Annotated in this window: 55 protein-coding genes (1 of these 55 only partly in view); 37 read left to right on the plus strand and 18 right to left on the minus strand. The window is 39.8% G+C overall.

Translation table 11 applies throughout. From position 1 onward, the window contains the following. Positions 1-203: 203 nt before the first annotated feature. Together BMW30_RS07265 and BMW30_RS07270 are read right to left on the minus strand one after the other, a co-directional pair. Positions 204-3,371: an efflux RND transporter permease subunit gene (locus tag BMW30_RS07265; protein ID WP_091475318.1), complete on the minus strand. Its 3,168-nt coding sequence runs from the start codon at positions 3,369-3,371 to the stop codon at positions 204-206. A 19-nt stretch (positions 3,372-3,390) separates the two neighbouring features. After that, positions 3,391-3,963 carry a TetR/AcrR family transcriptional regulator gene (locus tag BMW30_RS07270; RefSeq protein ID WP_091475320.1) on the minus strand — a complete coding sequence of 191 codons (573 nt, stop codon included), beginning with the start codon at positions 3,961-3,963 and terminating at the stop codon, positions 3,391-3,393. Positions 3,964-4,111: 148 nt separating this feature from the next. Here BMW30_RS07270 and BMW30_RS07275 point away from each other — a divergent pair, with 148 nt between their 5' ends. The 12 genes from BMW30_RS07275 to BMW30_RS07330 all read left to right on the plus strand — a co-directional run bounded on the left by BMW30_RS07275 (position 4,112) and on the right by BMW30_RS07330 (position 16,166). Further along, positions 4,112-4,981, plus strand: coding sequence for an ATP-binding cassette domain-containing protein (locus tag BMW30_RS07275; protein WP_091475322.1), 870 nt, complete (start codon positions 4,112-4,114; stop codon positions 4,979-4,981). Further along, positions 4,974-5,603, plus strand: a complete 630-nt coding sequence (locus BMW30_RS07280; protein ID WP_091475324.1) for a hypothetical protein — start codon at positions 4,974-4,976, stop codon at positions 5,601-5,603. The genes BMW30_RS07275 and BMW30_RS07280 overlap by 8 nt, the downstream gene beginning before the upstream one ends. A 42-nt stretch (positions 5,604-5,645) precedes the next feature. Continuing rightward, positions 5,646-6,941 (plus strand): HD domain-containing protein, encoded by a 1,296-nt coding sequence (locus BMW30_RS07285; RefSeq protein ID WP_091475327.1) that lies wholly within the window; start codon positions 5,646-5,648, stop codon positions 6,939-6,941. 5 nt (positions 6,942-6,946) lie between these two features. Beyond that, positions 6,947-7,450 carry a YwhD family protein gene (locus tag BMW30_RS07290; RefSeq protein WP_091475328.1) on the plus strand — a complete coding sequence of 168 codons (504 nt, stop codon included), beginning with the start codon at positions 6,947-6,949 and terminating at the stop codon, positions 7,448-7,450. A gap of 65 nt (positions 7,451-7,515) precedes the next feature. Then, a complete protein-coding gene (locus BMW30_RS07295) occupies positions 7,516-7,905 on the plus strand; it encodes a YwiB family protein (protein WP_091475330.1) in 390 nt (129 codons plus the stop codon). Position 7,906: 1 nt separating this feature from the next. Continuing rightward, the gene (gene argS, locus BMW30_RS07300) at positions 7,907-9,553 is read left to right on the plus strand and encodes an arginine--tRNA ligase (RefSeq protein WP_091475331.1); all 1,647 of its coding nucleotides are present in this window, start codon (positions 7,907-7,909) and stop codon (positions 9,551-9,553) included. Positions 9,554-9,556: 3 nt separating this feature from the next. Next, positions 9,557-10,399 (plus strand): helical backbone metal receptor, encoded by an 843-nt coding sequence (locus BMW30_RS07305; RefSeq protein ID WP_091475333.1) that lies wholly within the window; start codon positions 9,557-9,559, stop codon positions 10,397-10,399. Further along, entirely contained in the window at positions 10,392-11,342 is a 951-nt protein-coding gene (locus tag BMW30_RS07310; protein ID WP_091475335.1) for a FecCD family ABC transporter permease, read from the plus strand. Before BMW30_RS07305 ends, BMW30_RS07310 begins: the two co-directional genes overlap by 8 nt. Positions 11,343-11,369: 27 nt before the next feature. Beyond that, a complete protein-coding gene (locus tag BMW30_RS07315; RefSeq protein ID WP_091475337.1) occupies positions 11,370-12,008 on the plus strand; it encodes a pentapeptide repeat-containing protein in 639 nt (212 codons plus the stop codon). Positions 12,009-12,080: 72 nt separating this feature from the next. After that, complete coding sequence (locus BMW30_RS07320) at positions 12,081-14,096, plus strand: S9 family peptidase (protein WP_245705654.1); 2,016 nt, start codon at positions 12,081-12,083, stop codon at positions 14,094-14,096. A gap of 144 nt (positions 14,097-14,240) precedes the next feature. Next, entirely contained in the window at positions 14,241-15,347 is a 1,107-nt protein-coding gene (locus BMW30_RS07325; RefSeq protein WP_245705655.1) for a M24 family metallopeptidase, read from the plus strand. 9 nt (positions 15,348-15,356) lie between these two features. Next, positions 15,357-16,166, plus strand: a complete 810-nt coding sequence (locus BMW30_RS07330) for a ZIP family metal transporter (RefSeq protein ID WP_091475339.1) — start codon at positions 15,357-15,359, stop codon at positions 16,164-16,166. A gap of 75 nt (positions 16,167-16,241) precedes the next feature. Here the strand turns inward: BMW30_RS07330 and BMW30_RS07335 are convergent, their stop codons facing one another. Then, the gene (locus BMW30_RS07335) at positions 16,242-17,588 is read right to left on the minus strand and encodes an MFS transporter (protein ID WP_245705656.1); all 1,347 of its coding nucleotides are present in this window, start codon (positions 17,586-17,588) and stop codon (positions 16,242-16,244) included. A 134-nt stretch (positions 17,589-17,722) separates the two neighbouring features. Beyond that, entirely contained in the window at positions 17,723-18,442 is a 720-nt protein-coding gene (locus tag BMW30_RS07340) for a sirohydrochlorin chelatase family protein (RefSeq protein ID WP_091475343.1), read from the minus strand. 173 nt (positions 18,443-18,615) lie between these two features. On the opposite strand from BMW30_RS07340, the gene BMW30_RS07345 reads away from it, so the two are divergent. Further along, positions 18,616-18,822, plus strand: coding sequence for a PLDc N-terminal domain-containing protein (locus BMW30_RS07345; protein WP_180366259.1), 207 nt, complete (start codon positions 18,616-18,618; stop codon positions 18,820-18,822). On the opposite strand, the gene BMW30_RS07350 is transcribed toward BMW30_RS07345, so the two are convergent. Beyond that, a complete protein-coding gene (locus BMW30_RS07350; protein WP_091475346.1) occupies positions 18,819-19,253 on the minus strand; it encodes an acyl-CoA thioesterase in 435 nt (144 codons plus the stop codon). The genes BMW30_RS07345 and BMW30_RS07350 overlap by 4 nt on opposite strands. Before the next feature lie 138 nt (positions 19,254-19,391). Between BMW30_RS07350 and BMW30_RS07355 the strand changes: the two genes are divergently transcribed. The 14 genes from BMW30_RS07355 to BMW30_RS07420 all read left to right on the plus strand — a co-directional run bounded on the left by BMW30_RS07355 (position 19,392) and on the right by BMW30_RS07420 (position 35,481). Beyond that, on the plus strand, positions 19,392-19,631 hold the full coding sequence (locus tag BMW30_RS07355; RefSeq protein WP_091475347.1) for a hypothetical protein: 240 nt from the start codon (positions 19,392-19,394) through the stop codon (positions 19,629-19,631). Positions 19,632-19,702: 71 nt separating this feature from the next. Next, positions 19,703-21,019 (plus strand): anthrax toxin lethal factor-related metalloendopeptidase, encoded by a 1,317-nt coding sequence (locus BMW30_RS10610; RefSeq protein WP_180366260.1) that lies wholly within the window; start codon positions 19,703-19,705, stop codon positions 21,017-21,019. Between the two features lie 126 nt (positions 21,020-21,145). Next, entirely contained in the window at positions 21,146-21,454 is a 309-nt protein-coding gene (locus BMW30_RS07365) for a metal-sensing transcriptional repressor (RefSeq protein WP_091475349.1), read from the plus strand. 16 nt (positions 21,455-21,470) lie between these two features. Further along, a complete protein-coding gene (locus tag BMW30_RS07370) occupies positions 21,471-23,651 on the plus strand; it encodes a heavy metal translocating P-type ATPase (RefSeq protein WP_091475351.1) in 2,181 nt (726 codons plus the stop codon). 24 nt (positions 23,652-23,675) lie between these two features. Beyond that, positions 23,676-23,876, plus strand: a complete 201-nt coding sequence (locus BMW30_RS07375; RefSeq protein WP_091475353.1) for a heavy-metal-associated domain-containing protein — start codon at positions 23,676-23,678, stop codon at positions 23,874-23,876. 501 nt (positions 23,877-24,377) lie between these two features. Then, on the plus strand, positions 24,378-25,601 hold the full coding sequence (locus BMW30_RS07380; RefSeq protein ID WP_091475354.1) for a hemolysin family protein: 1,224 nt from the start codon (positions 24,378-24,380) through the stop codon (positions 25,599-25,601). Positions 25,602-25,727: 126 nt separating this feature from the next. Further along, the gene (locus BMW30_RS07385) at positions 25,728-26,732 is read left to right on the plus strand and encodes a phosphate/phosphite/phosphonate ABC transporter substrate-binding protein (RefSeq protein ID WP_091475356.1); all 1,005 of its coding nucleotides are present in this window, start codon (positions 25,728-25,730) and stop codon (positions 26,730-26,732) included. A 109-nt stretch (positions 26,733-26,841) separates the two neighbouring features. Next, on the plus strand, positions 26,842-27,648 hold the full coding sequence (gene phnC, locus BMW30_RS07390; protein ID WP_091475358.1) for a phosphonate ABC transporter ATP-binding protein: 807 nt from the start codon (positions 26,842-26,844) through the stop codon (positions 27,646-27,648). Then, on the plus strand, positions 27,635-28,462 hold the full coding sequence (gene phnE / locus BMW30_RS07395) for a phosphonate ABC transporter, permease protein PhnE (protein WP_091475360.1): 828 nt from the start codon (positions 27,635-27,637) through the stop codon (positions 28,460-28,462). The genes phnC and phnE (BMW30_RS07395) overlap by 14 nt, the downstream gene beginning before the upstream one ends. Further along, a complete protein-coding gene (phnE, locus tag BMW30_RS07400; RefSeq protein WP_091475362.1) occupies positions 28,462-29,265 on the plus strand; it encodes a phosphonate ABC transporter, permease protein PhnE in 804 nt (267 codons plus the stop codon). The genes phnE (BMW30_RS07395) and phnE (BMW30_RS07400) overlap by 1 nt, the downstream gene beginning before the upstream one ends. Before the next feature lie 51 nt (positions 29,266-29,316). Continuing rightward, the gene (locus tag BMW30_RS07405) at positions 29,317-30,159 is read left to right on the plus strand and encodes a metallophosphoesterase (protein ID WP_091475364.1); all 843 of its coding nucleotides are present in this window, start codon (positions 29,317-29,319) and stop codon (positions 30,157-30,159) included. A 15-nt stretch (positions 30,160-30,174) separates the two neighbouring features. Then, positions 30,175-32,286 carry a chitobiase/beta-hexosaminidase C-terminal domain-containing protein gene (locus tag BMW30_RS07410; RefSeq protein WP_143249003.1) on the plus strand — a complete coding sequence of 704 codons (2,112 nt, stop codon included), beginning with the start codon at positions 30,175-30,177 and terminating at the stop codon, positions 32,284-32,286. Positions 32,287-32,502: 216 nt separating this feature from the next. Next, on the plus strand, positions 32,503-34,071 hold the full coding sequence (locus BMW30_RS07415; RefSeq protein WP_091475367.1) for a BCCT family transporter: 1,569 nt from the start codon (positions 32,503-32,505) through the stop codon (positions 34,069-34,071). Positions 34,072-34,155: 84 nt separating this feature from the next. After that, complete coding sequence (locus tag BMW30_RS07420; RefSeq protein WP_091475369.1) at positions 34,156-35,481, plus strand: CapA family protein; 1,326 nt, start codon at positions 34,156-34,158, stop codon at positions 35,479-35,481. A 454-nt stretch (positions 35,482-35,935) separates the two neighbouring features. Here the strand turns inward: BMW30_RS07420 and menC are convergent, their stop codons facing one another. The 5 genes from menC to BMW30_RS07445 form a co-directional block, all read right to left on the minus strand. Continuing rightward, the gene (gene menC, locus BMW30_RS07425; RefSeq protein ID WP_091475371.1) at positions 35,936-37,075 is read right to left on the minus strand and encodes an o-succinylbenzoate synthase; all 1,140 of its coding nucleotides are present in this window, start codon (positions 37,073-37,075) and stop codon (positions 35,936-35,938) included. Between the two features lie 53 nt (positions 37,076-37,128). Next, positions 37,129-37,614 carry a hypothetical protein gene (locus BMW30_RS07430; RefSeq protein ID WP_091475373.1) on the minus strand — a complete coding sequence of 162 codons (486 nt, stop codon included), beginning with the start codon at positions 37,612-37,614 and terminating at the stop codon, positions 37,129-37,131. A gap of 124 nt (positions 37,615-37,738) precedes the next feature. Then, positions 37,739-37,984, minus strand: a complete 246-nt coding sequence (locus tag BMW30_RS07435) for a hypothetical protein (RefSeq protein WP_091475375.1) — start codon at positions 37,982-37,984, stop codon at positions 37,739-37,741. Positions 37,985-38,010: 26 nt separating this feature from the next. Then, on the minus strand, positions 38,011-40,833 hold the full coding sequence (locus BMW30_RS07440) for an MMPL family transporter (protein ID WP_091475377.1): 2,823 nt from the start codon (positions 40,831-40,833) through the stop codon (positions 38,011-38,013). Then, positions 40,811-41,296, minus strand: coding sequence for a MarR family winged helix-turn-helix transcriptional regulator (locus tag BMW30_RS07445; RefSeq protein WP_091475379.1), 486 nt, complete (start codon positions 41,294-41,296; stop codon positions 40,811-40,813). Before BMW30_RS07445 ends, BMW30_RS07440 begins: the two co-directional genes overlap by 23 nt. A 188-nt stretch (positions 41,297-41,484) precedes the next feature. Between BMW30_RS07445 and BMW30_RS07450 the strand changes: the two genes are divergently transcribed. Then, on the plus strand, positions 41,485-42,270 hold the full coding sequence (locus BMW30_RS07450) for a hypothetical protein (RefSeq protein ID WP_091475381.1): 786 nt from the start codon (positions 41,485-41,487) through the stop codon (positions 42,268-42,270). A 58-nt stretch (positions 42,271-42,328) separates the two neighbouring features. Here BMW30_RS07450 and BMW30_RS07455 read toward each other — a convergent pair whose 3' ends face one another. Continuing rightward, positions 42,329-43,249 carry a VOC family protein gene (locus tag BMW30_RS07455; RefSeq protein ID WP_091475383.1) on the minus strand — a complete coding sequence of 307 codons (921 nt, stop codon included), beginning with the start codon at positions 43,247-43,249 and terminating at the stop codon, positions 42,329-42,331. 74 nt (positions 43,250-43,323) lie between these two features. Here BMW30_RS07455 and BMW30_RS07460 point away from each other — a divergent pair, with 74 nt between their 5' ends. The 4 genes from BMW30_RS07460 to BMW30_RS07475 all read left to right on the plus strand — a co-directional run bounded on the left by BMW30_RS07460 (position 43,324) and on the right by BMW30_RS07475 (position 47,614). Next, positions 43,324-43,941 (plus strand): alpha/beta hydrolase, encoded by a 618-nt coding sequence (locus BMW30_RS07460; RefSeq protein WP_091475385.1) that lies wholly within the window; start codon positions 43,324-43,326, stop codon positions 43,939-43,941. Beyond that, complete coding sequence (locus BMW30_RS07465; RefSeq protein ID WP_091475387.1) at positions 43,938-44,864, plus strand: AEC family transporter; 927 nt, start codon at positions 43,938-43,940, stop codon at positions 44,862-44,864. The genes BMW30_RS07460 and BMW30_RS07465 overlap by 4 nt, the downstream gene beginning before the upstream one ends. Before the next feature lie 63 nt (positions 44,865-44,927). Further along, positions 44,928-45,962, plus strand: a complete 1,035-nt coding sequence (locus BMW30_RS07470) for an SEC-C metal-binding domain-containing protein (RefSeq protein ID WP_091475390.1) — start codon at positions 44,928-44,930, stop codon at positions 45,960-45,962. Between the two features lie 59 nt (positions 45,963-46,021). Further along, positions 46,022-47,614, plus strand: coding sequence for a gamma-glutamyltransferase family protein (locus BMW30_RS07475; RefSeq protein ID WP_091475392.1), 1,593 nt, complete (start codon positions 46,022-46,024; stop codon positions 47,612-47,614). A 59-nt stretch (positions 47,615-47,673) separates the two neighbouring features. Here the strand turns inward: BMW30_RS07475 and BMW30_RS10615 are convergent, their stop codons facing one another. Genes BMW30_RS10615 through BMW30_RS07500 form a run of 5 tightly spaced genes read right to left on the minus strand, consistent with a single transcriptional unit; the run spans position 47,674 to position 51,361 of the window. Then, positions 47,674-48,222 (minus strand): hypothetical protein, encoded by a 549-nt coding sequence (locus BMW30_RS10615; RefSeq protein ID WP_091475394.1) that lies wholly within the window; start codon positions 48,220-48,222, stop codon positions 47,674-47,676. 38 nt (positions 48,223-48,260) lie between these two features. Beyond that, positions 48,261-49,286, minus strand: coding sequence for an NADH:flavin oxidoreductase/NADH oxidase (locus BMW30_RS07485; RefSeq protein ID WP_091475396.1), 1,026 nt, complete (start codon positions 49,284-49,286; stop codon positions 48,261-48,263). Between the two features lie 17 nt (positions 49,287-49,303). Beyond that, positions 49,304-49,714, minus strand: a complete 411-nt coding sequence (arsC, locus tag BMW30_RS07490) for an arsenate reductase (thioredoxin) (RefSeq protein WP_091475398.1) — start codon at positions 49,712-49,714, stop codon at positions 49,304-49,306. Positions 49,715-49,724: 10 nt separating this feature from the next. Beyond that, on the minus strand, positions 49,725-51,047 hold the full coding sequence (locus BMW30_RS07495) for an arsenic transporter (protein ID WP_091475400.1): 1,323 nt from the start codon (positions 51,045-51,047) through the stop codon (positions 49,725-49,727). Then, entirely contained in the window at positions 51,041-51,361 is a 321-nt protein-coding gene (locus BMW30_RS07500; RefSeq protein ID WP_091475402.1) for an ArsR/SmtB family transcription factor, read from the minus strand. The genes BMW30_RS07495 and BMW30_RS07500 overlap by 7 nt, the downstream gene beginning before the upstream one ends. 140 nt (positions 51,362-51,501) lie before the next feature. Here BMW30_RS07500 and BMW30_RS07505 point away from each other — a divergent pair, with 140 nt between their 5' ends. Continuing rightward, the gene (locus tag BMW30_RS07505; RefSeq protein WP_091475403.1) at positions 51,502-51,918 is read left to right on the plus strand and encodes an OsmC family protein; all 417 of its coding nucleotides are present in this window, start codon (positions 51,502-51,504) and stop codon (positions 51,916-51,918) included. Positions 51,919-52,377: 459 nt separating this feature from the next. On the opposite strand, the gene BMW30_RS07510 is transcribed toward BMW30_RS07505, so the two are convergent. Further along, positions 52,378-53,040 (minus strand): hypothetical protein, encoded by a 663-nt coding sequence (locus BMW30_RS07510; RefSeq protein WP_091475406.1) that lies wholly within the window; start codon positions 53,038-53,040, stop codon positions 52,378-52,380. Positions 53,041-53,150: 110 nt separating this feature from the next. On the opposite strand from BMW30_RS07510, the gene BMW30_RS07515 reads away from it, so the two are divergent. Continuing rightward, positions 53,151-53,846 (plus strand): ATP-binding cassette domain-containing protein, encoded by a 696-nt coding sequence (locus BMW30_RS07515; protein WP_091475408.1) that lies wholly within the window; start codon positions 53,151-53,153, stop codon positions 53,844-53,846. On the opposite strand, the gene coaW is transcribed toward BMW30_RS07515, so the two are convergent. Continuing rightward, positions 53,833-54,630: a type II pantothenate kinase gene (coaW, locus tag BMW30_RS07520; protein WP_091475410.1), complete on the minus strand. Its 798-nt coding sequence runs from the start codon at positions 54,628-54,630 to the stop codon at positions 53,833-53,835. The genes BMW30_RS07515 and coaW overlap by 14 nt on opposite strands. 130 nt (positions 54,631-54,760) lie before the next feature. Here coaW and BMW30_RS07525 point away from each other — a divergent pair, with 130 nt between their 5' ends. From BMW30_RS07525 to BMW30_RS07535, 3 genes are all read left to right on the plus strand, one after another. Further along, the gene (locus tag BMW30_RS07525; RefSeq protein WP_091475411.1) at positions 54,761-55,585 is read left to right on the plus strand and encodes a GNAT family N-acetyltransferase; all 825 of its coding nucleotides are present in this window, start codon (positions 54,761-54,763) and stop codon (positions 55,583-55,585) included. 68 nt (positions 55,586-55,653) lie between these two features. Next, positions 55,654-56,145, plus strand: a complete 492-nt coding sequence (rpoE, locus tag BMW30_RS07530; RefSeq protein ID WP_091475413.1) for a DNA-directed RNA polymerase subunit delta — start codon at positions 55,654-55,656, stop codon at positions 56,143-56,145. Between the two features lie 149 nt (positions 56,146-56,294). After that, positions 56,295-57,671: the 5' portion of a CTP synthase gene (locus BMW30_RS07535; protein WP_091475414.1), read on the plus strand. The gene runs 222 nt beyond the window's last position; 1,377 of the gene's 1,599 nt are visible here — the first part of the coding sequence; its start codon is at positions 56,295-56,297; its stop codon lies off the right edge, out of view.

Here is a 57,671-nt window from a genome sequence, read left to right on the forward strand (position 1 = left end):
AAATCCGTTTGCAAGCCCGTGAGCTCATCTCATAGTCCGTCAAATCCGTTTGCAAGCCCGTGAGCTCACCTGATAGTCCGTCAAATCCATCTGTACACCTATGAGCTCATCTCATAGTCCAGAATAACCTTCATCAACACAAAAACTGCCAGTTCACCTCATTCAAACAGGTGTGCTGGCAGTTTTTTATCTACTTAATCGATCTATTCATTCGGATAGCCGTATTCAGAACCGTTATTTTCTTGTTCTTTCTTCAATCTTAAGAATTCGCGTTTTGAAATGAGCTGGCCATCTGTTGTCATATATTTCTTATTAATATCTCTCGTTTCTTTATCGAGATAACTGTAAACAATTGGAATAATGAACAGCGTTAACAATGTACTTGTCGCAAGTCCACCGATAACAACGATACCCATCGGAGCGACCATCTCTTGTCCTTCACCGAGACCAAGCGCAATTGGTAACATACCCATAATTGTCGTAATCGCCGTAATCAAAATTGGGCGGAAACGGTTTTGAACGCTGACTTCGATCGCTTCATATGTGTCCATACCTTTCGCTTTTTGCTGTAGGATAAAGTCCACGAGTAAGATCGCGTTGTTCACAATAATACCGATTAACAATACTGCACCGACCATCGCGATAACGCTGAGTGCATTTTGAGTGATGATGAGCGAAAGTGCAACCCCAATGAAAGCAAGTGGTATTGTCATCAGTATTGCAATTGGTGCACGTAATGATTCAAATTGTGCTGCCATGACTAAGTACGTAAATATCACACCGAGAATGAGTAACAATGCAATCTGCGGTAATGCGTCGAGTAATAATTCGACGTTTCCACCGACATTATATGTCGTATCATCGTGGAATTCATAGTCCTCGAGTATATTGTTTAATTCAGTGTACGCATCATTTAAGACCATATCGCTGTCATACCAAACTGTAATCGAGCGGGCTTCACTGAGCGAATCACGTAAAATCATAGGCTCTGTCTCAACTTCTTCAAATGAGGCAATGTTAGCAAGTGCGATATATTCGCCTTCGTTATTCGGAATTAAAATGTTTCCGAAATTTTCTTCACTATCTAATATCGATTCTGGATACTTGACGTTGATCGTTAAAAATTCACCGTCATGTTCCATCGTCGTTGCCGCAATACCGTTTGACGCATTGAAGAGTTGCATTGCAACTTGAGCCGGAACGAATCCTTCTTCCATCGCATCCTCTTCGTCGATGATGATTTGTAATTCACTGTTTTCACCATCTGCTGAACTTTCAACAGCATTGAACGTTTCATCTTCTTCTAAAATGAGGTCAATAAGTTCCGCTTCTGTTTCATCCAAACGCTCACGGTTATCATCAGTTAATGTAAACGCGAGTGTATTCGGTTCTCCAAGACCTGCTTCCATCATTGGAGATACTGCAATATCTGCACTTGTGTCAGACTCAATGATGTCTTCTTCAAGTGCATCGATGACATCGAATGTGGATGCATCACGATCATCAAATGGAACGAGCGTGACCATGATTTGACCAACATTCGCTTCTGTACCGAAGCCCATCATCGGGTTACCGCCAATCGTACTTAAATAACTGTCCACATTTTCATTTTCTTTAATGATTTCTTCAATACCTTGAACTGTTTCAAATGTTTCATTCAGTAAGACACCTTGTTCTTTTTCTACAGTGACGATAAAGACCCCTTCATCACTTTCAGGCATAAATTCCATCCCTTGGTTAGATACGCCCCAAATTCCCGCAACAAATACGAGCACCGCAAAGACTAATACAAGGAATCTATGACGTAATGTGAAGCGCGTCATTTTACGCAGCGCTGACATTTGCGTCGACTCTTTTCGTGCAGCTTCGCTCATACCTTTAGGAACTTTCAAGAAACGGCTTGCGAGCATCGGTACGATCGTCAATGCAACAAAGAGTGACGAGAATAAACTAAAGACGATTGCGAGTGCAAGTGGTACAAACAATTGACTGATGATACCTGTAACGAATACAACAGGTAGGAATACAGATGCAGTTGTCAACGTTGCTGCGATTACTGCAGATGTAATTTCTTTTGTCCCATCTTTTGCTGCTTGCATGCGTGGTTTACCCATGGACATGTGCCTGTAAATATTCTCGATAACAATGACGGAGTTATCGATGAGCATACCAATACCGAGTGCTAATCCACCAAGCGTCATCATATTGATTGAGAAATCAACGAAATAGAATAGGGCAAAGGTCGTCAATATTGAGAATGGAATTGCAAACCCAATAATGAGTGGTGCACGTACAGTTCTTAGGAATATGAACAGTACAAGCATCGCGAGTCCAGCCCCGCTAATCAGTGCCACATAAACACTGTCGATCGAATCTGTGATGTACTGACCTTCATCATATACAACAGCATAGTCAAAGTGATCGTATCGCTCATCTTCGAGCAATTCATCTAACTCTGAACGGAACTCACTGTTGACGAGTGCTGCATTCGCACCATCTTCTAGCATCATGTCGAGTTGCAATGCATCCACTTGATTTAATTGAGTAATGATTTCGTCTTCTTCACTGTTAAATGTAACTTCAGCAACATCATCTAGCGTCACTGACGTTACTTCGCCTTCTTCATCTGGCATTTCAAGCAGGACGATTTCACGAAGTTCTTCTATCGATTCAATATTTGCTGTCGTCCTAGTCGTGATTGTATAACCTTCCTCTTCATCGACAATCGTTCCAGCAGGTACGGATAAGTTTTTAGATGAAATTATATCTGATATATCTTGTTGTGATAATCCGTAGTTTTGTAATTCTGCTGTATCAAGCTCAACTAAAACTTCACGTGTTTCAAGACCAGAGATTGTAAGTGAAGCAACACCTTCAGTACGCTCTAACTGACGTGTAATTTCAGTCAGGTCATTTTCAATTTGTAAATTGTCACTCAGTTCTGAGTTCATTGCCATCTGTAACGATGGGAACATCGTGATGTCGAACTCGATGAAGGCAGGATCATTCGCACCTTCTGGCAATTCAGCCGTTTCTAGAACATCTCGAACCTCGAGTTCAATATCACTGATCGTCATATCGAAGTTAAACTCTAGTATGATCAGTGAAGTACCTTCTTGTGTTTGTGATTGTAAATTGTTTAAACCTGTGACAGAACTTAAGTCTTCTTCCAATGGTTCTGTAACGGTCTGTACGATTTCATCTGGTGATGCACCAGGATAACTTGTTGCAACGACCGCAATCGGGGGATCAATATCTGGCATTAACTGCACAGGTAGTCGCGTCAATGAAACGACACTTAAAATAACGAGCATGGCCATGACGACAATGGTGAAAATCGGTCGTCTAATAGAAAACTGTGTAATATTCAATTTGAAATCTCCTTATGTATTATGAATTAAATACGCCTTTTACGTAGTAACGCATAAGCGTTCTGTAGCTGTGGAGGTACTCTGGGTTGTCGGATAGTAGCAAGTGCCCTTGGAAAAATCGAAGTAAATCCGAAACTTTATAAAGTTCTTCCATCTGCTCTTCTGAATAACCAGATTCTCTTAACTTTTTGTCCGTAAACTTCTGAATGTAGTCATTAAATATAATTTCGACATTTTGTTCTTTTAAGGCACCTTCTAAAAATTTAATTGTTTCTGGATTTAGCGCTTCTGCAACAATTTTATTTTCCTTAAAAGTGCTATAGATACGCTCAATTGCCTCGTCGAATATATCAATCACATCATCATCAAAGTTCACTGTCTCAAGCATTTCATCGTAAATACGCTTGTTCTCTGCAATGAAAATTTTCGTAAATACTTCTTCTTTTGATTGATAATAATTGTAAAAGCTGCCCGTTGCCATGCCTGCTACTTCAGTGATTTTACTAATGCTGGCTGCTTTAAACCCAACATCAAAAAAAACACGATATGCAGCGTCATCAAGCACAGCGCGCTTATCTGTAATCTCCGTCATTATTCCCTTCTGAATGAATTGAAAAAATATTCATTCATTATGCTATCACATCGGTTTAATCAGTTCAAAAAATATACACTTTCTTTTTATCGGCAAATGTAATGTGCGTTATAATAGATGAGGAATGTGGAATAAGGAGTATTTTTGAATGCATAAAGTAGAAGTGAAAAAGGTAAGTTTTAAAGAAAAAAATGAACATCTACTCATCGATATAAATTTAAGTTTAGAGAGTGGATCAATCTATGGTTTGCTTGGAAAAGACGACCGCAGTTTTAGTCGTTTATTTGGCTTGATAGACGGTTATCAAAAACCAGATGGTAAAATCTTAATCGATGGCGAGACAGTGTTCGAGAATCGTGACGCTCGAGATAAAATTCATTATCAAAGCAATCAAGATTTCTCATTTGAAGCGAGAGAAATACGCTCACATTTTGAGTTGTTAAAGTCATATAACGAACATTTTGATATTGACTATGCCAATGCACTGCTCAGTGATTATGGTATTAAAGTGTCCAGAATGCTCAATTCTCTTAAGTATGATGAGACACCGATCATCGATGCGATTGTTGCACTCGCATCAGGTAAACCCATCGTGTTGCTTGAAGGTATTCATCACAGAATGAAATCCGCAACGAGAGAGATATTTTATAAACATGTGGATGCGTATCGAAATGACTCTAGAATTATTGTCATCTCCTCATCTGAGTCAAGTGAAATCGAACATCTGCTTGACCACCTAATTATTTTTAAAGAAGGTGAAGTCATCGTTGATGAACCGGTGGAGATGATACAAAATAGAGGATTTCGAGTGACTGGGACAATCAATAACATACTGCAGATTTCTCAAGATAAGAAAATCATCCACGAAGAACATTTGGGTGAAGTAAAATCTGTCATCATGCTCGGTGGCATGACTGAGCGTGACAAAGCATACATCGAACGTAATCGTGCGTACTATTCTCCACTTAAAATTCATGAGCTATACGAATATATGGTTGGGGGTGCGACACATGAGTAAATCTAGAGAAAGACAGGCTAGTGTCGAACTGATACAAAATCAAATGATTCTTATGTTGCTCATGGTAGGCGTGATTTCTCTAGTCATGTTGTTATATGGTATTTTTAATGATGGTGAAGCAGTTGCGCCATACGTCGAAACGACGCTGAGAATCACAGCGCTGTTTGCACTCATATTTGGTATCTTATTGCCGAAAAAGTTAGGAAGTATGAAGCGACTATATCAACTGGGGTTACTGCGCATGGATATTTTCAAGACATACATCTATGTCGCGTTGCTATTTGTTCTGAACACAGTAACGCTTATTTTATTCATCGGTGTTTTCATCAACCTATTACCGATTCTAAATGCCTTAAATTCATCGTTAACAACGGAGACAATCATTGCAATACTGGCAGGGATTCTATACATCTTCGGTCTCTATGTGGCCGGTGTTGTGTTGACAATCACGATAAAAACCAACACGTTGTATTTTGTACTCACTTTGATTGGGATTGCTTTAACGCTGCAACCATTGATATCACTTTCAACAAATATATTAGTATTGATAGCACCGATTATTTTAATTGTCGTGACACTCGGTTTACTCTATGTGACGCTTAGCCGTTACATCATTAAATAAACGAGTCAATATGATAGTATAGAAATGAGTGGAGGTACTCACATGACTGCATATAAGGATAGACAGCTCGTCGAAGAAAAAGTATTTAAAGACCCTGTGCACAGGTATATCCATGTGCGAGACCAAGTGATATGGGACCTGATAAAAACACCGGAATTTCAGCGCTTACGTCGTATCAAACAATTGGGAACGCTGTATTTGGCATTCCATTCTGCGGAACATTCAAGATTTAATCATTCTCTTGGCGTTTACGAAATTGTCAGAAGGATGATTGAAAACTTTAGAGAGTATGAGGAATGGGATGAGAGTGACCGATTGCTCGTATTATGTGCAGCACTGTTACATGACTTGGGTCACGGTCCATTTTCACATAGCTTTGAGAAAATTTTTGATATTGATCATGAGGATTTTACACGTAAAATTATATATGGAAATACAGAAGTAAACCGTGTGTTAAAACGCGTGAGCACTGATTTTCCACTGCAAGTTGGACAAGTGATTGATAAGTCACACCCGAACAAACTTGTTGTCAGCATGATCTCATCGCAAATTGATGCAGATCGCATGGACTATTTACAGCGTGATTCCTACTACACAGGTGTGAGTTATGGTACGTTTGATATGGAACGTATCTTACGCGTCATGCGACCGGGTAAGGACGAAGTCATCATTAAAGAGAGCGGCATGCATGCGGTTGAAGATTACTTGATGAGTCGCTATCAAATGTATTGGCAAGTCTACTTCCACCCCGTATCACGCGGTGGAGAAGTGCTCTTAAACCGTGCACTTAAACGTGCGAAAAATTTGTACGAACAAGGGTATGTGTTCAAGCAAGCACCAAAATATTTAATCCCATTTTTTGAGAATCATATCGAAGTGGAAGACTATGTAAGGCTTGATGAGACGGTGATGAACTTCTATCTACAAGAGTGGATTCAGGAGTCAGATGAAATACTGAGCGATCTATCACATCGCTTCGTCAACCGTGATCTGTTTAAACACATCCCATTTGATGGTTCCATGCTGACCTTCGGTGAGCTTACGGAACTATTCGAAGCGGCAGGCATCAATTCTGAGTACTATCTATTCAGTGATTCATATAGTGATTTGCCGTACGATTATGACAGACCTGAAGCGCGCAACAAGCGAAGGCCGATTCATCTGTTGAAACCCAATGGCCAGATTCACGAGATCAGTTCGCAGTCGACAATTATTCATAGCATTACAGGGCTTCACCGCAACGATTCGAAGTTGTATTTCCCGAAGGATAAAATTAATGATATTAAAGATTTGGAAATTAAAGGTGATATCATCAACTTATTAAATGAATTGGGGTAATATAAATGGTTAAATTTAACATTATAAAAAACGATCCACTCGATGGACATAAAGGTGTAAACGCAGGCTCAATTAGTTTAGAGAACGTTGCACCGCTATATATAGATATTAATACAGGCGAGACATTTATCGACTTAGGTGGACTTCATGCACGTGCGGATGTTGAGACCCGCGTGAAATGGGTGACCGATAAAAGTATTCCAGAAGGCGAGGGTGCCCGCGAGTTCTTTTTAGTGTGGGTTATGGTAGAACGCACGAAAATCGGTCCTGTCTACCAAGGTGTTACATCGTGTTATCAGATGATTAATAAAGAGAAAAAACGTGGATACAAGCTCATGCATGAACACGTCAATGCACTCGATAAATCTATGAAGGGCATCGTTGATGTTTCAAACATGGATACGAAATCGAAAGGCTACTTGAAGAAGTTTTTAATGAACCACAACGAAGAGATGTGGAAGAATTCTAAAGCATTACAAGAAGCACTGGAAGATGCAGAAGAAGTTTAAATAGACGACCAAGTGTCGTCTTTTCTTATGGTATAATTTAGCTATTATTTTAGGTGGGAGAGCATATGGAAACACAGTACCGATTATCACAAACCGTGCGTGGACAAGGACCGGTAAAAAGGTTTTCGGCAGATATCATGGTAGAAGTCATCGAAAAAAAAGATGTTTACTTAAGATATAAAGAGAATCTAGATGAACACGAGCTAGACGTTGTGATGCGCATCGGAGATGGTGATGTTCGATTATCGCGTCGCGGTATTATTCAGATGAATTTTCATTTTATACCTGGCGTGTACACGGATACTTTTTACGAATCACCGGCAGGACGCCATCATTTTAAATTATTCACGAAACAATTGAAGGTTGAAGCTGATCGCGTGGAGATTGAATATGAACTATATGAAAACGATGAGAACATCGGTCATTACTTATACATAATAGAAAAGAGTGGTTAGTATGGATCTTAAAGATCAATTAAGGGTTGTCATTAAAGAAGCAATTATTAAAGCAGGAATTACAGAAGAAGTACCAGATATCAAAGTGGAAATTCCGAAGGATACGAGCAATGGAGATTTCTCTACGAACATAGCGATGGTTTTAACTAAAATCGCGCGTTCAAATCCACACGATATTGCAACGCGTGTCATTGAGAATCTTGATTTAGAGAAAGGTGATATAGACAGTGTCGATATCGCTGGACCGGGTTTTATCAACTTTAAAATGAAGACGGGTTCTCTCACTTCTATCATTACGAAGGTGCTCGAAAAAGGGGAAAATTATGGACGCACGACGCATGACGTGCCACAGAAAATTCTGTTAGAGTTTGTCAGTGCGAACCCGACAGGAGATCTCACGATGGCACATGGGCGTCATGCAAGTTTTGGTGATACACTAGCAAACATTTTAGACGCAGCAGGTCATAATGTGACACGTGAATATTATGTCAATGATGCAGGGAAACAAATCGAAAATTTAGCACGTTCGATTGAAGCACGATATTTCCAAGCACTCGGTGAAGAACGCGATATTCCAGAAGACGGTTATCACGGTAAAGATGTCATTACGCTAGCAACAGAACTCGTAGAAACCCATCCGGAGTTAAAAAATATGGATGAAGACGAACGTATTCGAACACTTCGTGATATCGGTGTGACGTTTGAAATGGACAAGCTTAAGAAAGACTTAGAAGACTTCAATGTGCGCTTTGACAATTGGACACGTGAGACTCGACTATATGAAGAAAACAAAGTAGAAGTAGCGTTAGAATTACTCACTGAACGTGGCCATACATACGAAGAAGATGGTGCACTTTGGTTAAGAACAACAGAATTTGGTGACGATAAAGACCGCGTATTAAAGAAGAGTGACGGATCATATACGTATTTAATGCCAGACATCGCATATCACTTTGATAAGTTAAATCGTGGTTATGATCAGCTCATTAACCTGTTCGGTGCGGACCACCATGGTTATGTGAACCGATTAAAAGCGTCGGTTGCAGCGCTTGGATTTAACCCAGAAATGTTAGAAATTCAAATTATGCAAATCGTTCGTTTGATTAAAGACGGTGAAGAAGTGCGCATGAGTAAGCGTTCTGGTAAATCTGTGACGATGCGCGACCTAATGGAAGAAGTCGGTGTAGATGCTGCACGCTATTTCTTAGCGATGCGTAGTTCAGACACACACTTTGATTTCGACTTAACGCTCGCTCAATCTGAAACGAGCGACAACCCTGTGTATTATGCACAATATGCGCATGCACGCATCTGTTCAATTTTAAGAAAAGCTGAAGAGGAGAACGTTGACTTTAATCAAGATGTTAACTTAGATGTGATTGAAGCGGAAGCGGCACTGAACTTGTTAAAAGCCGTTGCGGAATTTCCGAATACTATTACAGGTGCAGCAAACAAACGCGCACCACAACGCTTAACTAATTACATTCAAGATGTCGCAAGTTTGTTCCACAAATTCTATAATGCAGTGAAAATAATGACAGCAGATGAAGATGTCAAACTGGCGTATTTACAACTCATTTCAGCAGTAAGAATCACTTTGAACAACGCACTCAACCTGGTCGGTGTCAATGCACCAGAAAGGATGTAATGGATGCTGAGAAAACTTTTCAGTTTTATGCTTGTGGGCTGTTTTACTTTAAGTGCGACGGCCCATGCGGATGAAAATGAGGACATGCGCATCGTGTCACTCATGCCATCAAACACCGAGGTGTTGTATGAACTCGAGTTGCTAGATTACGTGGTTGGCGTGACGACAGTAGATTCGTATCCAGAAGAACTGGAAGAGATGGCTATCGTTAGATTCGATTCGATGAACTTAGATGTTGAAGAATTAATCACACTCGAACCGACACATATTTTAGCGCATGAAATCAACATGTCGATGTCTGAAGATATATTGGAACAAGTGTCGGACACGATTGATGTTGAAATTTTAGTCGTTGAAGATAGTGAAGATATCGACGGCATTGCAAAATCTATATTGGAAATTGGTGAATTTCTTGAAGTAGAGGATGATGCGGAAGAATTGGCAGAAGAATTTTTGGCGCGTGTCGATACGTTAACATTTGAAAGTGAACGAGATGCAGAAGTCATGGTATTTGTTTCACTTCAACCAGAAATTTACACGGTAGGTGATGAGACGTTTATCAGTTCAGCGCTGGAAGTACTCGGTTTAGAGAATAGCTTTAATGATATAGAAGGTTATCCATCTGTCAGTAAAGAAGACATTCTTGTTAAAAATCCTAGGTATGCGATCAATATTACTGGCATGGATGATATGGAATTCGAAGATGCGGTTCTTGATTTAAATCTCTCGAATCTTGACATTAATGAAGCAAGTCAGCAGTGTACAGTTGATCCAGATTTACTCGCAAGACCGGGGGTTCGCGTTGTGGAAGGTATAGAAGCAGTGCGTTCATGTATCGATGAATAAGAAAGTCGTAACGCTCATTATTGCTATCGTCATCGTTGGTGCACTGAGTCTGATTATTGGCAGTGCAAATATATTTACATTAGATACTGCTGAGCGACATACAATTATGTTTGATATACGTTTACCACGCGTGTTGATGGCGATTGTTGTCGGTACATCACTCGTCATGAGCGGCTGGGTCCTGCAAGTCGTTTTAAGAAATCCGATGGCCGACAGTTTCACACTCGGCATGGCAAATGCGGCAATCCTAGGCAGTGCACTCACTGTCTCTTTAGGGTTGCCTATTTTCTTTCAACCTGTCGTCAGCGTGCTGTTTGGGCTTTTATCTTTAGTCATCGTCTTAGCGCTCGCTTTTACAATCGATAAAAACTTTGCGAATGAAACGCTAATCATCAATGGGATATTACTCGGCGCACTGTGGAGTGGGGTGTTGTACATCATCATCTTGATGAATCCAGGTAAAACACAACAGATTGCACAGTATATGTTTGGATCATTTGCAAATGCGAATCATTCGCTCGTATTGTGGCTGGGATTATTGACGATAGCTGCACTGTTCATCATCTTAAGCATGCATAAATCAATAGATTTTTTAAATCTTGGAGATGAACGAGCACATAGTTTAGGCGTGAAACCAGAAAAATTACGTCCATTATTAATTATTATTGCGAGCATTCCACCACTAGTCGCAATTAGCTACACAGGGATGATTGCAATTGTCGGAATTATTATCCCACAGCTCATTTTGTACGTAAAACCGATGCGTTTTAAAGATGTGATGGTATTCTCGGTACTATACGGCTGTCTTTTTATGATCATCATAGACACGATTGGACGGACAGTTATCGCACCGATTCAAATTCCAACAGGTGTAATGGTCATGCTTGCTTCTGTCCCGATATTATTTTTTCTCATGCGAAAACGATTATTTCGTATGAAGTAAGTATGATTTAAATGAAGGAGAACGAATATGAATATAAAACCGCCGAAAATTTTAGCTTATCAAGAAAATGTGACTTACACGTCTGTCTTAGAAAATGTAGACCAGATGTTTGATGCTGTGGAAATTATTGATGCTTGTTTTGATTCCAATGAGTTAGAAAGACTTATGACATACGGCTCTATTATTAAAGATAGTGATTTATCAGGTAGTGAATTTGATCGTGCAGACTTGACGGATACGTGTTTTATCAACTGTGATTTTTCCAATACGACTTTCAAAGCAGCGTCGGTACATCGTGTCGAATTCATAAACTGTAGAATGACCGGTGTAACTTTTGATGAAACAATTATGAAACACGTAAGATTTCAAGAGTCGTTGTTCAATTTCTCAGCCATAAATGAATCGAGACTTGAAAATGTAATTTTTGAGGAAACTAGAGTTGTCACGACAGATTTCTTCAACGTCAAATTTAAAAATATTGCCTTTGAAACATGTGATTTAAATGAAGTGGGGTTTATCGATACATCACTATCCGGTGTAGATATCAGCGCCTCATACTTTGAATCAATGAGCATAAAGAAGGAAGATTTAGAGGGATGTATCGTATCTAGTTTACAGGCAGTACAAATGGCTAAATTAATGGGACTTGTTGTAAAGGATGAGTAAATGATTATTTCGTATATAGTAAATAATATTTATGATAAAATATACATAACTATATAAAAGAGGAGTTTGATCATGACACGTATTAAGATCGAAGATATTATTAATATTAAGTCAGTGGCGAGTCCCACTGCGATACCAAATTCAAATAGCGTTGCATACTATGTTACGAAAATTCGTGAACAAGATAATGATTATGAAACACATTTATATATGAATGATGGTGAATCGAATCATCAACTCACATATGGCAACGAACGTATATCATCAGTAAAGTTTTCAAAAGATGGTAAGTATGTATTCTTTTTAGCACTTGCCGATAAAAAACAGCAAGTATTTCGCATGCGTATGAGCGGCGGAGAACGCGAACAAATCACGCATGAAAAAGATAGTATTACTGGATTTGAAGTCTCAAATGATAGTTCACGTTTGTATTACAATGTGTCATTAGAAGTTAACAAAATTCATGCAGAGAAAGATGAGGAAAACGAAGAGCAAAAAGATGCGATTGTTGAAGAAAAGGTAGAATCTAAAGGACAGCAAAAAGATAAAAAGAAAGATTTACCTGAGCCAGTTGTAATCGATCGTATGAAGTATAAGTTCGATAGTGTGGGTGTTCTAAAAGAAAAATACGCTGAAGTGAAAGCCATTGATTTGGATACGCTTGATGTAGAAAGTTATTTATCAGCAGATATGATTAACTATAACGTCAAGGCAGCAGGTCATTCATTCGTCATATTCACTAGCGATGAAAATGATAATCCTGACTTTAACTTTAGTGCTTCGTTATTCATAAAAGAAGGCGATAACTTAAAAGAGATTCCGACGTCAGAAGGGTATATTTCGAACGTAAAAATTTCACCAAATGAAAACTACATCGTTTTTGCTGAAATGAGCCGTGAGTTTGAAAACGCCACGCATCCAAAACTATTTGTGTACGATCTAAAAAATGATAAGAAGATTGGAATTACAGATGACTTAGATCGACCAGTAGGCGGTATGGTAGCGACAGACATGCATCAATCAGCAGAGATGGAAGGCGTCGTATGGATAGATGACACTACATTCCTATTTGTCGTTGCAGACTACGGCAACGTAAATTTATACCGTGGTACGGTTGACGGTCATTGCGAAGCAATACTCGAAGATACACATGAAATTTATGGTTTGTCAGCGAATAAGGATTATGCATTTTTAGCAATTTCTACACCGACAAAACCCGGTGAAATATATCGATTGGATTTTAAGACGAATGTGCTTGAAACGTTGACGACGTTTAATGAAGAATTTGTAGAAAATCGCACGCTTGTTGAACCGGAATCGATAGTGTTTAATAGTAAAGATGGTACAGAAGTTCATGGCTGGATTATGAAACCTGCTGAGTTCGAAACAGGCAAAAAATATCCACTCATTACGAACATTCATGGTGGACCACATGCATTATACGGGAATACATTCTTCCACGAGATGCAAGTATTGGCAGCAAGTGGTTATGGTGTGCTCTATGTCAATCCACGCGGATCACACAGTTATTCTCAAGCATTTGTTGATGCAGTGCGTGGAGACTATGGCGGTGGTGACTATGAGGACATTATGGCTGGTGTCGATCATGCAGTCAGTAATCATGATTGGGTAGATGAAGATAATCTAGGCGTAACAGGTGGTTCTTATGGTGGATTTATGACCAACTGGATCGTTGGACATACGGATCGATTCAAAGCTGCGGTAACTCAGCGTAGCATTTCGAACTGGACAAGCTTTCGCGGTGTTTCTGACATCGGTTACTATTTTACAGATTGGCAAATTAAAGCTGAGTTTTCAGATATCGAAAAAATGTGGCATCATTCACCTATCAAATACGTAAATCAGATGAAAACTCCTTTGCTAATATTGCATAGTGAACGTGATTTCAGATGCCCGATGGAACAAGCAGAACAGCTCTTCATCGCATTGAAGTACGAAGGTGTAAAAACGAGATTCGTGCGCTTCCCAGAAGCAGATCACAACTTATCTCGTACTGGAAAACCTAACTTGCGCATTAAACGACTAGAGTACTTAACGGAATGGTTTGATAATCTTTTAAGTCAATAAAATATATTGTGAACTCCGACGAACGAAAAAATTGTCGGAGTTTTTTTATTCCATGATAATTATTATTCGAATAGGGAGTAGTCTTATTGAATGAAGACCCTCAATATATGATATATTAAATCCAAACAAAAATAGGAAGGTTGCGTGACAGAAGTGTCAATTTATAAAGATAAAGTACAGCAATTTACACAAACAGTTGATGTAGATTTTATAATGATTACCGAACCATTGAACGTCTATTATTTCACGGGAGTTCTAATTCGTCCGCACGAGCGCATGCTTGCATTACTCATTAATACGAATACAAATGAAACAGCACTTGTTTACCCAGCGCTTGATGAAGGTATGGTGACTGGTGCGACGAATCTTACTAAAAAGTTACCATTCAGTGACGGTGAAGATGCATTCCAATCCATCTATGATTTTACAGATGGTCAATCAATTGGTGTTGAAGGTGACGTTTTATCGTTTAATCGATACAAGAGATTACGAGAGAAATTTGAAGATGAAAACATTGTTGCAATCGATACTGAAATTTCAAACGCTCGCGGCATCAAGACGAAAGAAGAAAAACAATTGCTTTTAGATGCAGTAGAAATTACTGAAAAAGCACTGGCGGATTTAACATCACGTGAAGTGATTGGTATGACTGAAGCAGAAGTAGCGTCATATTTAGTCGACCGTATGAAAGCATACGGTGGCGTCGGACCTTCATTTGGCCCAATCGTATTGACAGGTGCAAACTCAGCACTTCCACACGGTGTGCCAGGTGATACGAAAATACAATCCGGTGATTTTTTACTCATCGACTTTGGTGTCGTTACGAAAGATAATTACGTGTCAGATATTACACGAACGTTTATTGTTGGTGAGCCGACAGATAAACAGCGTGAAATTTATGAAGCCGTTCTCGCGGCGAATATCGCAGGAGTAAAAGCGACAAAAAAAGATGCGGTTATTTCAAGCATTGATAATTCAGGACGCCATGAAATTGAGTCAAAAGGGTATGGTGAATACTTCACACACCGCATTGGACATGGTCTTGGACTTGATATTCACGAAGCACCTTCGATGGATAAAAACAATCACGATACGTTGATCAGTGGTAATGTCGTCACGATTGAACCCGGTATTTATATAGAAGGATACGGTGGTGTCCGTATTGAAGATATGTTGTTTGTTGATGATGAAACAGTGTCATTAACAAGCTATCCAAAGTCTATTGAAGATGCCGTCTTAAGAAAGGGATGAAAGATCTATATGTTAGATTTCTTTTTAGAATTAGATTTATGGATGCAAGCGTTGATTGCGACATTGTTCACGTGGACGATGACTGGTGTCGGTGCTTCATTTGTATTCTTCACTAAAGAAGTGAATGAAAAATTTTTAAATATCATGCTAGGGTTTGCTGGTGGTATTATGATTGCAGCCAGCTTTTGGAGTTTACTCGAACCAGCGATAGGTATGAGTGAAGACCATCCGATAGGTCCGTGGTTTCCTGTTGCGGTCGGGTTCTTACTCGGAGGATTGCTCATTTACTTATTCGATAAATTAATTCCACATATTCATAGGAACTCGAATCAGTTGGAAGGTTTGCGGGCAGAAGAAAGGCGACGTTCCACGTTGCTCGTATTTGCAATGACTTTTCATAATATACCAGAAGGACTAGCGATTGGTGTTGCGTTTGGAGCAGCTGCTGCGTCACAAGATCCTGCGTTAATTATTGGGGCCATAACACTATCACTCGGGATTGGATTCCAAAACATCCCGGAGGGTGCAGCGGTTTCGCTGCCACTTCGCGGTGAAGGGATGAGCAGGAGAAAAAGTTTCTTTTATGGTTGGATGAGTGCAATTGTTGAGCCAATCTTTGCAGTAGTTGGGGTATTATTAATTGCCTTTATGACCCCGATTTTACCATACGCATTAGCAGTGGCAGCAGGTGCAATGATTTTTGTTGTTGTCGAAGAAGTCATTCCATCAACACAACGATATGGGTACGCAGATATTGCGGCAATTTCCTTAATGGTAGGATTTACGTTAATGATGATTTTGGATGTTTCACTCGGATAATTTTAAAAGCACCCTTATAGTTGAAGTATGAACTTCAGCTACAAGGGTGCTTTTATATTTGTTTTAATGAGTTAACTACAACACTCTAGAATTTGCACGTTTCGTTCCTGGTGCACCGTCAGGGACACGCATCAAGAAGAAAATACCCACAATAATCATCAGGAGTAAACTCGTAATTGCTATGCGTGAAGCAAGTGGCCCTAAATCTGCTAAAACCAATGTGATTGTACCGTATATAAACGGTCCAACAATGGCTGATACTTTTGCACTAAATGCAAACAGTCCAAAGAATTGTCCTTCTTTTCCTTGCGGTGATAACTCGATAATCAAAGTTCGAGACACAACCCATGTTGAGCCCATGGCTATTCCAAATAATACTGCTGCGATCCAGAACGTCCACATCGGCAATGGCAATGCCGCAACTAACACAGCGAAACCGAGCAACAGGCTGATATAAAAGAACGTTCGCTTTGAACCGATGTTTTTATTGATATACCCAAACACGATAGCACCGATGACACTAAATACCGTCGCAACTAAAAAGATGATAATAAATTGATCTGATGAAAATCCGACGACTGTAGTCGCATACGGTTGCATCATCGCAATCGCAGTCATCAACGCATCGTTCACAAAGAAGTAAGCAATCATAAAGAAAAATATACCTGGATAGTTTCTAGCTTCTCTAAACGTATGATAAATATCGACATACCCTGCAAAGAACGACTTTCTTTTTGCAGCTGTTAACTCTCGGTTGGGTCGCTTCGTATCTTTGTTAATGAAAAACAGCGGTAAAGCGAACAGTAAGAAGAATAGACCTGAATAGATGAACTTCCCACTGAAGTCTCCATCACCAGTTAGCCATAATACTGTAAACACACCGAACAAAGTACCGAGGTAACCGAGTGCAACGCCGTAACCTGAAATGAGTGGGATCTCTTTATCCTTACCTAAACTCGATAGCATTCCGTCGTAAAATACGTTACCCGAACTATAAAAGAATCTCGCGATAACAAACATCAACACAGTGAGTAAAAGTCCAGTTGGCACACCAAACATCTCTCCGAGGCCACGCTCAGCGAACACACCCATTAAAATCGTTGCACTGACAGCTAAAATCGTGAACATGACAACGAATGGTTTTCTCCTTCCAGTGCGGTCCATCGACACACCGTATAGTGGGCTGAACAAAATGAGCAACGCTGCTGCTGCAGCATTGGCATAAGCTACGATTGTCGAGGCAATTTGTTCTAGTCTTGCATCACCGCCGGCAAACTCTGTTATGTATTGTGGGAAAAATAATGTAACGATATTCGCACTGAAGATTGTATTGGCAAAGTCGAACAATGCCCACGCGATTATCGGTAATGACAAGTACAGTTCTATCGGGGTACGTGTACCCAACTGTTGTTGTTTTCTCAAAGCGCACACCTCGCTATTAATTATGTGATTCAAGGTCATTATACATATTATTTGTAAATTTTAAGTAAAAATTTTTATATTTACATAGATAAAAACCAAGCATGTTGATTCAACAACGATGCTTGGTTTCTGATTTAGATATACAATCGACTATTCTCGTATGCTTGAATGTCATTGATAACCATATTTTTTAGTGCAGTTGATGTCGTCAATGAAGGTATGACATGTAATTTTTTTTTGATTGACATCCGTTTCAAGTTATCATTCATTTCATTAAACATTTTTTCAGGCATGAAAAATAAAGGCACAACGATGAGCTTATTATATCGACGGATTGCATTCGGCAACAATTCTTTATAGTCCATGGCGCCATTTAACATAAAACCCTTCACGTTCACTCCAACCGCATCAAAAGTACTTACAAAATGTGCGAGTTCATCATTCGGTAATTTAAGTTGGTTATAGCCGAGTCCAATAAATGCAACCATGTCTTTATCTGTCGCTAAATGTACCAGCTGCTCAGTTAAAATTTCCTTTAAAAATTTATGCTTTGAAAATGGATAGGCAATGGAAATCGTTACCCATGGGTGCGTATGATTAAAAGTCGTGATCACTTCTGGTAATACTTCATGTTGCTCATATGTTGAGAAAAATGTTAAAGGCGTAATGCGAATTGAAGTCTCACCACTATCGATGTAACTTTCAATCATCGCGTATATGTTTGAATGGCGACTGTTCAAAACAATGATGTCAAAGTTTTGAATGTGAGGTGCGAGTTGCTCATAAACGTATGATTTAAACGCATCATCATCACGGTCAGCATTGACGCCGTGTACGAGTAATAAATGCTTCATGACATTCATCCTTCCACCGAAGTATGTTTCAATAGAAAATAATCAACCATTTTCATCTGTTTCATCTCAAAGATAATTAGAAGTATTTTAACATACTTATGGTGGAAATAACTATTGTAACCTCATCTATTTATAGTATATTTAAGGTTATATTACCTTGGAGGTTTCAAACAATGTCATTCGATGATATTTGGCTACCTGACTTTTGGCCAATTTTAATGTCAATGTTTATATTGCAGATCATCTTGCTCGTGGTCACATTTACGATGTGTTTGTTCAAGCGAGAGTTCAACTATATGAATAAAATTAAGTGGTTACTTGTCATTGTTTTCGTTCATATGATTGGACCGTTATTATTCCTTATTTTAGAACGAGATTAATCAACTTTGATCTGTTCGTAAATTTCATACCATTCAGGAAAAGCCTTTTTGAAGTTTACCGTTTTAAATTCACCATCGACTTTTTTAACCACTGTGTGTACAGTCGTACCCTCTGTGCATAGGACACCATCCTGATCAATGATCTGGAACCCATACACAACTTTGGCTTTACCATTTTCAGCAACCCACGTACGAACAAAGGCACGATCTCCATACTTCAATGCTTTCTTATAAGTAATGTCAACATTATATACCGGTGCATAGTATCCTTTTGACTCCATCGAGCGATAACTATAACCGATATCTTCTATTAACTGCTCACGTCCTAGCTCTAACCATTTCACATAATTCCCATGATAAATAACACCCATCATATCTGTATCGGCATATAATATTTGAATTTCTCGCTCTGCAACATATCCTTTTTCCATAAAAATTTCAGTCCTTTTTCTTCTTTTTAAATATCGTAAACGCTTATGTGAGTCGGATGCAACTTTTATGATATTCATTGTAAAATTTTTACTATAATATAATTAATAGAACATAATATTATATAAGTGAGGGATTTTATGAAAGGTAAAAAAGAACAGCTTATTTTAGGATCGGTATTTTTAATTGCCGGCGGATTTATTGTCACACTAGAGCGACTGATTAATCATGTATATTGGTTAGGACAAGTCCATACAGGGGCGTTCCCAACTGTACCTGAGTCGGGCGTATTCTCTAATTTATTCGTCTCCTTATTTTTGTTAATAGGGGTTAATTTCTTTATTCTGTATTTCAAAGATTATTTTAAGGAAATACATTGAGTTCTTGAATGTTGCAAATCTGAATAACAATCATGGTAATATATAGTTATTAACTGTAAATGGGTGATCCAATGATATTAAGATGCCTGTCGATTATTCTCATGTTGAGTCTGTTTGTTATGCTCACACCAGATAAAATACATGCGCAAGACAATAATTTATTGAACATGATAGAAGTCCGCAGTGAAGATGGATGGACGAATGAAGTGAACACGATGGTTGCGAATTTGAATCGAGTCGACGCGCGCATTCATCGCCATACGAACGCTAATGGTGTACGCATTATTTTAATGGATGTCCCGTTAACGGACTTGCCGGAGTTTGCACATCTCAGTGGCTCCGTTCCATCCGGTTGGTCAGAAACTGGACTGACTTGGGATGAAGTACCTGGTGCGGGTGGCCAAACGGTGGCAGCACGTATCGGTTATAGTCAACCAGGAAATTCCCATTCAGTCATCAACTTAGAACTCCATGAGTATGCACATGCTGTGGATGACTTTGTTGCAGGATATAAACTTAGCAATAGTGAGGAATTCAGACAGATTCATAGTAGAGAACAAAACTTATTATTTTATGATCACGCAGTCCCTAATTATTTTAATATGACGTCAGAGTATTTTGCAGAAGCATTTGCACTTTACTATTACGGTGAAAGCTCACGTAATAGATTAGCCACGCGTGCGCCAGAAACATATCAGTTTATCTCGCAGATACATAACAAGCTATTATCTGTAGATAGTACGACAGGCAATTCGGTCACTTTATCGTTTACGCCACTGTCAGATGCTACGACTTACAATGTATATAGAAACGATGAACTCGTTGGTGAAGTACCTGCTGGTGAAGGTGGATTCACGGATACTGGGCTGGAACTATCGACGACTTACGGATACTTTGTACGTGCGGTCGATGCGAATTGTACAGAAATTATGACATCATATAGCACAAATGCAACGACAGGTGCAGAGCCAGATCCTGAGACGACTGAAGAAGAGGTTGTTGAGGAAGAAGTAGTTGAAGAAGTCGTAGAAGAATCAAATGATGAACCAGTTGAAGAGAATGAAGAAGTCATAGAAGAAACAACTGAGGAAGAAACAGTTGTAGAGGAAACTCCAGAACAACCAGAAGTTGAAGAGGAAACTGTTGAAGAAAGTACAACGGATGAAATTCCAGAATTTGAGGAAGTCACTGTTGTTGAGGAAGAACAGGAGACTGAAGAATCAGTAGATATTGAAGAGCTTGAGGATGAAACGGTAGAAACGGAAACGCAGCAAGTCCAATCTCGAAATGATGACGGATACCCTATATGGGTATACATGCTCAGTGGATTACTTGGTACGATCGTGACGTTCGGTGTGTTGTACATCTTATCCAGACGCATGAACTAAACATAATAAAGAAGTTAAAATAGGGAACTCTACGGAGGTTCCTATTTTTATTCTGAATTTCCACCTTGACTTTTATACCCATAGGGGGTATATTATATTTGAGATGAAAATTAAGAGGTGAATAACATGACTGTCGAACAAAAAGAAAGTAACATCAAAGTTCCTAAACACGACAGTAAAGATAATGACCTGTTGATCAAACGTTTGAAACGCATTGAAGGACAGATCCGTGGTATTCAACAAATGGTAGATGATGATCGTTATTGTGTAGATATTTTAATTCAAATTTCAGCTGCACAATCGGCATTAAAAAATGTCGGTTTCCAACTGACAGAGCGTCACATGAAGCATTGTGTGCATGATGCAATGGTTAAAGGTGACGGAGATGAATCGGTAGAAGAATTGATGGCTGTACTAAAACAGTTTTCTAAATAAGTGAGGTGAACTTACAATGGCAAATGAACATGCTGAATTTAAAATTACAGGTATGACGTGTGCGTCGTGTTCTGCACGAATCGATAAAGTCGTTAATAAGTTAGATGGGGTCAGTCAGGCGACCGTTAACTTAACAACGGAAAAAGCGACTGTCGATTTTGATGCAGATAAACTGACACGTGCTGAAATTATTGAACGTATCGAGCGCATCGGTTTCGGTGCTGCTGAAATATCTGAAGAAATGGATTTAGATGCCAAAAAAGAAGAGGAAGAGCGTAAGTTAAAGCGTAAGCTGATCATCTCAGTTATTTTAACGACGCCTTTACTCATTACGATGCTCGACCACTTGTTTGGTATGAATTTACCAGCAATTCTGATGAACCCATGGTTCCAACTCGCTTTAGCGACGCCGGTTCAATTCTATGTCGGTTGGCAGTTTTACGTTGGGGCATTTAAGCGTCTGCGTTCTTTCTCAGCGAACATGGATACATTAGTTGTGATGGGTACTTCGGCTGCTTACTTCTATAGTTTGTATGAAGGTATAATGTGGCAGCTCGGCTATACGCAACACCCACACTTGTATTTTGAAGCGAGTGCAATGATTATTACGTTAATCATGTTTGGTAAGTATTTAGAACATAAAGCGAAATCACAAACATCAACTGCAATTGGGAAGTTGCTCAGCATGCAGGCGAAAGAAGCGCGTGTGTTAAGAGACAATGAAGAAGTAATGGTTAGTGTTGAAGATGTTCAAGTTGGAGATTTGTTGATTGTTAAACCAGGTGAGAAAATTCCAGTGGACGGTGTTATTGTGAAGGGTGCGAGTGCACTTGATGAGTCGATGTTAACGGGTGAGTCAATTCCTGTGGAGAAAACAGTCGATGATGAAGTTGTCGGTGCGACGCTGAACACGAACGGTACGATTACGATGCGCACGACGAAAGTCGGTAAAGATACTGCACTGAGCGCAATCGTTAAAATCGTTGAAGATGCACAAGGTGTGAAAGCGCCAATCCAACGATTAGCGGATGTGATTTCATCATACTTCGTGCCGATTGTTATCGGAATAGCAACGCTCACTTTTATCGTATGGTATTTCTTTATCTCTAATGGAAATGTGGAAGCTGCACTAATCCCAGCGATTTCAGTGTTGGTTATCGCATGTCCATGTGCGCTCGGATTAGCGACGCCGACATCGATCATGGTTGGTACTGGACTCGGTGCTGAAAACGGAATTCTGTTTAAGGGTGGAGACCATCTTGAAAAGACGCATCTTGTTGAGACGATTATTTTTGATAAGACAGGTACGATTACTAAAGGTGTGCCCGAAGTTACAGATTACATCGGAGATAAAGAGACACTTAGACTTTTATCGAGTGCAGAAAATGATTCAGAACATCCACTCGCGAAAGCAATCGTTGATTACGGTGTAGATGAAGGCGTCCAGCTTGCGGGTACAGAGCAATTTGAAGCATTGAGTGGGCACGGTATTCGTGCAGTTGTTGACGGTCGAGAATTATATGTAGGTACGCGTAAGTTAATGCGTGATCAAGGCATCGATATAGGCTCTGCAGATGAAGATATGTCAGTCTATGAGTCACAAGGTAAAACAGCGATGTTAGTGGCTGTTGATGGTGTCTTAGTTGCAACGATTGCCGTACAAGATACAGTCAAAGACAATGCGAAGGAAGTCATTGATAAGTTACATGAAGAAGGAATCGAAGTCATCATATTGACTGGAGATAATCAGAGAACAGCTGAATATATTGCGAATTCAGTGGGTATTGATAAAGTGTACGCAGAAGTATTGCCAGGCGACAAAGCCGATATCGTTCAGTTAGAAATGGACAAAGGTAAAGTCGTTGCGATGGTGGGTGACGGTATTAACGATGCACCTGCACTGGCGGTCAGTGATATAGGTATTGCAATTGGAACAGGAACAGAAGTTGCCATTGAAGCGGCAGATATTACGATCCTTGGCGGAGACTTGTCGTTGATTTCAAAAGCGATTAACTTGAGTCACAAAACAATCCGTAATATTAAACAGAATTTATTCTGGGCGTTCTTGTATAATACACTTGGTATTCCGATTGCGGCAGTTGGACTTTTAGCGCCATGGGTTGCAGGTGCAGCAATGGCATTTAGTTCAGTCAGTGTGGTAACAAACTCGCTAAGATTAAAGCGTGCAAAATTATAAAAAATTATTTTGGAGGAATTTATAATGAAAGAAACATTAGTAGTAGACGGTATGACATGTAGCAAATGCGAAGCGGCAGTGACAAATGCATTGAACGAAGTGCAAGGTGTGAACAGTGTATCTGTAGATTTGTCGACAGGTAATGTAGAAGTAGAGCATGACAATGTAGATAAGTCAGTGCTTGCAAACGCAATTGAAGATCAAGGATATGACGTAAGAAAATAATAGGTTAGATTTATAGCGTGCTTTCTGGGATTGACTGGGGAGCACGCTTTTTTTGTTTGGATTTTGTGTTTAAAGGTTATTTTTGTGTCCGTGAGCAAATCTCATAGTCCGTCAAATCCGTTTGAGTGACCATGAACTCATCTCATAGTCCGTCAAATCCGTTTGAGTGACCGTGAGCGAATCTCATAGTCCGTCAAATCAATTTGCGTGTCAGTGAGCAAGTCTCATTGGAACGCAAATCCATTTGCGAGTCAGTGAGCAAGTTTCATTGGAACGCAAATCAATCTGCGAGTCAGTGAGCAGGTTTCATTGGAACGCAAATCAATCTGCGTGTCAGTGAGCAGGTTTCATTGGAACGCAAATCAATCTGCGTGTCAATGAGCAAGTTTCATTGGAACGCAAATCAATCCATCTTTTAACACCACAAACCAAATTTAATTGTATCCACACAGTCAGTTGTTTATAATTATTTTAACTGTAAGACTTTAAGGGGGATGCTTAGTGATCATTGCGATCATTTTTCTATTATTTATGTCGTTATTCTTCTCAGGTAGTGAAACGGCATTAACAGCAACAAACAGGATGCGCCTGAAGTCCAAGGCGAACTCGGGTGATGTGCGAGCGCAAAAATTATTAAAACTCGTTGAGAAACCAAGCGTATTCATCACGACGATTTTAATTGGTAATAACATCGCGAACATACTTTTACCAACACTCGTTACAACGATGGCAATTGACTATGGTATTAGTGTCGCAATTGCATCGGCCATTCTAACGGTTGTGATCATTATTTTTGGTGAAGTTATCCCTAAATCGGTTGCAGCTGCTTTCCCAGAACGTATTGCATATCTTGTCAGACCGATTATTCAATTTTTAGTGGTTGCGTTAAGACCGATTACTGTCATTTTAAATGCCATGACAGACAGTATTACTCGCGCTTTATCTAAAGGTGAAGTTCGATCCTCGTCGGTATCAAAAGATGAGTTGATGGCAATTGTTGATCTTGCCGATTCTGAAGGTGAATTACTGAGTGATGAATCATATCGTATAACGGCAACACTGAATTTCCAGAAACTAAATGTTAAAGACGTCATGACGACGCCACGTACTGAAGTCATTGCTGTACAAAAGGATACTTCATTTGATGATGTGAGAGATTTGGTCATCAGTGAGATGTACACGAGATACCCAGTTTATGATGAAGATCAAGATGATATCGTGGGCGTGTTCCATTCAAAATACTTACTGCAGTGGTCACTAGTGCCAGAAAAGACGCTGATGGATTTTGCAGATAAAGATCCGCTAAGAGTTGATGAATTTGAATCTGTTAACAAAGTGCTAAGAAAGATGAGTCGTGAGCGCAAGCACCTCGCAATTGTCATTGATGAATATGGTGGCACAGAGGGGATACTAACACACGAGGATATTATTGAGTCAATGCTCGGGTTTGAGATTGAAGATGAAACGGATATTAATAATGACAGTTTAGTCGATTCGATGACAGAGAACGAGATTGTTTGTGACGGTAAAATCACATTGCATCGTTTAAATTCAGTGTACGGTACGGATATTCCAGAGGAAGAAGATACCTTATCCGGATATTTATATAAAATGTTCAACGACGTACCAGAAGATAACGATGTTCATATTGAAGATGAACTGCAGTTCACTGTGTTACAAATGGAAGAAAATACAATTCGAAAAGTACAGATTATAAAAAGATAAACAATAAGATTGATGTATTTATTAAGGTAACGTAAATATTGTAAATGCTATTGAAATTGTTCTCTCAGTCGTTTAATCTTTAATTAAAGCTATGCAAATGGCAAAAATTTTTGGAGGGTACATAACATGTTTAAATCTCTTAAGAAATATGGTTTATCTGCATCTGTTGTTGCTTTAGGTCTTGGTTTAACAGTAGCAAGCTCAGTAAGTGCACAAGACGAGGAAATCGAATCATTAACTTTAGGTTTCATTCCATCAAGTGACGCAGGGGAAATCGCTACGACAGCTGAACCACTTGAAGAATATTTATCTGAAGAATTAGGTGTTGAAGTTACAGCTGAAGTAATGGTTGACTACACTGGTTTAATCGAAGCGATGAGAACTCAACAAGTTGACATCGGATTCTTAGCACCATTCTCATTCGTACAAGCTGAAGAGAGAGCAGACGTTGAAGTTCTATTGAAATCTGTACGTCACGGTTCAGATACTTATGTTGCACAATATGTAACACACGTTGACTCAGGTTTAGATTCAATTGAAGACATCATTGCTGAAGAAGGATTAGTATGGGCTTACCCAGACGTTCTTTCAACTTCAGGTTACCTTTTCCCAGCAGCTCAAATGACTGACATGGGTGTTGAAGATTTAGATAGCTTCTTCGAACAAATTGCTGTTGGTGGACATGACAACGCAATCATCCAAGTATATGATGGTCAAGCTGATTTTGCGACAACGTTCGATGATGCAAGAGAAAACGTTGAAGAAGATTTAGAAGATGTTATGGATGTACTACAAGTTGTAGGAACTACAGACGATATTCCTAACGACACAATCTCTGTTCGTTCTGAATTACCAGATGAGTGGAAAGAAAAAATTCAAGAAGCTTTCTTATCAATCAATGATAACGAAGAAGTATTACAAGTTATGAATGACATTTATAACTGGGATGCTTTAGCTGAAGCGTCTTCTGAAGACTACGACATCGTTCGTGAAGTATTCGCAATGTTCGAAGATGAATTAACTGAAGACGAAGATGACGAAGAAGAAGATGAAGATTCAGACGAAGACGTTGAAGAAGATGAAGATTCAGATGAAGATTCTGAAGAAGACGATGAAGAAGACGAAGAGTAATCGTTAAAAAATTTAACCGACATATATACGGGAGGGGTGGACACACCCTCCCTTTTTTTCTATATTTATATACATACATATTATTTAAGAAAACTTTGAGGTGGAAACTGTGATTGAATTTAAAGATGTATCCCTCGTTTATCCGAACGGGTTTAAAGGATTAAAAAACATCAATTTAAAGATCGAGAAAGGTGAATTTGTCGTAATCGTCGGTATGAGTGGTGCTGGGAAGTCTACACTTATTCGAAGTATTAACCGTATGGTTCAACCGACGAGTGGTCAACTCATTGTCAATGGTCGTGATATTACGAATTTAAAAGATCGTCAATTACGTGGGCTAAGAACGAATGTTGGTATGATTTTCCAAAGCTATAACATCGTAAAACGCATGAGTGTACTTCGCAATGTACTTGCAGGACGATTAGGACACACGGGTACGTTACGCAGCATTCTCGGCTGGTTTCCACAAAGTGATCTACAGCTGGCGATGAGAAACTTAGAGCGTGTCGGTATTGATTCTAAAGCATATCAGCGTGCGAGCAACTTATCTGGTGGTCAGCAACAGAGAATTAGTATTGCGCGTGTGTTAACACAAGAACCCGCTGTCATATTAGCAGACGAACCAGTCGCAAGTTTAGACCCACCAACTTCGCACAAAGTAATGAAGGACTTAAAGAAAGTTTCTAAGGAAGATGGGTTAACAACAATCGTTAACTTGCACTTTATCGATATGGCGATGGAATATGCAGACCGTATTATCGGACTCCGTGATGGTGAACTCGTGTTTGATGGTCCGATTTCAGAAGTAACGCCAGAAACATTTGTTGAAATTTATGGTCGTCCAATTAAAGAAGATGACTTACTCGGTAAAGATGATGAGCCGGAGGAGGTTGATTTAGAAGATGTCGTCAAATAAGTCCGCGAACGAAAACAATGGTAAACGTTCTGGACGCATCTCTTTAACATCCACTGTTCTTAAGGTGAAAATGTTACTCATCATTGCGGTGGTCGTCACGCTATACATACTAGCAGTCATCGCAACTGATTCGAATCCAATTCGAGTGATTGAAGGGTTTGAGCATATTTGGAACTTCGTCAAAGATGACTTGTTCCCACCAAACTTGGATTACTTTACTCGTGTTTGGGAACCATTACTAGAAACATGGAACATCGCAATTTTTGGTACGACTTTCGGGGCGCTTTTAGCTTTACCCGTATCATTTTTAGCTGCCGGTAATATAACAACGAATAAGTATCTATATAGAATTTTTAGATTTATATTCAATATTATCCGTACTGTACCTGAAGTTATACTCGCGGTGCTTTTTGTTGCCCTAGTTGGTATTGGAGATGTGTCAGGTATACTTGCGCTCACAGTGCTTACTGTCGGTATTATCGGAAAACTGTTAAGTGAATCCATTGAGTCAATAGATCCAGGACCGATTGAAGCGATCCAAGCATCTGGTGGAAATAAGCTTCAGGTGATTCGCTATGCGGTGTTGCCACAAGTATTGCCGCAGTATGTCTCTTATACGCTTTACTCGCTTGAGATAAACGTAAAAGCATCAGTTATTCTTGGTTTCGTTGGTGCTGGTGGTATTGGTATTATTTTACGTCAACAGCTCGCCATGTTTAACTACGACCGAGTTGCAACAATCATATTGACGATTTTTATCGTTGTAACAATTATAGACTTCATCAGTAACAGAGTAAGGGAGCGACTTGAATAATGGAAAATAGAGACAAAGTAAAAATTAATCAACTATTCAGTCGCAAAAAGAAAATGTACACCGCTGCAATTCTTATTATTCTTGCAGCTGTCTATATCGTCGCATTTTTATCGACACCATTTACAATTCGAAGTTCTTCAGTGTCTACACTTGAGACATTGAGACGACTTTTTATAGAACCATTAATCAACCCAGAATATTATAGTGGTTACCTTGAAATGATAGAATTAATGCTCGAAACGATTGCTATCGCTTATGCAGGTGTGACCGTTGCGACAATAATCGCAGTGCCAGTTGGATTTTTAGCGGCACGTAATTTACTTGGACCTTTATCTTATCTAGCAAAAGCTTTGTTGAACGCGATTCGTGCAATTCCTGAACTGATCTTTGCGATCATCTTCGTTGCATCAGTTGGTATTGGACCATATGCCGGGGTACTTGCAATCAGCATTAACTCTGTTGGAATGATCGGTAAGTTATATGCTGAAGTTATCGAGTCGATTGATGAGGAACCATTAGAAGCGATACGCGCATCAGGTGGTAACAGAATTCAAGTCATTTGGTATGGCGTCTTGCCTCAAGTATTGCCGGAGTTCGTATCCTATTCGCTGTATCGATTCGAAATCGATGTACGTGCTTCTACAGTACTCGGTATCGTCGGTGCCGGTGGTATCGGTGCGCCGCTTATTTTAGCAACGTGGCAGCGTAATTGGGAAGATGTAGGGATGATTTTAATCGTTGTTGTCGTCTTCGTAAGTATTATCGATATATTATCGGGTCAAATCAGAAAACGCCTTACTTAAATAAATTCAAACATGTTATATTGAGAATATCACGATTAATGGGGAACTATTATGAAGATATTCTCTTTATTTTTGGCTTACAATATTGCACTCGCTCGATTTTTATATCAAAGTAACAAACGCATTGTCATCACGAAGCGTGAAATCTCTTTAGACAGGTTGCCTAAAGAATTTTCTGGAATGACGATTGCTCACGTTTCTGATTATCACAATGCGTTTTTTGGCTTCCGTGCATCCAGATTAATCAAGAAGATTAAAAGCCTTGATGCAGATGTCATTTTCTTTACAGGGGATATAATTGACCGACGCACGCCAAATTTACGACGTGCAAAAACGTTTATTAAGAAGCTCGAACAACTGGGTGAAGTGTATTACGTCACAGGGAATCACGAAATTCATTATGACGAATTTAATAAACTATACGATGCCATTGGCGCATCAAAAATTAAAAATATATCGATGAATAGTGCTGTGCTGACGAAGGGGAATCAGTCGATACATTTAATCGGTATGAATGATGTGTGGTTTTATGGAGACGATGAAGACCCAGAGATTTATAATATATTCTATGAAAAGTTAAAAGAAAAGGTCGAGGGAAAGTCAGAGTTTAAACTATTGCTATCTCATAGACCAGAGTTGTTAGATCAATATGCTTCGCTCGATCTCGATTTAGTCTTTTCTGGACATGCACACGGCGGACAATTTAGAGTGCCGATTATAAAAGGACTCTATGCGCCACATCAAGGTGTCTTTCCAAAATACACAGAAGGTGTTTATAAAAAAGGAAATACACAACTCACTGTCAGTCGTGGACTTGGGAATAGTCGTTTTCCATATCGCTTATTCAACCGACCAGAAATTATTAAAGTGACGTTGAAGCGTAGCGAAGAATAAGAGGTGAATGAGATATTGAAACGAATACTGTTTACTATGATTTTACTCTTTAATTTCACGCACAATATTTCTGCAGATACGAATGATGATACCCAAGTTGACACGGTCACGGTAGATACAATGCCTGGCCGAGTGCCGCTCGATACGGAACTCAAACTGACTACAGCAACGCCGGATGCCGAGATCTATTATACATACAACGGTACGGTGCCAACGACTGAGGATTATAAGTATGACGGCAGCATCGTATTGGATGAGCCTGGCTCGTATACGATTACTGCCATTGCATTTTCGGACACTTTACCCGATAGTCATGTATCCCAGTGGACATACGTTGTCAATGATGGGGAATTTATGTTAATCCATGAAGTTCAAGGCCCTCGTCATGTTTCACCGTTTGATGGTGCGCCAGTTAATGATGTTTATGGCATCGTCACGTTCTATTACATGGATAGCGGCAATCATTATTTTCATATACAAACACCAGATGATTTAGTCGATCATGATCCAAATACTTCTGAGGGACTGCTTGTGTTTACCGCTAAAGAAGATCCGGTCGTTGAAGTGGGTGATGAGGTGATGATTTCAGGTACAGTTCAAGAGTTTTTTATCAACGGTTTTGAAGATAAAGAACAGACGGATCTACCGGTAACACAACTGAATGCACGTGAGTTTGCTAGCGGAGAGATTCGCGTGCTGTCACGTGGAAATGATTTGCCGTCGCCAATTCTTATAACATCAGAAGATATTCCAGATGAAATCGCTTCTCTTAATCATTTCAATGATGGACTGGACGACGTATACTTTGATGCTGAAAATTATGCGATTGATTTTTGGGAATCATTAGAAGGCATGCGTGTTCAAGTGAATGATCCATATGCTGTCGCACCACAACAACATGGCGATATCATCACGGTTTTAGATCAAAATCTAATCGATACGAATCATGGCGGCGTGTTGCTGACAGAAGAAGGACCATCGACTCAACTCATCCATTTTAGAATGCATGACAATCAAGAGGCGCGAGACTTCCCTATTAAAACGGGTGACTATTTCGAAGGACCACTCATCGGTCATGTCAGTTACGCGTACCAGTTTTATAAGCTCAATATTAGCTTAGAAGATATGCAAAATGCATTGGTTGAAGGCGACACGACACCGAAATCAACATCAATCGATGAAGCGGCTGACAAATTAACGATTGCGAGTTATAACTTAGAAAACTTCTCAGCATTTGAATTACAGACATCAAATGAGAAAGCGGAGCGTTTAGCACGGGCAATCGTCGATGATCTTGGTGCACCTGATATCATTGGTGTTACTGAAGTACAAGATGAAAATGGACCAATAGATGCTGGGAATCCAGGTGCACGTAAATCCTACACGAGACTCGTTAATGCAATCTATGAATATGGCGGCCCGCGTTATGAGTTTGCACATATTGATCCGATTGATAATCAAGACGGTGGTCAACCGGGTTCAAACATTCAAGTTGGTTTCCTCTACAATAGAGAGCGTGTCAGTCTCAAAGAAGGAATACCGCATGGTGGTGCATTAGACGCTGTCAGTTATCGAGATGGTGCATTGACATTAAACCCAGGTCGTATTTCGCCTGAATCAGAAGCTTTAAGCGGCACGCGTAAACCACTCGTAGCGCAGTTCGAATTCAGCGATGAGAATGTGCTCGTTATCGTCAATCATTGGAACTCTAAACGTGAAGACGATCCACATTTCGGTCGGTATCAACCCGCAGATACTGACAGTGAAGATAAAAGAATTCAGATCTCATTGTTAGTACAGGATTTTATCCGAGAAGTGATGAATGACAATGACGCTGCCAATATCGTTTCTCTTGGTGACTTCAATGCATTTCAGTGGGAGGAGTCGATGCTCATTCAAGAAGATGAGTTTATGACAAACATGGTTCATGAAGTACCAGCATCTGATCGCTATTCTTATATTTATAATGGTCATTCACAAGTGTTAGACCATATTTTTGTTTCAAATCATCTCGCTGATCAAACAATCATTAATCAAGTAAAAATCAATGCTGATTTCACTGATATGCATGGACGTGCGAGTGATCATGATCCGGTTATTATTCAAATAGATTTTTCGGACAATTAAATTTTGTTATTTCAAACGAGTACCTTAGTGTAAGGTGCTCGTTTTTTTGTAAAAACTGTAAAATTTGAGATATACGGTTGATATACATAGTGTTTATTGTTATTATCTTAAACGTTGTCGTTTTTATACATATCCGTATACAAATAATTAGGGGGGACGAACTTGAAAAACAAAAAGAGAAAAAGTAAAATTTCTAAAGTTTTTGTCTAAGGTGTAATTGCAATTGCAATCGTTGTTATTCTCGGTGCAATATTCCCAAGTGAATTCGGTGAAGTTGCAGGCGGCATTTCATCTTGGATTACGAAGTATATTGGTTGGTACTACATGATTCTCACGACGATGCTCGTATTTTTCTGTGTATTTCTCGTGTTGAGTCCCATCGGAAAGTTAAAGCTCGGTGCACCTGATGAAAAGCCTGAGTTTAAAACAATATCTTGGTTAGCCATGTTGTTTAGTGCAGGTATGGGTATCGGACTCGTATTCTATGGTGCGTCAGAACCGATTACACACTTTATGTCACCACCGACAGAAGAAGGTGGCACTGATGAAGCGATGATGGAAGCGATGCGCTCGACATTTTTACACTATGGATTCCACGCGTGGGCGATGTATGGTGTTGTTGCGCTCGGTCTTGCATACGCTCAATTTAGACGTGGTGAAGTCGGTCTATTATCTAAAGTACTCAGACCAATTTTTGGTGACCGTGTAGATGGTCCACTGGGTATTGTTGTCGATGTTTTATCTGTATTCGCGACCGTTATTGGTGTCGCAGTATCTCTTGGTATCGGCGCCATGCAAATTAATGGTGGTGTGAATTACTTGCTTGGAGTTCCAGTAAATACTTTTGTTCAAGGGATTATCATTGTCATCGTTACAATACTATTCTTGATGAGTGCATGGTCAGGGCTAAGCAAAGGGATTCAATATTTAAGTAACCTAAACATGATTATGGCTGGTTTGTTATTTGGAGTGATACTTATCATTGGTCCAACATTACTGATCCTAAATATGATGACTGCAGGTACAGGTCAATATTTAGGTACTTTCCTACAACAAAGTTTTGATATCGCACCACTTAATGAACAGAAAAGTGAGTGGTTGGATACTTGGACTGTGTACTACTGGGGTTGGTGGATGAGTTGGAGTCCATTTGTTGGTATATTCATCGCACGTGTGTCTCGTGGACGAACAGTGCGTGAGTTTATATTAGCGGTGCTTTTCGTACCGACAGTCATTGGTATTCTCTGGTTCAGTACATTTGGTGTAACCGGTGTGACGATTGCAGAGCAAGTGCCTGCGATATTTAGTATGAACGCCGAAGTACAGCTGTTTGCAGTCTTTAATGAATTGCCATGGAGTACATTATTATCTCTGATTACAGTTGTACTAATTGCTGGATTCTTTATCACCTCAGCAGACTCAGCGACATTTGTACTCGGTATGCAAACATCATTCGGATCGTTAACGCCATCGGGTATGATTAAAATTATTTGGGGTATTGCACTTGCTGCAATCGCTTATATCTTACTTCTCGCTGGTGGAGAAACCGGACTAAATGCACTGCAATCCGCAGCAATAATCGCAGCCTTACCATTTAGTGCTGTTGTTGTGTTAATGGCAATCTCATTCTATAAAGATGCCAGTGCAGAAATAAAGTACTTTGAGTTAACATTTACGCCGCATGAAGAGCGTTATAAGGAATATGTTGACGGCACTTTAGAAGAGTATGAAGAGAATTTAGAAGAATATAAAAAGAGTCTTAAAGACGATACACCAGGTATATAAATTTTTTAGCATATCCATTTCGGGTATGCTTTTTTTAATGCTGATTCAGTATAATATGAGTAAATAAATATTAGGGATGATCAGATGACAAAAATATTATTCACTGGAGACAGCATCATCGCTCGACCATTTTTGAATCATCAAGGAGAGACAGAGCTTAAAGCGTTAATTAGAAGCGTACCGTTTGCATTTACGAATTTAGAAGTGTTACCGATAGATTTTAAAGGTCATCATGCAGCACGTAGCGATGGCGCACACTTTTCAGCACCACGAGAAGTTTTACCGGACTTACAAAGTGCGGGATTCAATTTGTTTAGCTGTGCGAATAACCATATGCTCGACTATGGCGAGACAGGTTTGAAGACGCTGATTGATCATTTGAAAGAAAATGATGTGAGCTACAGTGGAGTAGGTCGTACACTCGGTGAAGCATCGGCGCCAACTTACCTTGATATTAATGATACCGTCGTATCACTGATTTCATGTGCATCCACAGTGTTCCCAGAAACAGTTGCAGGCGAACGCAACGATTTTACTGAGGGTCGTTATGGAGTTAATCCAATGCGATATGGATTAGAGTATCACCTTGATGAAGAGAACTTTAGTCACATGTCCCAGTTATTTGTATCCCTAGGATTGGATCAAATGATGAGACAGTCACAGGACCTTGGTTTCGTCAGCCGTAAACTGGAGTCAAACGCGGAGGTATTATACTTCCATGACTTTAATCATCGCGTCCAAAATGGCATTACTGCAAAGTTTGTAAATAGCGGAGTTAACGAGATAAAGACCTTTATAAATCAGACGGACGCGACGCGTCAAATTAAGTGGATTGAAGAAGCAAAAAGACGATCTGACATTTGTATCGTCAGTTTACATGCACATGAGAGTAAGTACGAACGCCAGTATCCAGCAGATTTCATAGGAGAGTTTGCGCGAGTTGCAATTGATCATGGGGCAGATGTCGTCGTCTGTCACGGTCCACATTTGCTACGTGGCATTGAGATTTATGAAGGCAAACCGATATTTTACAGCCTAGGGAACTTTATCGGAATGAATGATTTGGTAGAAAAATTGCCAGCGGGCAGTTACGACCGCTTTGGCTTGAGTAGCGATTTGTTGCCGAGTGAGGTGTTTGATATGCGAAGTGAAGGTGGGAAGAAAGGCTTCCCAGGACTCGATGACTTCTGGATTACAGTTATACCGGTTGTGAAGTTTGACGGTGATGATGTAGTAGAGATTGAGTTACATGCTGTAAGGATGAATAATGAGAGTGTGCAACATCGCGGAAAACCGTATTTAGTATACGGGGACGAAGCGCAGTATGTGATTGAGCATGTCGCGGGGTTGTCAGATGAGCTTGGGACGGAAATCGTGATGCGTGGCGATGTAGGGATTGTTCAGCTTTAGGTGACTGAAGATTTGTGGGTAGCCGTGTACGGCAAGTTTGAAAAATTTGGTATGCCGCACAGTTTGGGTTGTGAAGTGTGTGTCAAGTCGGAAAAAATTGGTCTGCCGCACATCTTGAACTGTTTAGTGTTACTCACAAGGCAGTATCAAGGGCTTGAGTAACACTTAGGTTAGTAAACTGTTACTCCCGAGGGAAAATCAATGACTTGAGGAACACTTTTGACCTTTATCTGTTCCTCAGACGATAAAATCTAGTGCTGCGGAACACTTTTGCCCATTAACTGTTCCTCAGATGGGAAAATCTAGTGCTGCGGAACAACAAGAGCCTTAAACTGTTGCTCGACAAATAAAAACTTGCGACAGCATCACAAAACAAACAAAAGCCCGGTGTGCGACGATGCCACAAAATCAGTCTCCACACACCGGTTCTCCTAATCATCATCCAATCACCAAATCACTCACTAAATATCATATCTGGTGCTGTGCCTTTTTCAATCACAATCTCTTCAACCAGATACTCTCGCAAAGTAGCCCAATCGATCTCGGCACCGATACCAGGCTCATCGGACACAGTCACTACACCATCACGCGCCACCACCGGCGGCACGATAATATCCTTATGCCAATATCGGTCTGAGGATGCGGTATCTCCAGGCAACGTAAAGTTACTCAAAGTAGTAATCGCTATATTATGCATGCGTCCGACGCCGGCTTCGAGCATGCCGCCGCACCACATCGGGATGCCATTTGCCTCTGCCAACTCATGTATCCTAAGCGACTCCGTAATCCCACCAACTCGAGCGATTTTCAAATTGATAATTTTACATGCATCTAAAGCAATCGCATCTTTTGCTGCTTTAAACGAATCGATGCTTTCATCCAGACACACGGGCGTTCGAATTTCCTTCTGTAACGCCGCATGATCCAGCATGTCATCATGACCAAGCGGTTGTTCAATCATCATCAAATTAAATTCATCCAGCTGCCTAAGCACAACAATATCATCCAAAGTATATGCAGAGTTCGCATCTGCCATAAGCGAAACGTCAGGATGCACTTCACGAATCTTTCGAATTAACTCAACATCTCGGCCGGGTTTTATCTTCACCTTAATGCGTTTGTACCCTTCTGACACTTTCTCAGAAACGCGCGCCACAACTGCTTCATCTGTATCTTCTAGGCCAAGTGAAACACCGACTTCAACAGATGATTTCACACCACCCAGTACTTCATGCAGTGGTTTTCCGAGTTGTTTAGCATACAAGTCCCAAACAGCACCCTCCAGTCCTGCTTTGCCCATGTTATTTCTTTTAAAGTTTTTCAACACATCACTTACACCATTTGGATGACTAATATCGGCATTCAAAACGAGGGGGATAAAATACTTCTTCATCGCAATGATTGAAGCATCTAAAAACTCTTCAGTATACAACGGGTCTTCATTCGATACACACTCGCCATATCCAACGAGTCCTGTTGAGTCAGTGACAGTCACAATCGTGACATGTCTTTTATCTTGTGTGCCAAAGCTCGTCGTAAATGGACTGACTAAATCCATACTTAAACGATAAATTGCTGCTGATTGTAATTGCATGTGTTACCTCCAAAAAAAGACACCTAATTTAGATGTCTTTGTAATCATAAGTTTTACAGATTAATTGGTGTTCCTTTTTTCTGTTGTAAATCTCTATACATTAAGTATAGTATAATGATCGATGGAATACCGAACAACAGTACGTTTAAGAGCGACATTAGTCCAGCAATCAGTTTGTTACCCTTAAAGAATACAGAGAATACACCAAAGAACATGACTGACTCTAATACCAAGTAACTGATTGCAAAGTCGCCGATAGATAATCCCATCAACCAAACGACGACAGCAATGATTGTTAGTATGAGACCGATATTCGTTGGTTTATACTTTCCTTTTTCAAGGATTTCTCCATCCCACATCTGTCCACCAACATAAAATGATCCAAACGGTATGAAAGAGACGACAGGAATATCTAAATTCATATGTTGACCGATTCTATAAAGCAAATAGTTTTGAATTAAATAGCGAATGAGTCCGAAAAACAGGAAGAATAGTAACACTAAAATTCCAACAGCAAAAATACCAAATAAAATTTCCAAATGTCTCACCCCTTCTTAATTTAATTATATCAAAAACAATCTTTATTTTCCTTTTATAAGGGGCGATAAAAACGGCGCTTAAATCTTTACCGAATAAAGACCTAAACGCCGTTTAAATATTTACTTAAAATCGTGCACGATTTGCTCTGCGATTAATCTTTTGTGCACTTCTATATGCATCAAAGACACAGATTACCCAGACAATCGGTAAAAAGATATAACCAATTAAAATCGTTGTTAAAAATCCATTAAGTGCTTGAATTAATATAAACAAAACACCTTTTATAATATGACCGTTGTAGATCTGCCCAAGTCCGTTGATCAACGCACTCAATACGGCAGCAGTACCGGCACTTTTTTGTTCGTGCATATCATCACCATCCAGTTACTTATATTTTACCATGAATAGTATTCATTTTTCTTCTCATCTGCATACGGCTCTTTAAACGGCCACCAGTTTCCTTTGTTAAATGTAACGACGAATGCCGGAATCAATAGTGGCAATACGATAAACGCATAGAAGAGTAGAGCAAATATAATCACGCTCGCCACTTGTATTAATATTGTAATGCCAGATGGGAATAGTGCTGCGAATGTTCCTGAGAGAATAATGACAGCAGTGATGACAATGACCCCCATCTTACGCACAGCAATTTCAATTGCTTCTCTTACACTATGTTGTTTCAACTCTTCGGTGAACCGGTCGATGACAAAGATTGAATAGTCAATACCAAGTGCCGCAAATATAATCAAACTAAAGAACGGTACTGCCCAGTTGAAGTCACCAAATCCTAGTAATCCAAGTAACCAACTCGAGAATGTAACAGATGCAAAATACGTAATGAATATTGAACCAATCATATAAATTGGTAGTATAAATGACTGAAACAATACAGCGAGTATCACGAACAATGTGATGATAAAAATCGTCACAACACGTGTATAGTCAGCGGATGATACATTATCTAAGTCGCGGTTTACACTTGATACACCCGTATAGTAAACGTCTGAATCTTCGATACCAAGTCTGACAAGTTCAGTTTCTACTGTCGCTTCGATTTCATCTAACGCTTCCATCGCTTCTCGCGTATATGGATCAAGTGCCAAGACAACATCTAAGCGCATCGCTTCATCATTGTATACGTAATGATCCATCGCATCTTGCAGTGCTTCATCTGTGTAGTAGTCTTCTGGAATATTAATACCTGAGCCTGTAATTGCGTCATTCTCAGAAATGTCATCGATCGCAGTCGTCATATCCGCAAAACCTTGCGACATTTCATCTAGACCGTCAATCATCTCATCGATTCCAGTCGTTACTTCTTCTAAGTTTGTCTCAATTTCGGTTAACCCAGCACCGATTTCCTCTAAACCTTCCGCTGCTTCAGTTAGACCGGTATCAAGTTCATCCAGTCCACCCATGTCTTCTTGTGCAGCAGTAATTTCTTCATTCGCCGCGCCGATGCCTTCTGCGACTTCTAACAAGCCAACTTGAACTTGTTCTAACTGCTCAGCAACACCATAAATATCTCCACTAAACGTTAAGTATTCATTGATTTCTGAGAGTGATTGTTCAATTTGTTCTACACTTGTTTGTAGTGTGCCTAACCCTTCTTCACTCTCATCTTGAGTGTCTCCTTCAGGCACGCCTTCATTGAGTGATGTTACAGCATCAGTTAAACCAGTTTCAATTTCAGAGAGCCCTTCTTCCATCTCACCGAGACCTGTTGATATTTCTCCCAAGCCATCATTGATTTCAGTCAGGCCATCAGTAATTTCTGCTACCCCTTCGTCCATCTCTGTAATACCGTCTGCCATCATATCTATTTGATATAAGACGCCAAATTCCTCAATTGCTTCCCCAGCAGGACGGGTAAACGTTTGAACTTCTTGAACTGCTTCAATTTGACTGATCGTCTCTGCCAACGTTTCGATTTGAGTCAATGTTGAAGGTGTCATCAACGTATCATTTGGTTTTACAATGACTTCGACAGGGAACAATTGGCCTTGGTCAAAGTTTTCATTGATGACATGTGTTGCATGGACAGCTGAATGCGTATCACTGATTTCTTCAATCGCATTGAAGTTTACGTCTTCGTTGTAAAAATAACTCGACACTGCCAGCAATGCCACGACGATAAAAATAACACGTGTTGGATGCTTGATTGAGAACATGCCAAGCGGTGTCCATAATTTACTTTCTTTAACAGAAGTAATTTTAGTGTTCGGCCAGAAAATATACTTACCGAATAATGTCATCAAGAGCGGTAAAATTGTGTAGAGTGCAATTAATAAGAATAATATACCTACAGCAACACCGACAGCGCTACGGTAAATTTCAAAGTTTGCAAAGTAGAGTACACCAAATACGATTGCACCACTGATACCACTGATAAACACCGTTTTACCGCCTGTTTTAAATGTGTTCAACACGGCTTCTTTCTTATCGTGTGAATACAGCTCTTCCTTAAATCGATTGAGTAGCAATATACAATAATCGGTTCCGATACCGAATAGTATGACGATTAAGAAGCTCTGGGTTTGTGGGGAGATTGGGAACCCAAACCACTCCACAAACCATCCGACAAATGATTGTCCAATCAAGTAGGCGACTCCAACGACAATCACGGGAACAATCGGTGTGACAAGTGATCTAAACATGATGATCAAGACAGCGACAACGATGATGAGTGTGAACATTTCTGTCGAACGTATACCATCCATTGCATCTTCTTCTACTGTGCGTTGTACGAGCTCTGCAGACGTCATAGAGACTTCAGCATCTGTTGAATTTAACTGTTCAATTTCTGATGCCTTATCGAGTATGTATACCGCATTTCCAGTGTATTCCATCGGAATAATTACGACACCGGCATCTTCATTTACCATATTACTCCGCAAATCCGCATCGATATCAAAGGGATTCGTCACGTTTTCAATATCTTCAATCGATGAAATGTCGTCGATATACGTTTCGATTGATGCTTGGTGATCGGATGTTGAATCTTCGAACTCTAAAACGAGACTCATCACTTCGGTGTCATCTCCGATAGATTCCAAATATTGACGTGCATCTTCACTCGGTGCACCGTCAGGTAACTGGATATCACCTTTTTCTGCTGCGAGTTCTGTTAAGTCAGGTGAGTAGTAAAAAGCTGCACCCGCACCGATAATTAATATGATCGAAAATAACCATCTAAATTGTAAAATTCTTTTCATTAATCGTTCCTCCAAGTAAATGTTTCATCATGACATCGGTTGCTTGACTTAGTTCTGAGCGTTCATTGTCACGAAGATGGTCAATGCTTTTTTGTACTTCCACTGTTATTTCATGGGTCAATCGCTTGAGGATTACTTTTGCCTCTGGCGTTAAATAGATGAGTTTTGATCGTTTGTCATCTGTTAAAGTATTCTCTCTGACTTCAATCAATGCTTTTAACTCTAATTTCTTTAGTACTTGTGTGACTGCACTTTTGTTTACGTCAAGCATTTCAGCCAATTCTGTTGGGTATGCGTGTCCATTGATCAAAACATACTCTATAATTTTGATTTGTGTGGCAGACATATTATGTTCAGTAATCACATTGTTGATTGCGCTAAAAATGTTTGTGTATCCATAACCAAAAATCTTAGATAAGTTATTAACGAGTGTATCGTGATTGTTCATTCGCATTCCTTTCATGTAGTTTAGTGGTATTAACTTTATTCATGTGCAAGAATATCAGAATAAATGAGAAATATCAAAGAATTTTCATCAAATATTTATGATAATTTTATCGCTAAATAGAGATGTTTTTGTTAGTGTTGTAAGTGGATAAATGTTAGTATTCTATTACTTGATAGATTCGGAATGAATGAAGGAGCAAGCACATGAGAGCATTGAAATTAATCGTTGTAGGAGTGGGTACGGCGTCACTACTCGTGGCATGTAATGGACAAGATGCAAGTGTAGAAAAGAATAATGCTTTAGAAGAAACAGAGGGTACTGCTTCAAGTGAAGAAAGTGTGAAAACCTTCGTTGCGAGTTCGGATACAGATGATGACGAAGTTGAAGATCATTCAGATCATCCGGTCATTCAAGCATCGGATGCATTGGAAAGTTATGAAGCTGATGTAACAATCTTAGCATCAATTGATAACAATGATCCCGAACGATTAGAGTTATATATTAGAATGGTAAACGGTGATTCACCACAACTACACATTCGTGCAGAAGATGCTGACCGAACAATTCACACGGATGGTAAAACGTACCATAACAATGGTGTGGAGTGGGTAGATATTACTGGAGATGTTGCATTTGAACAGCTGCACCGCGTCACATATAAAAGCGCAGCAGATTTGTTTGTCACACTTGAAGATCGGTTAGAAGAAAATGAAGAAGACGGTAAACTCATTTATACGTACTCAGGCAATGATTCTGACATCCATACGATGTTCGAAGAGTTCGTTGGTGTTTCATTTGGTGTCGTAGATACGACTGATAATGAAAATGAAATCCAGATTGAAATAGACAGTGAGACAATGTATATAACGTATATCGATTTCAAAAGTCGTGGGGAAGATAGTCAAGGTGAATTCTCATTAGAGAGTTCAGTAGAATTTTTAGAGTTTGATAATGTCGATGACATCGAAGCACCAGATGTTAGCGAATAAGTTAGATAATTAAAACCACTTGCTGCAAATTATTCCAGCAAGTGGTTTTTTATTATGACTAATTTTCAATTGGTTTTAAAAACATTTCCAAATGCTCGCGTTCATGTTCTAACTTTGGTGGAAGCACGAGTGATTCTCCTAAAGATTCAAGCGGTTCATCCACTTGGAATCCTGGGCCTCTTGTAGAAATCTCGACAATAATATTACCGGGGCCACTAATGTATAGTGCTTTAAACCAAAATCTATCTTTAATACCACTGTTTGGCCAGCGCTCTTCATGTACAAGACGTCTCATTTCTTCTAAATCCTCATCCGATTCTACATTGAGTGCAAAGTGATGTACGCTGCCGTAGCCGCCTTTTTCAACGGTTGAATGTCGTGCCTCAACAACATAGACAAACTCGTTGCCAAACTGAACGATTGCTTCTTCCGCATCTTCAGTTAGGAGTGTTCCTCCGACAAGTTCCATCAACCCGATAAACGGCTTCTTATGCTGAACAGTTACTTCTACAGCAACAATACCGTGAATGGCAAATTCTACTGGAATATCTTCTACAACATTTGGTGTGATGTCTGTTGGTGCTTCATCAACGACAAGAGCCATGCGGTGTTTTTCACTATCTTCAAAGTTCATCATCGTTTTACCAAATCGTTCCACAATGCCTTCGTGGTAGATTTCTCGTTCAATAAATCTTTCCTTAAAGAAATCGAGCGCTTCTCTAGATGGAACTCTGAACAATGTACGTGTAATGCCATTTGTCCCTTTGCGATATTGTGCGCTGTTGACAATTTCAAAAAATGTCATGTCAGTGCCTGGTGTTCCTTTGTAATCTGCATAAAATAAATGATACATACTGCTATCGTCTTGGTTAACTGTTTTTTTAACCAAGCGAAGACCCAGTGCTTTCGTATAGAAATCATGATTGTCGAGTGCCTCTTTCGTAATCGCGGACACATGATGCATACCATTTGCTTTCATAAGCACAACTCCTTAAATTCATCTTAAATTAAGTATATAATAGAAATATCATATTCTCGAGTGAGGTGTTTACAATGAAACACTTATTTATTGAAGGTGAATCGGATTGGACGTTAATACTGCTCCATGGAACAGGCGGACGTGAAACAGATCTGTTGGAGTTCTCCACGATGGTGGACCGTAGGGCAAATATTCTCGCCTTTCGTGGCAACGTCATACAAGACGATCAAACGCGATTTTTTCTGCGTCATGTACACAACGTCTACGACGATGAGAGCCTAGAGCAAGAAGGCCATCTGTTACATGATGCGTTGATTAAATGTAGTGAAATATACGATATCGATTTAAAGAAGAGTATTTTTATCGGCTATTCTAACGGTGCAAACATGGCTGCTTACTACACATTGAATATTGAAAGTGATGTTGCTGGTGCGGTATTCTTACATCCTGCTTATCATTCCTCGTTAATGAGTGATGTATCATTGCTTGGTAAATCCTATTTAATCACTGCTGGCGCACGCGATATGGTTGCACTTGCTGGAGATGCTTATCAATTGAAGAAACATCTTGAGTTACGTGGTGGCTCGACAGAAGTGAAATTAAATGATGGGCCACATGCCATCATGTCTGAAGAGTTGATGGAAGCGCATGTATGGTTTTTAAATTTAAAGAAAAGTCTCGAAGATGAATGACGGAATTTCTTTATATTGTTTATGAAGTGATCTTACCGATACTCATCATTGTTGTTTTAGGATATATCGTTCAATTAAAATACAATTTAGATTTAAGCACGCTATCAAGACTGACGATATTTTATATATTGCCAGGTTTTATTTTTATGACATTATATCGAACGGCAATTGATTTAGGACAGTTTCTATCCATCTTTGGCATACTGATTATTTATGCCGGAGTAAGTTTTCTAATCGCTCAAGTCATTGGCCATTTCATGGGGCTCAGTCGTGATCGACAAACATTATTTACAAACTCAAACATATTTTACAATGCAGGTAACTATGGTGTGCCGGTCAATGATTTAGTGTTTCGCTCCGATCCGTTTGCGATGATGACACAAGTGATGATTATCATCTTCCAGAATATCTTTGTGTTCACATATGGTATCGTGTCGCTCAGTGCAAAGGATACGAGTAAACTTAAAGCGATGCTCGGTTACTTCAAGATGCCAATATTTTATGCGGTGCTACTGGGATTACTCGCAAGCATATTCAATGTCAATTTACCATCACCAATCGAGTCGTCATTCGAATACATCAGGCAATCGATGGTCGCGATCGTTCTATTCATACTCGGTGCTCAAATCGCACAGATAAAATTCACGCGACTAAGTAAATCGGCATTTGTCGCCACGCTGACACGCCTCATAGTCGGACCAGTTATGATGTTTCCGATCATCTTGATATTTGGATTGGATGGAATCGTTGCGCAGGTGTTACTGATTGCTGCAGCTTTACCATCAGCTGTCAACAGTGTGATTATCGCGCAGCAATATACAGATGACTCGAGTTATGCAGCAGAAATCGTCATGATGACAACTTTATTGAGTCCTATCACAGTTTCAGCTACAATATTTATAGCGAACATTTATTTTGGTTAGGTTTATTCGATTTTCATTTGTGGTACAATATTTTTAATCAACAGTTGTTTGAAGGAGAAGTTCATGGTTAATATTGCAGATTATTTAACAGAGTACAAAGTCCAAGATTTAAAACGTTTATGTAAGACATTAAATGTCAATAACTATTCGAAATTAAAAAAAGAAGAGTTAATTGATGAAATTGTAAAAGCTCAAAAGTCTGAAGAAGCAGCACGTTATGCGTTTTTATTTATCGATGATGTATCTTTCAATAACTGGAAGAATTCAGCAGGTAACAATGATGAATCCGCTAAATACTCACTAGAAGATATCTTTGGATTATATATCATGGGCTACGCATTTGAAGATAAAGACAATGAAGACACGTTCTTCATTACGAAAGTTGTTTCTGATCTTTTTGAAAAAGTAAATACCGAAGAGAACAAAGAGTCGCGTATCGATGTTCAAAGAAAGCTGAACTTGATTCGTGCAGCGTTACATCTATACGGTATTGTTAGCATTGAACAGCTATTGCACTTGTTCAAAAAATATTACTCTCAAGAGATGGATCAAGACGCACTTATCGAGTTTTTAGAAGAATCACCATATGAGATTACAATTGATACCGATAAAGGTGAAATTGTTATCGATGATATGACGGATGAACAGTATGAAGTTGTGAAACGTCTTCAGAAAAACCGTCCTTACTTCGAACCTGAATTTGCGAAGTTTATCAAGTTCAGTGACCCGAACTATATCGATGAATCTTCACATCACGTGTGGGTGAGAGAATGGGTTGCTAAAAATATCGAAGGTGACGAGACAGAAAAATATCAAAATTACATTGGAATTCTACAACTTGTTATGCAAGGTGGAAACCAAAATCAAGTCGTGCAATTTTTGGCGAATCTCAATGTTGAGTTTAAAAATACAGCTGCTCAGAAAGAATTCTTTAAACACATTGAAGGTGTATTAAATAATACACGTCACTTTAAGTTTAGAGGCCACAAAGAATCTGAACTTAAAACAAAAACAATTGTAAAAGAAGAAAAAGTTGGACGTAACGATCCTTGTCCGTGTGGCAGTGGTAAAAAATATAAAAAATGTTGTGGAAGATAACATAGATGGCCTTGCATTTTGCGAGGTCTTTTTTTAAATTATTTTGGGGGCATATACATATGAAACATTATAATTATCCTTATCAAAACTCTAGGTTTAGTACGTATTCAAAACGTGGTATGGTGGCGACGAGTCATCCGTCAGCATCTCAAGCAGGGATGCAGATGCTTGCTCAAGGTGGTAATGCAGTCGATGCTGCAATCGCAACAGCAGCGATGCTAACAGTTGTTGAACCGACTTCTAATGGAATTGGTGGCGATGCGTTTATGATCGCGTGGATCAATGGTGAGCTTGTCGGTATGAATGCGAGTGGACGTTCTCCGAAAAAATTAAGCATGGATGAGATTATGGGACGTGGATTTGAAGCGTTGCCTAAGTTTGGTTGGTTACCTGTTAACATTCCAGGTGTACCCGGCGCATGGGGCAGTTTAATTGAGAAATATGGTCGTTTATCTTTAAAAGAAGTGCTAGCACCAGCAATCACTGCAGCGCGAGAAGGATTTGTGTTGACGCCAACAGTTGCGAAATTCTGGAAGAATGCATATAGAAATTTTAAAAATCATGAGGCGAATTTCCCTGAGCTCAAGCATTGGTTCGAAACGTTTGGTGAGGCTGAAGTCGGCACGGTTAAAAAGTTACCTTTCCATGCACAAACGCTTGAAACACTAGCTGAGGAAGGCAGTGATAGTTTTTACACTGGATCACTTGCTGAGAAAATCGTGAAGTTTTCAAGTGAGGCAGGTGGACTGATCACAAAAGAAGATTTAAAAGCGTTCAAAGTTGAATATGTGACACCGATAACTAAAAACTACAAAGGTTATGATATTCATGAAATACCACCAAATGGGGATGGTATTACAGCGTTGATGGCGCTAGGCATGTTACAGGGTGATGATTTTGCATCACTGGATGCAAATGCGTACCACCATCAAATCGAAGCGATGAAACTATCGTTTGCGGATACGATGAAGTTCGTGAGTGATGCTGACACAATGCGGGTGACGTCAGAAGCAATGCTAGACGATATGTATTTAAAAGCGCGCCGTGCATTAATTGGGGAAGAGGCTGAAGTGCGCGAGCATGGTGATTTAGAGAGAAGCGGTACGGTTTACTTAGCGACTGCCGACCAATTTGGGAACATGGTGTCTTATATTCAAAGTAACTATATGGGATTCGGTAGTGGTGTTGTCGTGCCTGAGACTGGTATTGCGCTTCAAAACCGTGGGCATAATTTCTCGATGAATAAAGAAGATGCCAACTATGTAGGTGGCGGTAAAAGAACATTCCATACGATCATACCTGGGTTCATAACAAAAGATGGCGTGCCCGTGGGACCATTTGGTGTGATGGGTGGATTTATGCAACCACAAGGTCACTTGCAAGTTGCAATGAACTTAATCGACTTTGGTATGAACCCACAGAGTGCGCTCGATGCGCCGAGGTGGCAATATATTCAAGATAAGACGGTGGAAGTAGAGGACCGTTTCCCAGCTGATATTGCACGTGAACTGATGCGACGTGGCCACAATATTAAAGTAAATCTTGAACCGAATTCTTTCGGTCGTGGACAAGTGATTATGCGTGATCCTAAGACAGGCGCTCTTGTTGGTGGTACGGAATCACGAACAGATGGGTCAATCTCTGCATTATAATTATATATAAAAAAGCCGGCGGTATGATGATGTGATGATCATCTAATCGCCGGTTTTACTTACTTAATAATAAATTCAAATGAATCCGAACGGTTGGAAGGGATACTGATTCTAATGCTATCCGCTTCTTGACGAGGTTCAATCAGCAACTCTGTACCGACATCTGAATATCGCACAGTTTCTATAAATGACTCTCCATTGTAATACGATACATATGCAGAATTATTAATTGCATATGAGCGCGATGGGTCATACTCGATTGGTTGACTTAATACCATGTCGCTATTATTGTGCATGAGCTGACCTTCATAACCCATCCACACACCTTGCTCTACAGTTGTTGGATCGAATAAATTTTGACCGGGTTGTGGACCTTCAGGTTCTTCCTCAACTTCGGGTTCCTCTTCCGGTTCTTCTTCCACAACCTCTTCTTCTATTTGTTCTTCCTCTTCTTCAGCTTCAGCTTCGGCCGCTTCTTCAGCGGCTTTTGCGACGAGTTCCTCGTGCACTTTAACGTGTTCATCTATCGTCATACCACGCTCTTCTTCTGCTGAACTACATCCCACAAGAAACAAAGAGATGAATGAAAAAATTATGATATATCTCATGTCAATCATGCTCCTTAAACTAAATTTCAGCGTATCGGTTAGTAATAACCTCTTTCATATTGCTCAGGTATAAATGAGCGTGCACTTTTATCGATTGCCTGTTCTTGGTTTAATACCCAATGTGGGTCACGAAGTAACGCACGGCCAATTGCCGCTAAGTCACTAGCACCCGATGAAACAGCATATTCTGCGGTACTCACATCATCTAAAATACCGACAGCGATGACAGGCACATCACACGCCTCTTTTACTGCACGGGCAAAGTTTAGCATGTATCCAGGGTATGCACCAGTGAATCTAGATTTTGAAGGCGTGCCTTCACCACCGGCAGATACATGTAACATGTCGACGCCAGCTTCGACGTAACGCTTACACATATCAATACCGTAATCTAAGTCATATCCACCCTCTGCAAATTCATATACAGAAGTTCTAAACAGCAGTGGCATGTCATCAGGCATGACTGATTTGACAGCTTCTACTACTTCAACACCAAATAAGCTGCGGTCTTGACCATACTTATCGTCACGGTTATTGATGCTTGGTGACTGGAACTGGTGAATTAAATAACCATGTGCACCGTGAATTTCTATTGTATCAAATCCAGCAGCAACTGCACGAGCGGCAGTATCTTTATATTTCTGTACCATCGCTTCTGTTTCTTCGGTCGTTAAGGCATGTGGCGTCTTGTATCTTTCGCTATGTGCGATATCAGATGCCGACACAGGTGTTTTGGCGTCTGTCGCTTTACGACCTGCATGTGCAATCTGAATACCGATCTTCGCACCATGTTGATGTACAGCATCTACTATTCTCTTAAGTGCAGCTTGCTGTTTATCATTCCATAAGCCAAGACAATTGTCCGTAATACGACCGTCCGGCTCGATGTTCGTCATTTCAACGATGACTAAACCAACACCACCGATAGCACGCGATGTGTAATGAACGAAATGCCAATCGTTCGCAATGCCATCCTCTGCACTATATTGACACATCGGTGCCATCACGACGCGATTTCTTAATGATAAGTTTTTAAATTGATACGGCTGAAATAAAGTATTCATAAATTAAATCCCTTCAGTTATTTACCAGTTTTGTTAAATTCTATTATACGAGATTTGATTTCGTCACGCACACTGCGGAATGTCTCCATGATCTCTTCCTCTGTGCCTGTCGCTTGTGCTGGGTCAGGAAATCCCCAATGATCACGATCGATATGCGGTGGAATGTACGGACAATTATCACGCGCGTCTCCACATAATGTGACAACTAAATCAGCTTTGTGTAAAATATCCGTTTGAATGAGTGAAGATTCTTGATTGGAGATATCGATACCATCCTCTTCCATAACAGCAACTGCACGTGGATTTAATCCGTGTGCCTCAATACCCGCAGAATGCACTTCATAGCCTTCAAGTAGTACTCTCCCATATGCTTCAGCGATCTGACTGCGACAAGAGTTACCAGTACATAAGAAATATATTGTTTTCATAGAGAATCTCCTAATATAAAATTAATAACCAAATCCATAATCCAAACAATGTAACAAATAATACTGGTATCGTAATTATGATACCGACTTTAAAATAATAACCCCAACTAATATGCACACCATATTGTTTTAAAACGTGAAGCCATAAAAGTGTCGCAAGCGAACCAATCGGTGTGATCTTAGGTCCAAGGTCAGAACCGATGACATTCGCATACACCAAACTCGTTTGAATCAATCCCGTTGCACTTGATTCAGCAATGGATAGCGCGTTGACCATAACCGTTGGCATGTTATTCATAAGAGACGATAAAAGAGCAGCCAAAAACCCCATACCCATCGTACTTGCAAATAGACCATGCTCAGAAAAACTGGCAATCAATTGGCCTAAATAATTTGTAAGACCTGCGTTTTGTAATCCAAAAACGACAACATACATACCGAGTGAAAATGCGACGATGTCCCAAGGCGCACCTTTGATTACTTGTTTAATCGGAACAGCTTCGCTACGTCTTGATAATATTAGCAAGACAATTGCAACACCAGCAGTGATGAATGATACAGGAATTTCAAGTGGTTCACTGATGAAATATCCAATCAGCAAGATGATTAATGCGTACCAAGATACATTAAATAGAAATGGATCTTTTATCGCGTGGTTCGGTTGTTTTAAATGGCTGAGTAAATAATTGTCTGGCAAGTCTTTTCTAAAGTACAGATAAAGTACGACGAGACTAGCGATAATTGAGAACATGTTTGGAACAATCATGTGCATGGCATATTCTATAAATCCGATATTGAAGAAATCGGCAGAAACGATGTTGACCAAGTTGCTGACGATGAGCGGTAGGGAAGCAGAATCTGCGATAAATCCACAGGCCATGATGAATGGTAACACCATTGCTTCTTTGAAATTTAAATGCCGGACCATTGCTATTACGATTGGCGTGAGTATGAGTGCCGCACCGTCATTTGCAAATAATGCTGAGATTGCTGCGCCGAGTAAAATGATAAGAACGAATAACAATAATCCGTTGCCGCGTGCAATGTTCGCAATGTGGAGCGCTGCCCATTCGAAAAATCCGATCTTATCGAGGACGAGTGAGATCATGATTAGAGCGACGAAAGTAAACGTCGCGTTCCAGACGATACCCCATACGGTCCATACATCTTGCAGTGAGACGATGCCAATTGTGAGTGCGATGAGTGCACCGGCGACAGCAGTGACACCGATGTTTAATCCGCGCGGTTGCCAAATGACGAAAGTGAGCGTAACAATAAATATGAGAACGGCGAGTGAAATGAATAAAGGTGTCTCTTGAATGATGTTTAACATTTGCACGCCTTATTGCCGCAATCGAAATCAACTTCATCGAGTAATCCATCATATGTGTTTAAAATGTAAGAGATGATGGGGTAGTGTTCATGACTTTTATTGGCGGATATATAAGTGAAGTAACCACGTTTTTCTTCAATGATCAAATCAATTTCTTTTAGTTTTTTTAAGTGTTGGCTAATTGCCGGTTGGCTCATATTGAAACATTCGGTTAAATCATTTTGACAGCATTCATGATTACTTAAAATGAACATCATCTGTAAGCGAGATGGATCAGAAATTACTTTTAGGTAATGAGTGAGAGAATCAATCATAGTATTGTTCACGCCTTTCGTATAAGTGTTTGCTTATATGAATTTATCATAGATTTGGTGAAGCGTCTATATGCAGATTAGATTAATTTTAATCGGGTATCTGATATACTCGAGAGAGAAATAAAAGGGGGACTTTTATTATGAAAAGCACAACAGAGTGGCTCGGCGAAGCAAAATTTGAAGCTGTCGGAACTCGTACAGATAACAAAGTCTTGATGGAAGGTCCAGAGAGTCTTGGTGGAACTGGAGAAGGCCAGTCACCGATGGAAATGCTATTACATGGCGTTGCGGGATGCATGTCGATCGATATTAAACACATCTTACGCCATAAATTCGATGATGTTAAAAAGCTTGTTGTAGAAGTAGAAGGGGAACGTCAAGAAGATTATCCACAGAAATTCGTGAAATTAGATATCAATGTTAAAGTGGACGGCGACGTACCGGGTAAAGATGTATTGCGCGCTGCAGAGCTATCGCGAGATAAATATTGTTCAGCAGTAAACAGCTTAAGTGCAGAAGCAGAAGTCCACGCGTATTTGAATGGGACAAAACTATAGAAATTTTGTTTGATAATTGCCAAACTCAGTGAAAATGTGCTGAGTTTGGTTTTTTAGGATGAATTCATTTATGCGTTAATCAATCTGCGAGTCCGTGAGCGAGTCTCATTGACATGTAAATCCATTTGCGTGTCAGTGAGCAAGTTTCATTGGAACGCAAATCAATCTGCGTGTCTATGAGCAAGTTTCTTTGGAACGCAGATCAATCTGTGTGTCAGTGAGCAAGTTTCATTGGAACGCAAATCAATCTACGAGTCAGTGAGCAAGTTTCATAGGAACGCAAATCAATCTGCGAGTCCGTGAGCGCATCTCATAGTCTGTCAAATCCATCTGCATGCCCGTGAGCGCATCTCATAGTCCGTCAAATCCATTTGCATGCCCATGAGCGCATCTCATAGTCCGTCAAATCCATCTGCGTGCCCTTAATACCAAAAAGAGACGAACCTAGTCCGTCTCTCTTTACTCGTCCTCATCATTCGAATCATCGTCTTCATCTTCATCATCATCACTCGAATTCAAACTGTCGATATAATCCTGATCTTGCTCGTATAGTTCGGTAGACTCAAAAGGTCCGTTGAAATATATAATTGCCGTTACATTATCTTGCCAGTCGTAGTTCATGAGTATGGTTCTATCGTCTCCCGCACGGTTGCTATAGTCCATTCTAAAATTGATGACGTCATCTTCAATCGGCCATCCAAATGTATTAACGGCTTCGACTTTCGTCATGTCATCTACCGGAACGATAAATCCATTGATTCTCAGTTCGGATGGATCACTATTTTCTACGGATTCTGGGAAATTGAAACCGATATGTTCGTAATCATAATATACACCATCAATACCAAACTCTTCACTCAATGGTTCCCCAAAGCGCGCAACCATCTGTTCGTATGATGAATGTAGTGTAATACCACGGTATTCGTATGTTCCGCTGAAGAATGAACCTGCAAAGTTGGCAGCAGAGACATCAATTTCTTCAACTTCAACCTCCTCAACGTCTGTAAAATCTCCGTCAGATGTCGGCTCGTTTTCTGATCGTTCAAAAGTAATGTAGTCTGGACGTGATGGTGAGCAACCAACGAGCAGTATTACAACGAACAATAGTATGAGGTGTCTCATGAGGTACCTCCAATCATATATTGATATGTAGTTATCGATGGAAAAGTTTAAGAAATCATCTATAATTATTATATGAAAAATATGACCTTTAATCTAGTGAGGCCCATTAAATGTTGGAAATTAATCAGCTCTATATGCAACTTCCAAATATGTCAATCAAGCTTGAAAATGCAGTACTTAAGCCGGGTTTACATGTCATCATCGGACCGAATGGTGCGGGTAAGACGACATTATTACATGGCATAATTGGCTATGGTCAGCAGATAAAAAACCGTGGCATTTTGTACAACAAACGAAAACTAAATGACACATCTGACGTCATCAGCTTTATGCCGCAGGAGAACCCGAGGTTCGGCATACATGTTGATGAATATTTGCGTTTAACTGGAAACTCCAATGATGCCAGTCAAAGTATCGCACGATTCTCTCTTGAAGAATTCTTAGACCAGCCAATTACGACGCTCAGTGGTGGGGAGTTTAAGCGTGTGCTTTGTGCGCAAGTACATCACGAGAACAAACCGGTGATTCTTGCAGATGAAATTGAAGCGCACTTGGATATTAATCAGAAGTACTTGGTAATGGATTGGTTAAAGGAAGAGGCGAAAACGAAAATAGTCATCGCGAGCATTCATGATTTGAGCCTCGCAATGACTTATGCAGATTCGGTCACACTGATGCATGACGGTAATTTTATTGAACTGACTCAAGATAAAAACAAGCTATCTGAAGATAAACTATCATATGCATTTAACACATCATTAAAGATAAGGGATGTCGATGGTCGCTTGATGGTTATACGTAGATAGCGCCGAGCGCGCCTGAAAATTCACCTTGCTCCACGATGTACGTATTCGCACCGAGCATCTGACCATAGCGGTGACTAATTTCATGCATGACATCATTGTTTGTTAACGTTGAACCGATGAGGACAATATTTTTCATATCACGTGTTGCACCAATTGTAAGTCCGATTGTCATGACAGTTTCGGCAATCAGTCCAGCGACTGCCTGAACTTTATCGGCATCTGTAATGTTGCTCGTATCGTTTAGCACGTATGCAAAATTACTCGCCGTCAAATCTCCGGGAATGGGTGGCTCTTCATCACCGTAAATATGTTTTACTTTAAGATCGACATGATCTCTGTTTCCCTCAGCAGATAAACGGACGAGTGTATCGAAATCACTTTCTCCGACGAGGAGTTGTGACAACCCAATAAATGTTCCGCCACCAACGCCAGATCCACCGATACGTTTCTGCGCATCGTCTTCAGCAACATGGATGCTCGTACCTGTCCCAACATTCAAATAAACGAATCGATCTATATTGATATCTGCTTCTTTAAGGATGCGCTTTAATCCAGTAAAAGTCGCATCAAACTCTTCGAGAGTTTTTACGTTACCAGTTAGTTCAGCCGCAAACAGTGCAGACTTACCACCCGTTACAAAGTAGTTCGCATCGGGATAATCTCTATTTAATTCTTCAATGAGTTTTCTATATTCCTCTGAATTTCTTTTATAAAACACACGACCTGATGGTGCATCGAGGACGATTTTCGTCAAAGTACCACCGGCATCTATACCTATGTTCATTTCAAAGCACCTACTTTTTTTGTATTATCATATCACGAATTAAAATTTGTAAACACTAACGTTTCATATTTATGGAAGTATGGTATAAATATAGAATGAAATAAAAACGACCGGCGAAGGAGATGTAGTAATGGAACAAATTACGTTGAGACCTTATGAGCAAAGTGACAGAGAGGCTTTAAAAAAATTTAAACTGTCAGAAGCCCAGAGCGAGTTCACAAGCTTGCCGCTAGAAGTGCTAGACTCAGCAATTGATGATGAATTTAGATTTCCAGTCGTTGCACTAAATGAAAATGAAGATATTGTAGGTTTTTTCCAGTTACATAAACACTACCAACATAAAGGTTATGCAACGCCGCATAACGTGATATATATACGCTCACTATCAGTGAATGAATCATTTCAAGGACGCGGTTACGGCACGATGATCGCAATGAAGCTGCCATCATATGTTCAAGAAAATTTCGATGATTTAGAGCATTTTTATCTTGTTGTGGATGGTGATAATGAAGCGGCTTGGAGTTTATACGAACGCTCTGGCTTCATCAACGTTGCGATTAAAGAACATGGTCCCATCGGGGAAGAACGTCTGTACTATTTAGATTTAAATCAGAAATATGTACACAACATTAAACTCAAACAATATAAAGACCACGAGGGCGTTAAAGCGAATATCATCCTCGATCAGAAGGAAACCGTCGGTTACATCTCTGGGTTTATTGAAGGTACAGAATTCTACTTGAAACACGTGATCGTTGATGAGGAAGAACAAGGTAAAGGATATGGAACGAGTGCAATGAGACAGCTGCCTGCATTGCTTCGTCGAATCGATAATAACATCGAAGTCATAATCGTTGACGACTCTTTGGAAAAAGTGGATACTACTCTTTTGAAACGTGTCGGCTATACAAAGTTCAATGAAGATTCATTGAAATATAAAAAATACATCAAATAATGTGTTGCATGTGAAGTTGATACAAGTTAAACTATCTTAAGAATTTGTGTACGAAAGGAAAGAGTACTGTGAGAATAGATTCATATACGAAACAAATGATGGATGAGAGCTCATTCATTGATATGTCATACATTTACTTACAAGACGTGGGTAAGGATACAGACCTTTACAATATTATCGATAAGTTTAAAGAAATCGGTGGTTACGACGATGACGAAATTGAAAAACGTGTACTTCAGTTCTACACAGATTTAAACACAGATGGTCGATTTTTATCGACTGATGATGGTGTATGGGGTCTGCGTGACTGGTATTCAGTGAGCGAAATTTCTGAGAAAATCGCACCGACGATCCATAAATATGATGCTGCCATTGATGATGAAGAAGTTGAAGTGGAAGAAGATGAAGACTTCCTCGGTAAAGAAGACGATGATGAGTTGGATTCAGATGTTGATACGGACACGGATATTGATGATGATGACGATGTAGAAACTGAGATCGAATACGATGATACGGATGACTTAGAAGACAATTATGATGACGATGATGATGATGTATAAAACGATTTAGGATTATAATTTATGTTGACAAAATTCGCCCACATGGTAGAATTCTACTTGGGCTCCCAAAAATTTTGGGATTGTTAACTGCTCCTTTTCACCTGTCGTGAAAGGGAGCTTTTTTTAATTAATTTTACTGGAGGACATATATGACAAAGTTTATTTTTGTTACCGGAGGCGTTGTTTCGTCACTAGGTAAAGGTATTACAGCTGCATCACTTGGACGCCTTTTAAAAGATAGAGGCTATAAAGTGACAATACAAAAATTTGATCCATATTTGAATGTTGACCCGGGTACGATGAGCCCGTACCAACACGGTGAAGTTTTCGTTACAGAAGATGGCGCGGAAACGGACTTGGATTTAGGTCACTACGAACGTTTTATCGATATTAATTTAAATAAATACTCGAACGTAACTGCGGGTAGGGTGTACTCAGAAGTATTGAAAAAAGAACGTCGTGGAGATTATTTAGGTGGTACTGTGCAAGTGATTCCCCACATCACGAATGAAATCAAATCACGCCTAATTAAAGCCGGAGAAGCTACAGATGCAGACATCGTCATTACTGAAATCGGTGGTACGATTGGTGACATCGAGTCGCTGCCGTTTATCGAATCAATTCGTCAAATTAAGAGCGATCTCGGTCGCGATAATGTAATGTACATTCACTGTACGCTACTCCCATACATAAAAGCGGCGGGTGAGATGAAGACGAAACCGACACAGCACAGTGTTAAAGAATTGCGTGGCTTAGGTATCCAGCCGGATATGATCGTCGTTCGTACAGAGTTTGAAATGGGTCAGGAATTAAAAGATAAAATTGCATTGTTCTGTGACATCCGTGAGCAAAACGTGATTGAGGCACGTGATGAAGAGACGATTTACAACATCGTCATTCGCTTGCAGGAACAAAATGCAGATACACTTGTACTTGAGAAGTTAGGTTTAAGCACAGAACGCGTGGCTGAATTAACAGAGTGGAAATCATTGCTCGGTAATTTACAACATATCGATAAGACCGTGCGCGTAGCGTTAGTCGGTAAATATGTGTCGCTTCAAGATGCTTATTTGTCCGTTGCAGAGTCATTACGACATGCAGGATACAGCCGTCAAGCAGAAGTAGAAATTGATTGGATTAATTCAGAAGATGTAAATGCGGAAAATGTTGGAGAATTGTTGAACGGTGTGGATGCCGTGTTAGTACCAGGCGGATTTGGTGAGCGCGGTGTTGAAGGTAAGATTATCGCGACACAGTACGCGCGAGAAAATAATATCCCGTTCTTAGGCATTTGTTTAGGTATGCAACTTGCGTCAGTTGAGATTGCTAGAAATGTTGTTGGACTTTCAGATGCACACTCTAGCGAGTTAGCACCAGAAACAGAACATAAAATCATCGACTTGATGCCAGATCAAAAAGACGTGATCGATCTAGGTGGAACACTGCGTTTAGGGAACTATCCATGTGTGATTGCACCAGGCACGAAAGCCGCAGCATTATATGGCGTAGAAGAAGTAGATGAGCGC

The organism is Aliicoccus persicus (genome assembly GCF_900110815.1).
GTDB lineage: Bacteria > Bacillota > Bacilli > Staphylococcales > Salinicoccaceae > Aliicoccus > Aliicoccus persicus.

What these genes read in the sequence shown, in the direction of transcription:
- BMW30_RS07330 (WP_091475339.1), top strand. Translation starts at nt 15,357, where the DNA reads ATGTTAGATTTCTTTTTAGAATTAGATTTATGGATGCAAGCGTTGATT.
- BMW30_RS07320 (WP_245705654.1), top strand. Translation starts at nt 12,081, where the DNA reads ATGACACGTATTAAGATCGAAGATATTATTAATATTAAGTCAGTGGCG.
- BMW30_RS10610 (WP_180366260.1), top strand. Translation starts at nt 19,703, where the DNA reads ATGATATTAAGATGCCTGTCGATTATTCTCATGTTGAGTCTGTTTGTT.
- BMW30_RS07420 (WP_091475369.1), top strand. Translation starts at nt 34,156, where the DNA reads ATGACAAAAATATTATTCACTGGAGACAGCATCATCGCTCGACCATTT.
- BMW30_RS07305 (WP_091475333.1), top strand. Translation starts at nt 9,557, where the DNA reads ATGCTGAGAAAACTTTTCAGTTTTATGCTTGTGGGCTGTTTTACTTTA.
- BMW30_RS07345 (WP_180366259.1), top strand. Translation starts at nt 18,616, where the DNA reads ATGTCATTCGATGATATTTGGCTACCTGACTTTTGGCCAATTTTAATG.
- BMW30_RS07365 (WP_091475349.1), top strand. Translation starts at nt 21,146, where the DNA reads ATGACTGTCGAACAAAAAGAAAGTAACATCAAAGTTCCTAAACACGAC.
- BMW30_RS07280 (WP_091475324.1), top strand. Translation starts at nt 4,974, where the DNA reads ATGAGTAAATCTAGAGAAAGACAGGCTAGTGTCGAACTGATACAAAAT.
- BMW30_RS07315 (WP_091475337.1), top strand. Translation starts at nt 11,370, where the DNA reads ATGAATATAAAACCGCCGAAAATTTTAGCTTATCAAGAAAATGTGACT.
- BMW30_RS07355 (WP_091475347.1), top strand. Translation starts at nt 19,392, where the DNA reads ATGAAAGGTAAAAAAGAACAGCTTATTTTAGGATCGGTATTTTTAATT.
- BMW30_RS07350 (WP_091475346.1), bottom strand. Translation starts at nt 19,253, where the DNA reads ATGGAAAAAGGATATGTTGCAGAGCGAGAAATTCAAATATTATATGCC.
- menC (WP_091475371.1), bottom strand. Translation starts at nt 37,075, where the DNA reads ATGCAATTACAATCAGCAGCAATTTATCGTTTAAGTATGGATTTAGTC.
- BMW30_RS07370 (WP_091475351.1), top strand. Translation starts at nt 21,471, where the DNA reads ATGGCAAATGAACATGCTGAATTTAAAATTACAGGTATGACGTGTGCG.
- BMW30_RS10615 (WP_091475394.1), bottom strand. Translation starts at nt 48,222, where the DNA reads ATGAGATATATCATAATTTTTTCATTCATCTCTTTGTTTCTTGTGGGA.
- coaW (WP_091475410.1), bottom strand. Translation starts at nt 54,630, where the DNA reads ATGAACATAGGTATAGATGCCGGTGGTACTTTGACGAAAATCGTCCTC.
- BMW30_RS07450 (WP_091475381.1), top strand. Translation starts at nt 41,485, where the DNA reads ATGAGAGCATTGAAATTAATCGTTGTAGGAGTGGGTACGGCGTCACTA.
- BMW30_RS07485 (WP_091475396.1), bottom strand. Translation starts at nt 49,286, where the DNA reads ATGAATACTTTATTTCAGCCGTATCAATTTAAAAACTTATCATTAAGA.
- BMW30_RS07385 (WP_091475356.1), top strand. Translation starts at nt 25,728, where the DNA reads ATGTTTAAATCTCTTAAGAAATATGGTTTATCTGCATCTGTTGTTGCT.
- phnE (WP_091475360.1), top strand. Translation starts at nt 27,635, where the DNA reads ATGTCGTCAAATAAGTCCGCGAACGAAAACAATGGTAAACGTTCTGGA.
- BMW30_RS07405 (WP_091475364.1), top strand. Translation starts at nt 29,317, where the DNA reads ATGAAGATATTCTCTTTATTTTTGGCTTACAATATTGCACTCGCTCGA.
- BMW30_RS07470 (WP_091475390.1), top strand. Translation starts at nt 44,928, where the DNA reads ATGGTTAATATTGCAGATTATTTAACAGAGTACAAAGTCCAAGATTTA.
- BMW30_RS07270 (WP_091475320.1), bottom strand. Translation starts at nt 3,963, where the DNA reads ATGACGGAGATTACAGATAAGCGCGCTGTGCTTGATGACGCTGCATAT.
- BMW30_RS07440 (WP_091475377.1), bottom strand. Translation starts at nt 40,833, where the DNA reads ATGAAAAGAATTTTACAATTTAGATGGTTATTTTCGATCATATTAATT.
- BMW30_RS07435 (WP_091475375.1), bottom strand. Translation starts at nt 37,984, where the DNA reads ATGCACGAACAAAAAAGTGCCGGTACTGCTGCCGTATTGAGTGCGTTG.
- BMW30_RS07505 (WP_091475403.1), top strand. Translation starts at nt 51,502, where the DNA reads ATGAAAAGCACAACAGAGTGGCTCGGCGAAGCAAAATTTGAAGCTGTC.
- BMW30_RS07500 (WP_091475402.1), bottom strand. Translation starts at nt 51,361, where the DNA reads ATGATTGATTCTCTCACTCATTACCTAAAAGTAATTTCTGATCCATCT.
- BMW30_RS07465 (WP_091475387.1), top strand. Translation starts at nt 43,938, where the DNA reads ATGACGGAATTTCTTTATATTGTTTATGAAGTGATCTTACCGATACTC.
- BMW30_RS07275 (WP_091475322.1), top strand. Translation starts at nt 4,112, where the DNA reads ATGCATAAAGTAGAAGTGAAAAAGGTAAGTTTTAAAGAAAAAAATGAA.
- phnE (WP_091475362.1), top strand. Translation starts at nt 28,462, where the DNA reads ATGGAAAATAGAGACAAAGTAAAAATTAATCAACTATTCAGTCGCAAA.
- BMW30_RS07515 (WP_091475408.1), top strand. Translation starts at nt 53,151, where the DNA reads ATGTTGGAAATTAATCAGCTCTATATGCAACTTCCAAATATGTCAATC.
- argS (WP_091475331.1), top strand. Translation starts at nt 7,907, where the DNA reads ATGGATCTTAAAGATCAATTAAGGGTTGTCATTAAAGAAGCAATTATT.
- arsC (WP_091475398.1), bottom strand. Translation starts at nt 49,714, where the DNA reads ATGAAAACAATATATTTCTTATGTACTGGTAACTCTTGTCGCAGTCAG.
- BMW30_RS07285 (WP_091475327.1), top strand. Translation starts at nt 5,646, where the DNA reads ATGACTGCATATAAGGATAGACAGCTCGTCGAAGAAAAAGTATTTAAA.
- BMW30_RS07525 (WP_091475411.1), top strand. Translation starts at nt 54,761, where the DNA reads ATGGAACAAATTACGTTGAGACCTTATGAGCAAAGTGACAGAGAGGCT.
- BMW30_RS07495 (WP_091475400.1), bottom strand. Translation starts at nt 51,047, where the DNA reads ATGTTAAACATCATTCAAGAGACACCTTTATTCATTTCACTCGCCGTT.
- BMW30_RS07375 (WP_091475353.1), top strand. Translation starts at nt 23,676, where the DNA reads ATGAAAGAAACATTAGTAGTAGACGGTATGACATGTAGCAAATGCGAA.
- BMW30_RS07295 (WP_091475330.1), top strand. Translation starts at nt 7,516, where the DNA reads ATGGAAACACAGTACCGATTATCACAAACCGTGCGTGGACAAGGACCG.
- BMW30_RS07455 (WP_091475383.1), bottom strand. Translation starts at nt 43,249, where the DNA reads ATGAAAGCAAATGGTATGCATCATGTGTCCGCGATTACGAAAGAGGCA.
- BMW30_RS07290 (WP_091475328.1), top strand. Translation starts at nt 6,947, where the DNA reads ATGGTTAAATTTAACATTATAAAAAACGATCCACTCGATGGACATAAA.
- BMW30_RS07445 (WP_091475379.1), bottom strand. Translation starts at nt 41,296, where the DNA reads ATGAAAGGAATGCGAATGAACAATCACGATACACTCGTTAATAACTTA.
- BMW30_RS07340 (WP_091475343.1), bottom strand. Translation starts at nt 18,442, where the DNA reads ATGAAGCATTTATTACTCGTACACGGCGTCAATGCTGACCGTGATGAT.
- BMW30_RS07510 (WP_091475406.1), bottom strand. Translation starts at nt 53,040, where the DNA reads ATGAGACACCTCATACTATTGTTCGTTGTAATACTGCTCGTTGGTTGC.
- BMW30_RS07460 (WP_091475385.1), top strand. Translation starts at nt 43,324, where the DNA reads ATGAAACACTTATTTATTGAAGGTGAATCGGATTGGACGTTAATACTG.
- BMW30_RS07475 (WP_091475392.1), top strand. Translation starts at nt 46,022, where the DNA reads ATGAAACATTATAATTATCCTTATCAAAACTCTAGGTTTAGTACGTAT.
- BMW30_RS07310 (WP_091475335.1), top strand. Translation starts at nt 10,392, where the DNA reads ATGAATAAGAAAGTCGTAACGCTCATTATTGCTATCGTCATCGTTGGT.